A 54,749-nucleotide genomic window follows, 5' to 3' on the forward strand; every position below is an offset into this window, starting at 1 on the left:
CTCAACGCCTTCCCTCATGCGCCCAGACTCGCAGGGCCAGGCCAGCATGGGAATCACCAACGGCGATCAGACCACTAGAGCCGATTCCGCTCGGCTGTGCTCGCTGCAACGGCTCCCGCTCGTTGTCTGCCGAGCCGATTCACGCTCCCGGCCGTTTCCGGCCGTCCGCAATCCGCTCTAGCCACCCGTTGGCGTCGCGCCGCCGTGGCGGTTGCCGGGCGAGGGCGACGACCCGCTCGGCGGCGGCCCCGACGGGGCTGCGGCGCCGCGCCCCTCGTCGCGGGGAGGGGCGAGCGGCCCGCCCTTCATGCGTTCGGGCCGCGAGGCCCGTCTTCCGGCGCCGCCCGGATGCCGCTCTCCGCGGCCCCGCCGCCGGACTCGGCGTCGTCGCCCCCGGCGGCGCCGGAGGCGGGAAGGGTGAAGCGGAAGACCGTGCCGCCGCCGGGATTGGGCTCGGCCCAGATGCGGCCGCCATGCGCCTCGACGATGGTGCGGCAGACCGACAGGCCGACGCCCACCCCGCCCGGCTTGGTGGTGACGAAGGGGGCGAAGAGCTCCGCCTGGACCTCCTCGGGGAGCCCGGGCCCGGTGTCGGCCACGCTGATCTCCACCTGCTCGGCGCCCGCCGCCGCGGCGCGTCGCGTCGAGACCGTCAGCCTGCGCTCCGCCTCCTGTCCCTCCATCGCCTCGATGGCGTTGTGCATGAGGTTGAGCAGCACCTGCTGGATCTGGATCCGGTCCGCGAGCACGGTCGGCGCCAGGCGGTCGAGCGCGAGGCGCACCTCGACCTGCGCGTGCTTGGCCAGGATCCACGCGAGCTCGTTCGCCTCCTCGACTAGGCTCGCCGGATCCTCGATCCGCTTCTCGGCCTCGCCGCGGAGGGCGAGGCCGCGCATCCGCCGGATGATCTGCCCGGCGCGCACCGCCTCGCCCGCCGCGCGGCCGAGCGCCTCGAGCGCCGCGTCGCGCTGCGGATCCCCCTCGGCGGCGGCGCGCTCGACCAGCCGCCGCGCGCCGTTGATGTAGTTCACCGAGGCGGCCAGGGGCTGGCTCAGCTCGTGCGCCAGGGTGACCGCCATCTGCCCCATCTCGCTCAGCCGCGCGACGCGCAGGAACTCGGAGCGCAGCTCCTGCATGCGGCGGTCGCTCTCGCGCAGCGCCGCCGCCGCGCGGCGTTCCGCTTCCGCGCGCCGGCGCAGCGCCGCCTCCGCGTCGGCGATGCCGAGGCGGAGCGCCTCGAATTCGGCCACCGTCGAGCGCGGTGCGGCGATCGCGAGATCCGGCCCGGTCCCGTCGGCCATCGCCACCGCCCGCGCGCCGAGCGCCAGCGCCTCCACCGGGCGGAGCAGGCGCCGCGCGAGCCATGTCGCGAGCGCTGCGGCCAGCGCCAGCGCCGCCGCGCCGCCGACGGCGAGACCGCGCAGCGGCGCCCGCCAGCTCGCCGCATGCGCGGCGTAGGGTGCCGCGACGATCACGGCCCAGCCCGGGGCCGCCCACAGCCGGTGGGTTGCCATCAGCACCTCCTCGTGCTCGAGCGAGCGCCCGCGCGTGACGTGGCCCGCCCCTCCGCCATCGGCCATCGCCGCGGCGTACCAGGTTTCCGCCGAGCGGCCGATGAACCGCTCCGCATCCCGGCTGCGCGCGACCACGATGCCGCGAGCGTCCGCCACCGCGGCGAAGGCCCCGTCGGTCAGGCCCTGCGCCGCGAGCAGGGCCGAGAGGCGGGCCGGGGCCAGCGTCACGCCGACCGCCCAGACCGTTCCTGCCCCGTCGCGCGTCGCGGGGACGACCACGCTCGCCCGCATCGCGCCGCCCGCGGGACCGGCGGCGAGGTCGCCCACGACGGTGCGGCCGGTGGCGAAGACGCGCGCCACCGCAGCCGCTGCGGCGCCGGCGTCGGGTGGATCGGGCATGGGGGCCGCGCCTGCCGGCAGGCGGGTATCCACGACCCGGGGATGGTCGGGACCGGGCCCGGCGACGAACACCGCCGCGCCGATCGATTCGGCGACCAGCCGCGCCCGCTCGTCGAACCGCCGCAGGTCGCCGCCCGGGTCCAGGTCCGGCGAGGCGGCGAGGGCGATCGCGGCGGCCTCGGCGCGCGCGATCTCCTCGTCCACCGCGAGGGCGAGCGCCCGCGCCGTGTCCCGCAGCCGCGCCTCGCTCGCCGCCCGGTAGCCGGCGGCCGCGTACCAGGCCGCGGCGGCGCCGACGACGAGGGCGGGCGCCAGGGCGACGAGCACCAGCACGAGAAGATGCGTGCGCAGCCCGTGCCCACGCCGCGCCGGCATGTCGTGACCCGCTGCCCGGCGTGCCGGCTCCTCGCCGGCCGGCACGTCCGGTGCCCGGTTCATCGGCGCGGCCCGGCGCGCGGCGCCGGCAGCAGGCGCGGACGCGCACCGAAGGCTTGATGCGGGGCGACGCGGGGTCGCCGGCCCGCGCCGGACCGGGCATGCAACGCGACCGCGCGTCTCCCGCGAGGGGCGGCCACGATGCCCGCCGTCAGTGCCGGGTACCGCCGGCGCAGAAGTTCGCGAGCGCCTCGCGGTCGCGGATCTCGATCCCGGATTTGCAGGAGGCGATCGCACCCTCGCGGCAGAGCTGCGCCATGGTGCGCGAGACTGTCTCGATGGTCAGGCCGAGGTGATCGGCCATGTCGGCGCGGGTCATCGGCAGCGCGATGTGCGTCCCCTCGGCGCCGGGTGCGGTGCGCTCGGCCATCTCGAGGAGGAAGGCGGCGACGCGCTCGCCGGCCGACTTGCGGCCGAGGAGGAACATCTTCTCGTGCGCCCGCCGCAGGTTCCGCAGGGTGAGGTCGCGCAGCCGACGCGCCAGCCCGGGGTGCTGCTCCGCCAGCGCGTCCACCGCGCGGCGCGGGTAGCAGACGACGACCGTGTCGGTCAGCGCCTCGGCCGAGAGGTGGTGCGTGTCGAGCGAGTCGAAGCCGAACAGGTCGCCCGGCAGCAGGAACTCGGCCACCTGGCGTCGCCCGTCCTCGTCGAGGCCGACGGTCCGCACGCAGCCGCTGACGATCCGGTAGCAGAACTGTGCGGGGTCGCCGGCGGCGTAGAACTCCTGGCCGCGGCGCGCGAGCCGGCGGGTGCCGAACTGCTCGATCAGGTCGAGGCCGCCCTGCGGCGGCGGCGCCGCATCCCTTGGCGCGGCCCAGCGCGTCGCGCCGCCGCTGCGAGGCCGGTCCGCGGTCGAAGCCTGCTGGAGCTGCATCGTTCTCTCCCCTCGGTCGGGCACCTCTTGCCTGCGTCCCTCCTACCGGCGCGGAGGGGGCGTCGAAATTGGGAGTTGCCCGTAAGGGAATCCCCGTATGCGGAGGCCGGCGGGCGCTGTGGCCGGGGCGTGCCCGCGCGCGCTGGACCTGCGCCGGGGCGACGGTTATCCCGAGCGGAGCGGTCGGATGCCCGGCCCGCGGCTCCCGGTGCGGGCCGGGCGGGCGGACAGGAGCGGCATCGCGCCGGGAAAGGATGCACGGGGGACCTCCGATGCCTGAGAACGCCGCCGTCCATGTGATCGACGACGACGAAGCCGTCCGCCATTCGCTGAGCTTCCTGTTCGAGTCCGCGGGGCTCGCGGTGCGCACCTACGACTCGGCGGAGGCCTTCCTCGGCGTCGCGGCGCAGCTGAGGGCCGGCTGCGTGCTGACCGACGTGCGGATGCCCGGCATGGACGGGCTCGCGCTCCAGCGCCGGCTGCGGGACATCGGCCTCCGGCTTCCGGTGATCGTGATGACCGGCCACGGCGACGTGCCGATCGCGGTCCAGGCGCTCAAGGCCGGCGCGGCGGACTTCATCGAGAAGCCGTTCGACGACGAGGTGCTGCTCGCCGCGGTGCGCGCCGCGCTCGATGCCGACCGGCGGATCCGCGAGCGCGAGGCCGAGGCCGAGGAACTCGCCGCGCGCCTCGCCAGCCTCACCCCCCGCGAGCGGCAGGTGCTCGAGCGGCTGGTGGCGGGCCAGCCGAACAAGGCGATCGCCTACGATCTCGGTGCCAGCCCGCGGACGATCGAGGTGCACCGCGCGCGGGTGATGGAGAAGATGGGCGCGCGCAGCCTGTCGGAGCTGGTGCGGATGGCGCTGCGCGCCGGCGTCGCGGCCGAGGCGGACCCGCCGCGCGATACGCCCCGGGACTGATCCAGATCAACGCGGCGTGAGCCGGCGCTCGCTAGATGGGCCATTTCGAGCCGCCCCGGGCCGTTCCCGGGCGCCAACAGTCCGGTCGGAGCGCCGCCATGTCCAGTCCCCCCCGCGTCGTCGCCATCGTGGATGACGATCCCGGCGTATGCGCCTCGCTCCGCTTCCTGCTCGAGACCGCCGGCCACGCGGTCGAGACGTACGAGTCCGGCGCGCGGTTCCTGGCCGAGGCCGATCGCGGCCGCATCGGCTGCCTCGTGCTCGACCAGCAGATGCCGCAGCTCACGGGGCTCGACCTGCTCGCCCGGCTGCGCGCCGACGGGATGGAGACGCCGACCCTGCTCATCGTCAGCACGCCGAGCCCCGCGGTCTCCCGGCGCGCGGTCGAGCTCGGCGCGCTGGGGGTGCTGGAGAAGCCGCTGGCCCAGGACGACCTGCTCGCCCAGATCGAGTCGGCGATCGCCTGATATTGGCCGAACCGGCCGCGGCCCGGTGCCGAGGCCGCGAGTGCGCCCCGTCGCTCGCGCGGCGAAGCCGGGCGGACGACGCGGTCAGCCGGCCTCGAGGTCCGCCTCGGCCGGGGCGGAGGGGAGGGTGAAGCGGAAGATCGTGCCGCCGCCCGGATTGGGCTCGGCCCAGATCCGGCCGCCATGGGCCTCGACGATGGTGCGGCAGATCGAGAGGCCCATGCCGAGGCCGTGCGACTTGGTCGAGACGAAGGGCTGGAAGAGCTGGGCCGCGATCTGCGGCGCCAGGCCCGTGCCGGTGTCGGCGACGCTGAACAGCGCCGCCGCGCCCCCTTCCGCCGGCGTCGGGGCGACGGCGATGACGAGCTCGCGCCGCGGGCCGTCGCGCATCGCCTCGAGGGCGTTGCGGATCAGGTTGAGCAGCACCTGCTGGATCTGCACGCGATCGGCGAGGACCCAGGGCGCCTCCGGATCGAGGCGCATCTGCACGTGGACCCCCCGCTCCTTGACCCCGACCAGGGCCAGCGCGCTTGCCTCCTCCGCCAGCTTGACGGCGCTCTCCGGCCGCCGCTCGGTCTCGCCGCGGGCGACGAAGTCGCGCAGGCGGCGGATGATCTGGCCGCTGCGCAGGGTCTGCTCGGCGGCCAGCGCCACTGCCTGCCGCACCCGGTCGAGGTCCGGTCCGCCGGGAGTGTCGAGCAGACGCTGGCAGGCGCGCAGGTAGTTGATCGTCGCGGTCAGCGGCTGGTTCAGCTCGTGCGCGAGCGTCGCCGCCATCTGGCCCATCGTGCTCAGCCGCGAGACGTGCACCAGCTCGGACTGCAGCTCCTGCAGGCGCGCCTTGGTCTCCTGCCGCTCCGTCACGTCGCGGACGAAGCCGGTGAACAGCCGCCGCGGGCCCGCCGCGCCGGCGGCCGAGCCGCCGCCGTTGCCGATCACCACCTCGCCGACCGCAAGCTCCATCGGGAAGGTCGAACCGTCGCGCCGCTGGCCGACGACCAGCCGACCGATCCCGATGATCCGCCGCTCGCCGGTGCGGAGGTACCGTTCCATGTAGGCGTCGTGCGCCTCGCGGTAGGGGGAGGGCATCAGCAGGCTGACGTTGCGGCCGCGGACCTCCGCCTCCGCGTAGCCGAACAGCCGCTCGGCGGCGGAACTGAAGGACTGGATGAGGCCGCGCTCGTCGATCACCACCATCGCGTCGGGCACGGTCTCCAGGATCGAGCGGAGCTGCGCCTCGCGCTGCGCGAAGGCGGCGCGGGCGCGCCGCGCCTCGGTCACGTCCTCGTGCATCACCAGGGCCGCGACGCCGGCCAGGCCCGGCGCGCCGGGGCCGCCATGCCGGCGGGCGCGCAGGCGGAACCAGCGCGTCTCCCCGCCGGGGGTGGCATCGGCGGAGGGATACTCGTACTCGAAGGCGGCATCGGCGGCGTCCTCGCCGCCCGTCCCGCCGGCGCCGCAGCCGGTCCGCAGCACCCGGCGCAGCCCCGCCGTCACCGCCTGCGCCGCGGCCTCTGCGGCATCCGCCGCGGCGCCCGCGCCCGCCGCCGCGCCGGCGGCGATCGCCTGGGCGCAGGCGGCGACGTAGTCGGCCCCCGCCCCGGCCGCGGCGCCGGCGAAGCCGAGGCCGGCCACGGCGAGGCGCCGCCACGCCGCGTTCACCTCCAGCACCGCGCCCCCGCCGTCCAGCAGCGCCGCCGGCATCGGCAGCGCATCGAGCACCGACGCCGCGGCGGCGAGGGGCGTGACGGAGGTCGGGCGGTGCTCGGTCATGTCGGCCGCGCGGCGGGCTCGTGGCGGGGGAGGACGGGAATCGCGGGCGCGGGCCGCCGCCGCGCCGCACCACTCTCCCCCGCCGCGCTGGCGCCCTCAAGGGCGGGCGCGCGGCGCCTGTGCCGCGCCGCCGGCCGGGAGGAACCGCGCCCGGGCATGTCCGGACCGGTCAGGCGCGCGCCGCGCCGGGCCCGCCGATGAGCCGGCGGCGCAGGCGGGCGGAGAGCGCGTCGATGGCGGCGACCGTCAGGATCAGGAGCAGGATGATGAAGGCCACCTCGTCCCAATAGCGCACGCGGATGCGCTCGGCGATCTGCAGGCCGATGCCGCCCGCGCCGACGACGCCGAGGATGGCCGCGGAGCGGACGTTGCTCTCGAAGAAGTAGAGCGCCTGGGCGAGGATGACCGGCGCCACCTGCGGCAGCAGGCCGAAGCGGAGCTGCGCGAGCCGCCCGCCGCCCACGGCGGCGATCCCCTCGACCTGGCGGCGGTCGGCGTTCTCGATCGCCTCGGCATAGATCTTCGCGAGCACCGCGACGTCGGCGCTGGCGATGGCGAGCACGCCGGCGAGCGGCCCGAGCCCCACCGCGCGGACATAGGCGAGGGCCCAGACGAGCTGGTCAATGCCGCGCATCCCGTCGAAGACCCGGCGCAGCGAGAAGCGCAGCAGCCCCACGGTCAGCACGTTGCGGGCGCCGAGCGCGCCGAGCGGCAGCGCGATCACCGCCGCGAGCAGCGTGCCGAGGAAGGCCATGGCGAGGCTCTCGCCGAGGCCGCGCAGGATCTCCGCCCACTGCTCGCCGGGCGAGGGCGGGACCATCAGGCGCAGGATGGTCGTCAGCCCCGACAGCCCGTTCCACAGGCGCTGCGGCGTGAAGCCGAACTGCCAGAGCGCCCAGGCGAGCCAGGCGAGGAAGGCGCCGCCGAGCGCCCAGCGCAGCGCCCGCCGCGCGGGCGCCGGGGCGAAGGCGCGCGGCATCCGGGCGCGCCAGGCCGCGACCTCCGACGGCGACGGGCGCGGGACGGCGCCGCCGCGCCGCGCGCCGCTCACCGCGCCCCCTCCATCGCGCCGATGACGCGGTGGCGGACGCGCTCGGAGAGCAGGTCCACGCAGGCGACGGCGAGGATGATGAGCAGCACGATGGCGCTGACCTCCTCGTAGTAGTTCGAGGCGATCGCGGTGTAGAGCTCCTCGCCGATGCCGCCGGCGCCGACGAAGCCGATCACGCTCGCCGAGCGCAGGTTGATCTCGAAGCGCAGCAGCCCGTAGCTGAGCAGGTTCGGCAGCACCTGCGGCAGCACGGCGAAGCGGCAGGCCTGCGCCCAGCTCCCGCCGGCGGCGCGCACCCCCTCCCAGGGGCCGAGGTCGGCGTTCTCGATCGCCTCGGCGAAGAGCTTGCCGAGCGCGCCGGTGCTGTGCAGCGCGATCGCCAGGATCCCGGCGAGCGGGCCGACGCCGAAGGCCCAGACCAGGATCAGCGCGATCACCAGATCGGGCACCGTGCGCAGCCCCTCGAGCGAGCGCCGCGCGAGATGGTAGGCGAGCGGCCCGGGCGCGAGGTTGCGCGCCGCCGGGAAGGCGAGCAGCGCCGCCGCGGCGAAGCCCGTCAGCGTCGCCAGCGCCGCCATCTGCGCCGTCTCCCACAGCAGCAGCGCCCAGGAGTCGAGGCGGTAGAACCAGAAGGCGAGGCTGCCCTCGGTCCCGGTCCCGGCGAACAGCACCTCCCATCGCAGCGTCGGCAGGATGCGCCGGAAGTACTCGCCGATGCGCGGCAGCCCGGCGCGCAGCGTGGCGGGGTCGGCCTCCGCGATCCAGGCGGAGAGGAGGAAGCAGCCGAGGAGGATCGCCGCGCCGAGCAGCGCGGCGCTGCGCTTGCGGCGCCGCGCCGCCCGGAAGGCGGCCTCGCCGCGCGCGACGGCGGAGGCGGCGGCCGTCACGGGCCGGGCCGCGAGGGGCGGAAGGGGGCGAGCGTCAATTCCGCCGCCGCCGCTCCTGCGCCTCCTCGCGGCGCAGGTCCACCATGAACTGGTACTGCGCGTGGGTCACCTCGCGGTAGCCGGCGCCGCCGCCGCGCTCGATCTGGCGGTAGATCTCCGGATGGGCGCGCGGCAGCGCCAGATGGAAGAGCTTCATGTCCTCCTTGAACGACGCCGGCAGGTCGGCGCGCACCGTCGTCGGTCCGTTGATGATCGGCTCGCTGCGCCAGATCACCCGCAGGTCGCGCATGTTGATCATCCCCTTCTCCACCATCGAGCGCAGCGCGCCGCGGGTGAAGCCCTCCGCCTCCTCGCCGATGCCGGAGGCCCAGGTGACGGCGGCGTCGTATTGGCGCTGCAGCACCGCGACGATCGCCTGCTCGTGCCCGCCGCCGAAGCCGGTGCGGGAGAAGTAGCGGTCCGGGTTGATGCCCTGCCGGCGCAGGGCGAAGCGCGGGATCAGGTAGCCCGAGGCGGAATTGGGGTCGGACCAGACGATGCTGCGCCCGCGCATCTGCTCGAGGCTGGCGATGCCGGAATCCGCGCGCACCACCATCACCGCGACGTAGGAGATGGAGCCGTCCGCCTCCTCGGTGCAGAGGATCGGCTCGACGCCGCCGTTGGTGTCGAGCCAGGCGGCGGCGTAGGCCGCGGGACTCATGGTCGAGATCTCGAGCTGGCCCGCACCGAAGGCCTGGATCACGCCGGCGTAGTCGCTGGCCATGAACAGCCGCACGGGGATCTGGAAGGTCCGCTCGAGCAGCTCGCGGTAGGGGCCGAAGCGGCCGAGCCGGTCTGCCTCGTTCTCGCCGCCGAGCACGCCGACGCGGAGCTGCGGCACCTGCGCCGCCCACTCGCGCCGCCCGGGGGCGGGGAAGGCGATGTCGGGATCGGTGCTGCGCCGCTGCGCCCGCGCGCCGGCGGGCAGGAGCGCGGCGGCGCAGGCGGCGGTCAGGGCGCGGAACAGGCGGCGGCGAGGCAGGGACACGCGATGTCCTCCCGGTGCTCGGGACCGGATCGGGCGGCTCATCGGACCAGGGCGGCGCCGGGCGGGGCCGGCGCCCTCGCCGGCCCGGACGGCCCCGGCGCCGCCGGGGCCGTGTCGCCGAAGATCGCCTCCTCCCGCTCGGCGTCAAGCGCGGCGGGCGGGCCGTCGAACACCACCCGGCCCTGGCGCAGGCCGAGGATGCGGTCGCAATGCGCGCGCGCCACCTCGATCTGGTGCAGGTTGCACAGCACCGTCAGGCCCTGCTCGCGGTTCGCCTGCCGCAGCGCCTGCATCACCGCCTCGGCGTTGGCGGGGTCGAGGCTCGCGATCGGCTCGTCGGCGAGGATCACCTTCGGCTCCTGCATCAGGGCGCGGCAGATGGCGACCCGCTGCTGCTGGCCGCCGGAGAGGGTCTCCGCCCGCTGCAATGCCGCCTCCGCGAGGCCGAAGCGGTCGAGCAGGCCGAGCGCGCGGGCGCGCTCCTCGGCGGTGAACAGGCCGAGCAGGCCGGTCAGCCCGGCGAGGGGCCCGCGCCGGCGGTTCAGGCGCCCGATCAGCACGTTGGTCAGCACGTCGAGCCGCTGCACCAGGTTGAACTGCTGGAAGATCATGGCGCAGTCGGCGCGCCAGTCGCGCAGCGCGCGGCCGCGCAGCGCGGTGATGTCGCGGCCGTCCCACAGCACCCGCCCGGCGCTGGGCTCGGTCAGCCGGTTGACCATCCGCAGCAGCGTGGACTTGCCGGCCCCGGAGCGGCCGACGATGCCGACCATCTGGCCGTCGGGCACGGCGAGGCTCACCGCGTCCACCGCCGTCACCGTCCCGAAGCGGCGGGTGAGTCCCTGCAGTTCGAGCATCACCCCTCGTTCGGGCGGCGGCAGCGTTCGGCCCCGGATGCCGCCGGTGCGGGGGAGGCGCTGCCGTCCGCCCCCCGCGGCGGGCACGACGCTATAGCGCGGCGGGTCGGGCGGCGCAGCCCGGCGCCGCGCGGCGGGGCGCGAACGCGGGTCGCCCCCGCCGCGTTGGCCGGGGCGCGGGCTACCGCGCGCCCGGAGCGGTCGGCTGCGCTTGGCGGTCCGGCGACGGGGCGCGAAGACTCGGTCCCGTGACAGGGCAGGGGCGGCGGATGGAACCGGGCTCAGCTGACGACGCCGCGCTCGCGGAGAAGGTCGCCTTCCTCCGCCGGCCGGAGTCCTACCCGGAGGGCACGCGCGCCGTGGAGGCGCGCGAGACCCGCATGTCGTGGGTCTTCCTCACCGATCGTCTCGTCTACAAGCTGAAGAAGCCGGTGGCGACGCGCCACCTCGACTTCCGCAGCCTGGCGCTGCGCCGCGCCTATTGCGAGGAGGAGGTGCGGCTCAACGCCCGGCTCGCGCCCGGCGTCTATCTCGGCACCGCGGTCCTCCGGCGCGGTCCGGACGGCCGGCTCCGCCTCGGCGACGCCGACGCCGCGGCGGGCGAGGTCGTGGACTGGCTCGTGCTGATGCGCCGGCTGCCGGCCGAGCGGATGCTCGACGCGGCGATCCGCCGCGGCACGGTCACGCCCGACCGGATCGAGGCGGTCGCCGACCTGCTCGCGGCCTTCTACGCCGCGGCGGCCCCGGAGAGCCTCGCCCAGGCCGAGTATCTCGGCCGCTTCCTCGAGGACCAGGCGACCAACCGCGAGCTGCTCTGCGCGCCGGGCTTCGGGCTCGCGCGCGAGGAGGTCGAGCCGGTGCTCGCCCCGGTCGAGGCGCTGCTGCGCGACGAGCCGGGGCTGCTCCTCGCCCGGCTCGCGGAGCGGCGCATCGTCGAGGGGCACGGCGACCTCCGCCCGGAGCACGTCTTCCTCGGCGAGCCGGCGGCGGTGATAGACTGCCTGGAGTTCAGCCGCCGCCTCAGGCTGCTCGATCCCTACGAGGAGCTCTGCTTCCTCGGCATGGAGTGCGCCGCGGCCGGCGCCGCCTGGATCGGGCCGGCGCTGATCGCGCGCTGCGCCGCCCGCATGGGCGAGCCCGTGCCGGACCGGCGCCTGCTCGCCTTCTACACCGCCTTCCGCGCGGCGCTGCGCGCCCGGCAGGCGGTGGCGCACCTGCTCGATCCCAGGCCGCGCGAGCCGGCGAAGTGGCTGCCGCAGGCGCGGCGCTACCTCGCCATCGGCGCGGAGGCGGCGGCCACCCTCAGCCTCCGTGCTCCAGCAGGTCGTTGATCGAGCCGCCCGCGTGCAGGCGCCGGATCGCCTCGGCGAAGAGCGGCGCGGCGCCGACCACCTCCACCCGCGCGCCGAGCAGCGCCGGCGGCAGGCGGAAGGGCGGCACCGTGTCGGTGACGAAGGTCCGCGCGAGGGCGGGCGCGGCGATCGCCTCCGCGGCCGGGCCGGTGAACAGCCCGTGGGCGGCGACCGCGAACACGCGCGCCGCCCCCTGCTCGAGGCAGGCCTCGGCGGCGCGCCGCATCGTCCCGCCGGTGCTGATCAGGTCGTCCACCACGACCACGGTGGCGCCGGCGACCTCGCCCACCAGCAGGTGGCCGCTCACCACCCCGGCGCTGCGCCGCTTCTCCATGAAGGCGGCGCCGACCTCGCGGCCGAGCATCGCCTCGAAGCTCTCGCGGAAGAGCTGCGCCCGCTTGACGCCGCCCGGATCGGGCGAGGCCACCACCACCGGCCCCTCGCCCACCATCCCGCGCAGGCGGCGGGCGAAGAGGAGGCGGCTGTCGAGGTGCTCGGCGCGGCAGCGGAAGGCGTTCTGGAACGCCACCACGTTGTGCACGTCGAGGGTGACGACCGCATCCACCCCCATCGCCTCGAGGAGCTGCGCGAGGTAGCGGGTGGTCAGCGGGTCGCGCGGCTTGGTGCGGCGGTCCTTGCGCGCGTAGGCGAGGTAGGGGATCATCGCCGTCACCCGCGCCGCCCCGGCATCGCGCACCGCGCCGAGGAAGAACAGCAGCCGGCAGAGCTTGTCGTTCGGGCTCTGGTCGGGGCCGCCGTGCAGGCCCTGCACGACGTAGACGTCGCGGCCGCGCACGCCCTCGAGCGGCCGCGCCTTGTGCTCGCCGTCCTCGAACTCGCGCTCCTCGTGCGCGGCGAGCGGCACGCCGAGCGCGGCGGCGACCGCCTCCCCGAAGGCGCGGCTGGCGTCGAGCGCGAAGAGCTGCATGGCCTGGTCCTCGCCCGGCTTCCCGCTATCCCATATCGTCGGTCCGGCCCCGCTGCGACGCGGCCGCGCGCGAAAGGAGGCGACCCCGATGCCGCTGCCCCTCCCCGCCCCCTTGCCGCCCGGGCTCGCGCTGTTCACCGACCTCTACGAGCTGCGCATGGCGCGCGCCTATCTCGCGCTCGGCATGGAACGGGAGACGGCGGTGTTCAGCCTCTTCGCCCGCCGCCTGCCGCGCGGGCGCAACTTCCTGCTCGCCTGCGGCATCGAGGACCTGCTGGACACGCTCGCGGCGCTGCGCTTCGCGCCGGAGGACCTCGACCACCTCCGCGCGCTCGGCGAGTTCCCGGAGGAGTTCCTGCGCTGGCTCGCGGGCTTCCGCTTCTCGGGCGCCATCCACGCCGTGCCGGAGGGGACGCCGGTCTTCGCCGAGGAGCCGATCCTCGAGGTCGTCGCGCCGATGGCCGAGGCGCAGCTCGTCGAGACCCTGGCGATGAACCAGGTCGGGCTGCAGACGCTGCTCGCCTCCAAGGCCGCGCGCGTCGTGGCGGCGGCGGCGGGGCGGCCGGTGGTGGACTTCGGCAGCCGCCGCGCGCAGGGACTCGACGCCGCCGTGGCCGGGGCGCGCGCCTTCCACCTCGCCGGCGTCGCCGCCACCTCGAACGTTCTCGCCGGCGCGCGCCACGGCATCCCGGTCGCCGGCACCATGGCGCACAGCTTCGTGCAGGCCTTCGACAGCGAGGCCGAGGCCTTCCGCGCCTACGCCCGCCTCTATCCGGAGACGATCCTGCTGGTGGACACCTACGACACGGCGGAGGGCGTGCGCCGCGTCGTCGCGCTGGCCCGCGAGCTGGGGGACGCCTTCCGCGTGCGCGGCGTGCGGCTCGATTCCGGCGACCTGCTCGCCCTGTCGCGCGAGGCGCGGGCGATCCTCGACGCGGCCGGGCTGCGCCAGGTGCAGGTCTTCGCCAGCGGCGGGCTGGACGAGGAGCGGATCGCCGCGCTGCTGGCCGCCGGGGCGCCGATCGACGCCTTCGGCGTCGGCACCGACATGAGCGTCTCGGCCGACGCGCCGGCGCTCGACCTCGCCTACAAGCTCACCGCCTACGCCGGGGTCGGGCGCACCAAGCTCTCGGCGGGCAAGCGCATCCTGCCCGGGCGCAAGCAGGTGTTCCGCCGGTTCCGCGACGGCGAGGCGGAGGAGGACGTGATCGCGCGGGCCGAGGAGGCGCTGCCCGGAGAGCCGCTGCTGCGCCCCCTCATGCGCGACGGCCGCCGCCTGCATCCGCGCCCCGCCCTCGCCCAGGCCCGCGCCGAGACGGCGGCGCGCGTCGCCGCCCTTCCGGCGCGGCTGCGCGCGCTCGGGCCGGCCGATCCGCCCTACCGCGTGACGATCAGCACCGCCCTCGCCGCGCATGAGCGGGAGGTGCGCGCCCGCGTCGCCGCCGGCGCCCGGGGCCAGGGCGGCGGGGCGCCGGCGCGCTGACGCGGACGAGGGCGGGGCGCCGGTCACGGCGGCGCCCGCCCCGCCGCGGCGTCGAGCAGGCGCACCACCTCGGCGTCGTCGAGCTGGTGGAAGTCGTCGTAGCAGCCGCCGATGCCGAAGGGGATCGCGTTCTCCTCCAGGCAGACGATCTCGTCCGCCTCGCCGCGCAGCGCGGCGACGGTCTCGGGCGGCGCGACCGGGACCGCGAGCACCAGGCGCGAGGGGCCGCGCCGGCGCAGCGCGTGCAGCGCGGCGCGCGCGGTGGCGCCGGTCGCCAGCCCGTCGTCCACCACCACGGCGGCGCGCCCGCGCGGATCGGGGCGCGAACGGCCGGCGAGGTAAGCCCGGCGGCGGCGCTCGATCTCGGCCAGGGCCTGCGCCCGCGCCCGCGCGATGTAGGCCTCGTCGGCGCCGGTGAGCGCGACGACGTCGGCGTTCAGCACCGTCTCGGCCTCGGCGCCGTTCACCACGGCGCCGAGCGCGAGCTCGGGCTGTCCGGGCGCGCCGAGCTTGCGCACCAGCACGAGGTCGAGCGGCGCGTGGCCGAGCGCCGCCGCGACCTCCGCCGCGACCGCCACACCGCCGCGCGGCAGGGCGTAGACGACCGGACGGTCGAGGTTGAGTCCCCTGAGGCGCTCGCCCAGCCGTCGCCCCGCATCGGCGCGGTCGGCGAACAGCGCCGGCTCAGGCCGCCACATGGCTCGGCTCCGGCGCGAGCCAGCGGAGGAACCAGCCGGCGGCGAGGCGGGCCACCTGCTCCAGCGCGCCCGGCTCCTCGAACAGGTGCGTCGCGCCCGGCACGATGGCGAGTTCGGTCGGGCAGCTCATCCAGGACCGCGCCCATTCGTTCAGCCGCAGCACCTCGCGGTCCTCGCCGCCGACGATGAGCAGGGTCGGCGCCGCCACGCGCGCGAGGTGCCCCTCGCCCGCGAGGTCCGGTCGCCCGCCGCGCGAGACGACGGCGCCGACCGAGGCGGGCCGCCCGGCGGCGGCGACCAGCGCGGCCGCGGCGCCGGTGCTGGCGCCGAACAGCCCGACCGGCAGGCCCGCCGTCGCCTCATGCGCGGCGACGCACTCGACGGCGGCCTCCAGCCGGCGCGCGAGCAGGCCGATGTCGAACACGTTGCGCCGGTCGGCGGCCTCCTCCTCGGTCAGCAGGTCGAACAGCAGGGTGGCGAGGCCGGCATGGTGCAGCGCCGCGGCGACCTGGCGGTTGCGCGGGCTCAGCCGGCTCGAGCCGCTGCCATGGGCGAAGACGACCACCGCTTCGGGCCGCGCCGGCAGTTGCAGCGTGCCCGGCAGGCCGACGGGCGGAACCAGGAGCGGCTCCGTCCTCGCGACGGCGGGAGAGGAGGCGGGAGGATGCATGCCGCGGGCTCCCTGTTGCGGTTCCCCGGGCGCGGGCCCAGGTGCCGCCGACCGGCGGAAGGACCAACGCCGCGCGCCGGCCGCGTTTCCTAGGCGCGGCGCCGGCCGGGCGCCTTGACGCGGGTCAATGCGTGGCGGCCGCGCCCGCCGCAGCCTGCGCGGCGGGCGCCACGACGCGCGAGGGAGCCGAAGGATGCCGACGGGACGCATCGAGGCGACGCAGCCGGCGGACGCGTCGGGCGAGTCCGGCTGGGAGCACTTCCCGCATGGCGCCGATATCGGCGTGCGCGGCTGGGGACCGAGCCCCGCGCGCGCCTTCGAGCAGGCGGCGCTCGCCCTGACGCGGATCGTCACCGCGGCCGAGGTCCGTCCCGAGGCCGAGGTCGCCGTCGCCTGCGAGGCGCCCGACCTCGACCTGCTGCTGGTGGAGTGGCTCAACGCGGTGGTGTTCGAGATGGCGGTGCGGCGGATGCTGTTCGGCCGCTTCGCGGTCACCGTCGAGGGCGAGGGCGGGTCGGGAGGGGTCCGCCTGAGCGGCCGGCTCTGGGGCGAGCCGGTGGACATCGCCCGCCACGCTCCGGCGGTCGAGCCGAAGGGCGCGACCTGCACCGCGCTGCGCGTGGCGCGCGAGCCCGGCGGCCGCTGGACCGCGGCCTGCGTCGTGGACGTCTGAACACGATCGCGCGAGCGAGGAGAGGCACGGCCATGGACCCCGCACGCCTGACGAAGCTGGACGAGGTGACCTGGCGGATCGAGCCGACCGGCGCGATGCGCGTCCCCGCCATCCTCTACGCCGACGAGGCGCTGATCCGCGACATGGACGACAAGGTCGCCGAGCAGGCGAGCAACGTCGCCACCCTGCCCGGCATCGTCGGCGCGAGCTACGTCATGCCGGACGCGCACTGGGGCTACGGCTTCCCGATCGGCGGCGTCGCCGCCTTCGATCCGGAGCAGGGCGGCGTGGTCTCCGCCGGCGGCGTCGGCTTCGACATCTCCTGCGGCGTGCGCACCATGACCACGGGCCTCGCGCGCGCCGAGGTGGAGCGGGTGAAGGACGCGCTCGCCGATTCGCTCGCCCGCGCGATCCCGGCCGGCGTCGGCAGCGAGGGCGCGATCACCCTCGACGCGGCGGCGATGGACGCGATGCTGGCGGGCGGCGCGCGCTGGGCCGTCGAGCAGGGCTGGGGCGAGGCTGCGGACCTCGAGCGCATCGAGGAGGGCGGCTGCGCCGCGGAGGCGCGGCCCGACTTCGTCTCCGCCCGCGCCAAGGAGCGCCAGCGGCGCGAGATGGGCACGCTCGGCTCCGGCAACCACTACCTCGAGATCCAGGCGGTGGAGGAGGTCTTCGATCCGGCGGCGGCGCGCGCCTTCGGCCTCGCCCCCGGCGAGGTGGTGGTGACGATCCACTGCGGCTCGCGCGGGCTCGGCCACCAGATCGGCACGGAGTTCCTCAAGGAGATGGTCGTCGCCGCCGAGGCGGCGGGGCTGGTCCTGCCCGACCGCGAGCTCGCCTGCGCCCCGATCGCCTCCGAGGTCGGCCGGCGCTACCTCGGCGCCATGCGGGCGGCGACCAATTGCGCGCTCGCCAACCGCGAGATCCTCGGCCATTTCGCGCGGCGCGTGCTGCGGCACTTCTTCCCGCAGGTCGAGGTCCGCCTGCTGTTCGACGTCTCGCACAACACCTGCAAGGTCGAGACGCACCAGGTGGAGGGAAGGCCGCGCACGCTGTTCGTGCACCGCAAGGGCGCGACCCGCGCCTTCGGCCCCGGCCACCCCTCGCTGCCCGCGGCGCTGCGCGCGGTCGGCCAGCCGGTGCTGATCGGCGGCAGCATGGGGACCGGCTCCTACGTCCTCGTCGGCGCGCCGGAGAGCGAGGCGCGGTCCTTCGCCTCCGCCTGCCACGGCGCCGGGCGCGCGATGTCGCGCCACGCCGCGACGCGGCAGTGGAGCGGGCGGCAGATCGTGGACGAGCTGGCGGCGCGCGGCGTCCTCGTGCGCAGTCCCTCGATGCGCGGCGTCGCCGAGGAGGCGCCGGGCGCCTACAAGGACGTCGGCGCGGTGGTGCTCGCCGCCGAGCGCGCCGGCCTCGCCCGCCGGGTCGCGCGGCTCGGCCCCGTCATCTGCATCAAGGGGTGAGGGCCGGCGGGGGACGCGCCGGTTCGCGCCATCGTGACCGCGGGCGGCATCCGCGGCTCGTTGCACGGCCGCGGCACGGCGCGCGCGGATTGACGCCGATCAAGGCGCCGCCGCGCCGGGCGTCTAGGAGTTCCGGTGCCCGCCCGCCGCGGCGCGCGTCGAACTCCGGGCGCTCCGCCGCGTGTCGGAGGGTTGCGGCACCCGTGCCCCGAACCCGCCCCGGCGGGATCGGGCGCGGGCCGACCGAAGAGGATGGCATGGCGCGTATCGCGATCGGATCGTTCGAGAGGCCGGATGGCGGCGACGGCGCGCCGCGGCCCCGGTCAGGGCGGCGCGCGGGCGCGGGACCGACACCTATCGTGAGGACCACCGGCATGACCGTTCCCCTGCAGGTCACCTTCAAGGACATGGACCCTTCGCCGGCGCTGGAATCGCGCATCCGCGCGAAGGCGGCGCGGCTCGAGCGCTTCGCGGACGATATCCTGCGCTGCCACGTCATCGTGGAGGCGCCGCACCGCCACCACCACCAGGGGCGGCTCTACCGCGCGCGAGTCGAGGTGTTCGTGCCGCGGGGCGACGTCATCGTGACGCGGGAGGGCCCGCTGAACCACGCACACGAGGATCCCTACGTGGCGGTGCGCGACGCCTTCGACGCCGCGATCCGCCAGCTCGAGGACCACGTGCGCAGGCTGCGCGGCGACGTGAAGCACCACGAGCCGGTGATGCGCCGCGGCCGGATCGCGCGCTTCATCGCCGGCGAGGATTACGGCTTCATCGAGACCGAGGGCGGCGAGGAGGTCTACTTCCACCGGAACAGCGTCGCCGGCGACGGCTTCGACCGCCTGCGGGTCGGCGACGAGGTCCACGTCTCCGTGGAGGAGGGCGAAAAGGGCCCGCAGGCCGTCGTCGTGCACCCCGTCCACCGCCGCTCGGCCGATTGAGGGCGAGGAGGGGAGGAGAGGAGAGGCGCAGATGGCGACGTGCATCCTGCTGACGCAGCTCGCGCACGCCGCGCCGGAGACCGACGAGACGCCGCCGGCGGAGCCCGAGCGGCGCGTGGTCGACCGGATCCGCGCCGCCTGCCCGGAGGTCGAGTGGGCGGGCAGCCGCGCCGTCCTCGGCCCGTACGACCGCCTCGACGTCTTCCGCGCCTCGGACGGGGGGACGGCGATCGAGGGCGCGACGATCGTGCGCCGGCTCGGCCATGCGCGCGCGGAGGTCTGGGGCGCGACGGAATGGCTGCGCTCCAAGGAACTCGCGCGCGACGCGCTTGGGGCGCCGGGCGGATGAGCCGTCCGCCGCGGCAGCGGCGGGACCTGCCGCATGAAGTCGAAGGAGCGAGGAGCGCGACGGCCATGTCCGAGCAGCATGCGGCGGCGACCGCGTCCGAGATCGCCGCCATCCTGGGCCCGACCGACGAGGTCGTGATCGCCGACATCCTCCGCACCGGCGCCAGCGCCGCCGAGGTGCAGGAGGCCTTCGCCCGGCTGGAGGCCGACGACGCGGTCGGCCGCAGCGCCCGGCGCGGCGCCTCGGCGCGCGTGGTCGAGGTGATGGCGATCCTCGAGGCGGCGCAGATCCGCCCGGAGGAGGGCTAGGGAGAGGGCCGGGACCGCGCCGCGCGTGGCGGGCCGGCGCCTGCCCGGGGCGGCGATCGCGAGGGAGCATCCGCATGCAGAGCGCCACCTTCCGCCGTTGGCTCGCCGAGCGCGGCTGCCAGTTCCGCCAGCACGAGCGGGGCCACGGCCACGGCCATCCGACGGTCACCGTGGTGCGGCAGGGCCGGACCGCGGAACTGCCGCTGGTCGGCTCGCACGAGGACCTCGATCCGGACCAGGTCCGCGAGGTCTGCGACCGCCTCGGCCTCGACTGGTCCGAGCTGCCCGGCCCCAAGAGCCGGGTCTGAGGCCCGTCGGGACGGCACGCGGCCGCGCCGCGTTGAGGCAGGTCAAGGCCGGGCGGCGCGGCGGCGGAAAGACTCCGCCGGGATCCTGGGAGGCACAACCATGGCCGCGACGCTTTCGACATCGCTCGAGACCCTCGCCTACATCGTCGTGAAGGCGCGGGAGTACGACGCCCAGGTGGAGCCGGAAGGGTTGGAGGAGGGCTCGAACCCGGCGGACGACATCGAGATCGGCATCCTGGAGGACACCCCCGACAATCCCACGCGCATCGAGTTGCGCGCCGCGCTGGAGGCCCTGAACGACGACCAGATCACCGAGGTCCTCGCCCTCACTTGGCTCGGCCGCGGCGACTACGGCGCCCGCGAGTGGAACCAGGCGCTCGCCGCCGCGCGCGAGGCCCGAGACGAGCACGTGATCGACTACCTGCTCGAGACCCCGAACCTGGGCGACCTGATCGAGCAGGGCCTCGCCGAACTCGGCTATTCGATCCTGGGCGAGGAGATGCGACTGTGAGCCGGCCGGGGAGGGGCCGGCGCCGCGCGGCGGCGGACTGATCCCCGCGACGGATGGAGGACGCACGGGGTTGGCCGATGGTTCCGACCGCGCGGCGGGCCGCCGCGCACCGCCCCCGCCGGGCGCCGCCTTCGGCGAGCGGCCGCTGCCGGCGCGCCCGCTCGACCAGGGCATGGGGCTCGCCGTCGCCCGCCGCACCGTGTTCCGGCCCGAGGACGGGGAGGATTTCGGGCGCGTCGCGGCGCGCGTCGCCGAGGGGAACATGTCCCTGCTCGGCCCCCCGACGACGCCGGAGACGGAGACCGAGCGGGCACGGCTGCGCAACGCGATCGCCACCGGGGCGCTGCTCACCTCCGGTCGGCACCTGCAGCACGGCGACGCGACGCAGGCGCGGCGGCCGATGGAGCTGTTCGTCAACTGCGCCACCGCGATCGCCAGCTTCACCTGCTTCTACCTGCTGCTGAACGGCGCCGGCGTCGGCCGCGCCTATGACGACGAGCTGGTGGCGGTGGACTGGGCCGAGGCGCCGGATCTGCTGCTCCACCTCTCGCCCGCCCATCCCGACTTCCCGCGCGACCGTGACGCGCTGCGCCGCTTCGGCGTGGAGTTCGGACTGGTCCCGGAGGACCTGCCCCCTGACGCCTTCGGCGAGGAGCGCGAGGCGGCGGTGCGCGCCTTCCTCGCCGGCGAGCTGGCCGCCTCCGACGCCGCGGGGCACGGGGCCGATGCCGTCCGCCACCGCGTCGAGGACAGCCGCGAGGGCTGGGCCAAGGCCGTGGAGCTGCTGGAGTCCATGGCGTTCCGGCGCGAGCGCCGCCGCGCGCTGCTGCTCGACCTCTCCGCCATCCGCCCGCGCGGCGCGCCGATCCGCGGCATGCAGGGGCGCCCCGCGCCGGGGCCGCTGTCGCTGCTGCGCGGCCTGCACAACCTGCGCCGGCACGTCATCGAGCCGGCCCGCGCCCGCGACCCCGCCGGCGAGGCGCTGCATCCCTGGGAGCAGGCGCTGCTCGCGGACCACCATCTCTCGGTCGAGGTGCAGGGCGGCGGCGCGCGCCGGGCGGCGCGCATGGCGACGAAGAGCTGGCGCGATCCCGGCGCGCTGCGCTTCGTCCGGCTGAAGGAGGCGGGCGGGCTGTGGACCGCCAACCACTCGCTCACCGTGGACGCCGAATTCTGGCGGCGCGTGCGCCGCGCCGAGGCGGGCCAGGACCTCGACGACCCCTGGACGCGCCACGCCCGGGCGCTGTTCGAGGAGGCGACGCGCTGCGCCTGGATCAACGGCGAGCCGGGCTTCCTCAACGGCGACCTGCTGGAGGACTACCGCACCGGCGCCGCGCGGCGGCGGCCGGTCGAGACGGACGGCGGCGAGGTGCGCAGCGCCCGCTACCGCGCCGACGCCGCGGCCGGCCTGCTCGCGGAGCTGTCGCGCCGCGCCGCGGGGGCGCGCTTCCCGGTGACCACCAACCCCTGCGGCGAGGTCGTGCTCCACGTCGCCGGCGGCTACTGCGTGGTCTCGGACTTCGCGCCGCTGCTCGCCTGCCCCGTGCCCTTCGAGCAGGTGGCGCCCGGCGCCGTGGCGGCGGAGGTCGCGGCAACCTGGGACGCGCGGGTCGAGGACGCGGTGCGGCTCGGCGTGCGCTTCCTGATCCGCGTCAACCGCATGGACGCGCTCTACGCGCGCGAGGTGGCGCGCACCAACCGCATCGGCATCGGGCCGACCGGCCTGCACGAGTGGGCCTGGCTGCGCTTCGGCCTCGCCTTCCGCGACCTGCTCGACGAGACCCGCGCCGCCCCGTTCTGGGCCATGCTGGCCCGCCTCTCGGCGGCGGCGAAGGCGGAGGCGCTGGCCTACGCGGAGGGGCTCGGCATGGCGCCGCCGCTCACCGTGACGACGGTCAAGCCGGCGGGCACCACCTCCAAGCTGTTCGGCCTCTCCGAGGGGGCGCACCTGCCGGCGCGGCGGCAGTACATCCGCTGGGTGCAGTTCCGCGGCGAACGCGATCCGGCGACCGGCGCCTGGCGCCCGGGCAGCGATCCGCTGCTCGCCGAGTACGAGGCGCGCGGCTACCCGGTCCGGGCGCTGCGGAGCTTCCCGGGGATGAGCATCGTCGGCTTCCCGACGCTGCCGCTCGCGCTCCGCCTCGGCATGGGCGAGCGGCTGGTCACCGCGGCGGAGGCCGCGCCGGAGGAGCACTACCGCTGGCTCCGGCTGCTCGAGCGCCACTGGCTCGGCGCCGAGCGCGGCAACCAGGTGAGCTACACGCTGAAGCTGCGGACCGACCGGCTCGACCTCGGCGCGTTCCGCCGCATCGTGCTCGAGAACCAGCCGGTCGTGCGCTGCTGCGCGCTGCTGCCGGTCCGCCCCGGCGACGCGCTCGGCCACGAGTACCTGCCGGAGGAGGAGGTGGACGAGGCGCGCTTCGCCGAGCTGCTCGCCCGCATCCGCGACCCGGGCCTGCACGAGGAGGTGGACCTGACGCGTCTGCGCTGCGCCATCGGCGTCTGCCCGCCGTGACCGTCGGGCGCGCGGTCCGCTTGACCGGGATCAATGCCGCGCGCGGCCGGCGCCCTAATTGAAGCGGCGTCCAGGGAACGGCAGGAGGGCGCGATGCGCAGGTCCCGTGTGGTCATCATGGGCGCTGCGGGGCGCGACTTCCACAATTTCAACGTGGTGTACCGCGACGATCCGGGCAGCGAGGTCGTCGCCTTCACCGCGGCGCAGATCCCGGGCATCGCCGGGCGGCTCTACCCGAGCGAGCTGGCCGGCCCGCTCTATCCGACGGGCATCCCGATCCTGGAGGAGGCCGAGCTGGCGCGGCTCGTCCGCGAGGCGCGGGTGCACCAGGTCGTCTTCGCCTACAGCGACGTCGCGCACCAGGAGGTCATGCACCGCGCCTCGACGGCGCTGGCCGCCGGCGCGGACTTCCTGCTGCTCGGGCCGGAGCGGACGATGCTCCGCGCGCCGGTGCCGGTGATCGCCGTCTGCGCCGTGCGCACCGGTTGCGGCAAGTCGCAGACCACGCGCTGGCTCTCGGCGCGGCTGCGGGCGCGCGGGCTCAGGGTCGGCATCGTGCGGCACCCGATGCCCTACGGCGACCTCGCGCGCCAGGCGGTGCAGCGCTTCGCCAGGCTCGCCGATCTCGACGCCGCGGCGTGCACGCTGGAGGAGCGCGAGGAGTACGAGCCGCACATCGCGCTGGGCAACACCGTCTATGCCGGCGTGGACTACGCGCGGGTGCTGGAGGTCGCGGCGAAGGAGCAGGACCTCCTGCTGTGGGACGGCGGCAACAACGACTTCCCCTTCTTCCGGCCCGACCTGCTCGTGGTGCTCGCCGACGCGCTGCGCCCCGGGCAAGAGGCGTCCCACTACCCCGGCGAGGCGGTGCTGCGCATGGCCGACGTCGTCGTGGTGGCGAAGGCGAACGCGGCGCCGGAGGCGGATGTCCGCCGCGTCGCCGAGGCGGTGCGGGCGATCAACCCGGCCGCCGCCGTGCTGCGCGGCGCCTCGGTGGTCCGGCTCGAGGATCCGGAGGCGGTGCGCGGGCGGCGCGTGCTGGTGGTGGAGGACGGCCCGACCCTGACCCACGGCGGAATGCCGCACGGCGCGGGCTACGCCGCGGCGCGCGCCGCCGGGGCGGCGGAGATCGTGGACCCGCGCGCCTCGGCGGCGCCGGAGATCGCCGCCGTGTTCGAGGCGTACCCGCATCTCGGTCCCGTGCTGCCGGCGATGGGCTACGACGCGGCGCAGCTCCGCGGCCTGGCCGCGACCATCGCGCGCTCCGCGGCGGAGGTGGTGGTGTCCGGCACGCCGGCGGAGCTCGGGCGCGTGCTCGGGCCGGATCGGCGCATCGTTCGCGCGCGCTACGAGTTCGCCGAGATGGACGAACCGGGGCTGGGGGCGCGGGTTGACGCCTTCCTCGAGCGGATCGGGCTCGGGCGGCGCGGGTCGGAGCTTGGCCCTGACCCCAGCCGGAACGAGTGGGGCGCCGGGTGAGGAGCATGGTGGAAGCGGCGCAGAGAAAGGCGGCGGCATGGCGATGCGAACTGCCCTGACGACGCGCTCGGCGGCGCAGGCATGATAATATTGCCAATATAGAACGTGTCGCTATTGCGCATGTTATCAAAATTATGAGATGCTTTCGGACGAGCGTTGCATAAAAAACGACGGATATTTTAAGCTTTTAAGCATTGCCAATAACACAAAGGAGCAAATAATGATCTCATTATGGCGCAACGATTCTGCAATAAAGAGAGACGTCGAGGATGAAATAAAATATGATCCTTCTATTGAAAATAGCGATCAGATATCGGTTGCGGTGAAAGACGGAATCGTTACGCTTACCGGATTTGTCAAGAGATACGTCGATTCCTATTATGCAGAAAAGGCGGCGAAGCGCGTCGCCGGCGTCAAGGCGGTCGCCAACGACATCCAGGTGAAACTCCCCACCGAGCGGACCGATCCCGAGATCGCCGAGGAAGCGGTCAGGGCATTGAAGCGAGAACTCTGGAATGCCGCGGACAAGGTCAAGCCCGTCGTGAAGAACGGCTGGCTGACACTGGAGGGCGAGTGCGAATGGAACTACCAGAAGGAATGGGCCGAGCGTGCCGTCCGATCAATCCACGGCGTGAAGGGGATCACCAATCTTATCGTGGTCAAGCCGAAGGTGACCCCGTCTGACATCAAGAAGAAGATCGAGGATGCCCTGGTTCGAAACGCCATGACAGACGCCGACCGGATCACCGTCGAGGTCGACGGCAGCAAGGTGACGCTGCGCGGGACGGTGCGTTCCTGGGTCGAGCGTCAGGAGGCCGAGCGCAGCGCCTGGGCGGCACCGGGCGTCGCGAGCGTGGAGAACAAGATAACGGTCGCTCCTTGAATATCGGCCGCGGCGTCGGGCCGGCCTCACGTCCTGCCTGTTCGCGGTCGAACATCGCCAGATGACGGTTGATCGCCTCGCGCAGCCGGACCCATCGCGCTAGGCCGTGCGTCGCGGCGGGAACTGTCGGGCAGCAGGCGCCGCGCGCGGCACGTAGCGGACCGCGTTGACGATCTGCGCAGCGGCCAGCCCCGCCGCCCTCGACGCGGCGCGGCAGGCAGCGGCGGGTCCGGGACCCGCCGCGCGTTGTCCGTCAGGGTTGCGGCGCCGCCGCAATCGCGCAGCGCAGGCCCGCGCGGCCATGCCGCCGCCGGGTGGCCGGGGTCCACGTCGCGTCGTTCGTCCGAGGTGCCGCAACCCGGTCGGACCACGCGGCAGCCCGGCCATCCGGCCCGCCCGGGCCCATATCGAACGCGAATCGAGGCGGACCATCAGTCCCTTGGCACCCAGCGGTCGCCCGATTTCCGGTAGCGCCGTTTCACGGCGCCCCATGCGATGCGGTGCAGCGTCGCCTCGTCGCCTTCGCCGCGCCTCGCCAGCCAGGCGTTGTTGAAGGCCGCCCGGTAGATGTCCTGGGCGTGCTCCGGCAGCACGCGGCGCAGACGCTCGGGCAGGTCGGCGTTGCTGGCGTAGGGCATGGCTTCCCTCCCTCCTCTCGCCCGGACCGGTCGCGAGCAGAGCCGATCGGTCCGTTCCGCGGACCGGGGTTGCACCGCACCGGGTTTGCCGGAGGCTCCGACCCCTGAGAAGGTGGAGGCGGACCCAGACGACCCCCGAACCGGGTTTCGCCGGAGGTCCGGCAGCGGGCGCCGCGGATGGTGCCGGAGCGGGGCGGCGATCGGCTGCATGGCAGCGACGGTGCGCCCGCGGATGCGGCGGACCGGGCGCGAGCGGGACCGCGGGCGTGGCCGCCGCGGTCGGCACGCCGCGCCAGGCCAGCGAGAATCTGCGGAAGAGGTCCGCCGTTATCGCGCTGCGGAGCTCGACCGCCGCTCCAGACCATGATCGCCTTCCTCGACGATCGTCGTGGGACATGGGGGGGCCGAGCCGATCCGCCGGCCGCTGCCGATCGCGCCGTAGGCCTCGTCGGCCACCGTCGGTTCAGGCTGCGACCCGGTCGGCAGCTCTCTCCCGTCGCCCGTCAGGCGGCCCTGGCCAGCGCCACCTCGTACTCCGCCTCGGTCTTCTCGCGCACCTCGGCCTCGCTGACGCCGGGCGCAAGCTCGATCAGGCGCATCCGCTCCGGCCCCTTGCGCGCGATCTCGAACACCGCGAGATCGGTGATCACGAGGTCCACCACCCGCGCGCCGGTCAGCGGCAGGGTGCAGCGCCTGAGCAGCTTCGGCTTGCCGCCGGCGGTGTGCTCCATCAGCACCACCACGCGCTTGACCCCGGCGACGAGGTCCATCGCCCCGCCCATGCCCTTCACCATCTTGCCCGGGATCATCCAGTTGGCGAGGTCGCCGTTCTGCGCCACCTGCAGCGCGCCGAGGATCGAGAGATCGATGTGCCCGCCGCGGATCATCCCGAAGGACTGGGCGGAATCGAAGTAGGAGCTGGTCGGCAGCTCGGTGATGGTCTGCTTGCCGGCGTTGATCAGGTCGGGGTCCTCCTCCCCCTCGAAGGGGAAGGGGCCGAGGCCGAGCATGCCGTTCTCGCTCTGGAGCTGCACGTTGATCCCGGACGGCACGTGGTTGGCGACCAGCGTCGGGATGCCGATGCCGAGATTGACGTAGAACCCGTCCTGCAGCTCGCGCGCCGCGCGGGCGGCCATCTCGTCGCGGGTCCAGGGCATGGCTCAGATCTCCTCGCCGGCGGCGGCGGCCGGCTCGCGCTTGCGGACGGTGCGCTGCTCGATGCGCTTCTCGTAGCCCGGCGGGCACTGAATGATGCGCTTCACGAACACGCCTGGGGTGTGGATGCAGTCCGGATCCATCTCGCCGGGCCGCACCAGGTGCTCGACCTGCGCCACCGTCACCTTCGCGGCGGTCGCCATGATCGGGTTGAAGTTGCGCGCGGTCTTGCGGTAGCGGAGGTTGCCCTCGGTATCGCCCATGTAGGCGTGGACGATGGCGAGGTCGGCGAACAGGCCGCGCTCCATCACGTAGGTCTCGCCGTCGAACTCGCGCGTCTCCTTGCCCTCGGCGACGGCGGTGCCGACGCCGGTGCGGGTGAAGAAGGCGGGGATGCCGGCGCCGCCGGCGCGGATGCGCTCGGCGAGGGTGCCCTGCGGGTTGAACTCGATCTCCAGCTCGCCGGCGAGGTACTGGCGGGCGAATTCCGCGTTCTCGCCGACGTAGGAGGAGACCATCTTGCGGATCTGGCGCGTCTCCAGCAGCAGGCCGAGGCCGGCGCCGTCAATGCCCGCGTTGTTCGAGACGACGGTGAGGTCCTTCACCCCGCTCTCGCGGATCGCCTCGATCAGCAGCGCCGGGATGCCGCAGAGGCCGAAGCCGCCGGACATGATCGTCATCCCGTCGCGCAGCAGGCCGGCGAGCGCGGCTCTCGCGTCCGGATAGACCTTCCTCATCGGCGCAACCTCCGCCTCCTGGTTCCCGCGTGGCCGCAAGCTAGTCGCGCGGGGCGGGCGAGGGAAGGGCGGGGCGAGGGGCCGAGGGCCTTGCCGGCGGCCGGGGCGGGCGCTATATCGCCGGCCGCTTCCCGGGGGGCCATAGCTCAGTTGGGAGAGCGCGTGAATGGCATTCACGAGGTCAGGGGTTCGACTCCCCTTGGCTCCACCAGGACCGTCGCAATAACCAACGGCTTATCGGGCAACGGCTCATCGGGCGCCCGCAGGCCAGCGATCGGCCGGCGGGCGTTGTCTTTGCCGGTGCAACCCGACACCCGGAGCGCTCGGGGATGGCGCCCGGAACGGCCGGTTCACCCACTCGCCCGGAGTCGGAACGGGGCGCTGCCCTCGGCCGCACCGCCGATCTGCGCCGCGATCGGGACGTCTGCGCCGCGATCGGGGCGATCGCCGCTCCTGCGAGGCGTGGTCGCCCCCGTGCTCCGGACCGCCCGCGCGCGGGTCTCAGGCGCCTGGGTCGCCGCCGTCTCCCTCCTGCTCATGGTCCCATCTTCCCGGCGGCCGGGGCCTCCGCCAGACCCGGCGCGGCTCGCACCACGCCGCTCCGCCGACCGGCGAATCAGCCATCAATCACCGAGGCTGCCCGTTGTGCAGGAGGGCGCCCCGCGGCGACCCCGGCACAGGTCCGCGCTTCTTGGCGTCACGCAAAGAACCGGCCCCACCCGGCGCCGTTCCCTGGCCAGGCCCCGGAACGGAGACGCCTCATGGCCAGCACCATCGACGACCTCTACACCACCGGCCTCGCCAACGCCCACGCGCTCGAGAACCAGGCGGTGCAGATGCTGAGCCGCCAGGCGGAGCGCCTGGAGAACTATCCGGAGCTGGCACAGAGGATGCGCGAGCACATCGAGGAATCGCGCCGCCACGCCGCCCGCCTCGACGAGATCCTCCGCGCCCGCGGCAGCGCGCCCTCCGCGCTCAAGGACGTCGGCCAGTCCATCATCGGCAGCCTCGCCGCGATGACCCATGCCGCCGCGCAAGACGAGGTCCTCAAGAACAGCTTCGCGAACTATGCCTTCGAGCACTACGAGATCGCCGCCTACCGCTCGCTGCTCGTCCTGGCCGACGCGGTTGGCGACGCCTGGGGGATGAAGTTGCTGCGCGAGAGCCTCGCGGAGGAGGAGCGCATGGCGCAGTGGATCGCCGATCACCTCGAGCCGACGACGCGGACCTACATGCGGCTCGCCGCGACAGGGCAGAAGGCCGGCGTCTGAGAGGCGTCGCCTCCCCCCTTCCGCCGGAAGCCGGACGCCTCCGTCCGCCGCCCGCCGGGCGGGGGCGCCGCCCCTCCGCGGCGCGGCCGCGCCGCGCACGAGAACGCGAAGAAGCGCTTGCGATCGGGGATTGATCCGGCACCCTGACGCCTCCCGCGCGTCATGGAGCCTATGCCGACCGCAATCCCACCCCCGCCGGACCTTGCCCGGCTCGAGGCCCGACCCGAGGGACAGCGCCTGGTGCTGGCCTTCAGCGGCCGGCTCGACATCGAGGCCGCGGCGCGGCTCTGGCGGGCCGCGATGCGGGCCGCGGCGGACCGCCCGGCCGCGCGCGCCGGCGAGGTGGTGCTCGACCTCGCCGGCCTGACCGCCCTCGACAGCGCCGGCGCGACGCTGCTGCTCCGCATCGCGGAGGCGGCGGGGCCGCGCGCCGCCCGGTTCGAGGGCGCCAGCGCCGGCGTCGCGACCGTGCTCGCGCGCACCCGCGCCGCCCTCGCCGCGCCGGGCCCGCCGCCCGGCCCGCCCCCGCTCTCCCCGCTCGCCGCCCTCGGCAGGGCCGGGGTGGCGCGGATGCGCCGCTGGGTCGGCGGCATCGGCTTCCTCGGCGAGGCCGCCGCCGCCACGCTTCGCGCGCTGCGCCGTCCCGCCCTGGTGCGCGGCCGCGACGTGCTGCGCCACCTCGACGAGGTCGGCACCCGCGCCTTCCCGCTGACCGTGCTGCTCGGCACGCTGATCGGCGTCATCCTCGCCTTCCAGTCCTCCATCCCGATGCGCCGCTTCGGGGCGGAGGTGTTCATCCCGCAGCTCGTCGGCATCTCGCTGCTGCGCGAGCTCGGGCCGCTGCTCGCCGCCGTCATCCTCGCCGGGCGCACCGGCTCCGCCTTCGCCGCCGAGCTCGGGACGATGACGGTGAACGAGGAGGTCAGCGCGCTCCGCATCATGGGCGTGGACCCCGTGGCGATGCTGGTGCTGCCGCGGCTCCTCGCCGCCACGCTCGCGATGCCGGTGCTGACGCTGCTGCTCGACCTCGCGGGCCTCGTCGGCATGGGCGCGGTGATGGGCACGCTCGGCTTCCCGCCGGCGGCGGTGCTCGCGCAGCTCGAGCAGGCGCTGAGCCTCGGCGACCTGCTGGGCGGGCTGTTCAAGGCGGCGGTGTTCGGGCTGGTGGTGGGCGGCATCGGCTGCCACGCCGGGCTCTCCGCCGGCATGGGGCCGCGCGCGGTGGGCGACGCCGCGACCGCGGCGGTGGTCGGCGGCATCGTCGCCACGATCGTGCTCGACGGCCTCTTCGCCGTGCTGTTCTTCCGGCTCGGGCTGTGAGCGCCGCCGCGGCAGGGACGGCACCGCCGCCGGCGGGGGCCGCCGCGGGAGAGCCGGTGATCCGCGTGCGCGACCTCGCCGCGCGCTTCGGCGAGCGCACGATCTTCGAGCACGTCTCCTTCGAGGTCCGCCGCGGCGAGGTCTTCGTCATCCTCGGCGGCTCGGGCTGCGGCAAGTCCACCCTTCTCAAGCTGATGGTCGGGCTGTACGAGCCGGCGGCCGGCTCGGTCGAGGTCCTCGGCCGGGTGCTCGCCGCGGCGGAGGGCGACCGGGCCGTGGCAGGGCGCGAGCGGCGCGCCCTGCTGCGCCGGATCGGCGTGATGTGGCAGTCCGGCGCCCTGTTCGGCTCCATGACCCTGGCGGAGAACGTGGAACTGCCGATCGAGGAGCACACCGACCTGCCGCGCGAGGCCCGCGCCCTGCTCGCGCGCGCCAAGCTCGGCCTGGTCGGGCTGTCGGAGGCGGCGGAGCGGCTGCCGGCCGAGCTCTCGGGCGGCATGGTCAAGCGCGCCGGGATCGCACGCGCCATGGCGCTCGACCCGCCGCTCCTGTTCCTCGACGAGCCCTCGGCCGGGCTCGACCCGATCACCTCGGCCGGGCTCGACAGGCTGATCCGCGAGCTCGCGCGCGACCTCGGCACCACCTTCGTCGTGGTGACGCACGAGCTGCAGTCCATCCTCGCCATCGGCGACCGCTGCATCATGCTCGACAGGGAGGCGAAGGGCGTGATCGCCGAGGGCGACCCGCGCCGGCTGCGCGAGGAGAGCACGCACCCGACGGTGCGCGCCTTCTTCCGGCGGGAGGCCGCCTGAGATGCCGCAGCACGCCGCCGCGCGCGCCCTCTACGTCCGGGTGGGGACGCTGATCCTGGTCGGCATCGGCCTCGCCGTGGGCTTCGTGCTGTTCCTCGCCTCGGGCGAGCTCGGCCGGCAGACGGCGACCTACGAGACCTACATCGGGGAAACCGTGCAGGGCCTCGATGTCGGCGCCCCGGTGCGCTTCCGCGGCGTCGCGGTCGGGCGCGTCACCGAGATCGGGCTGACCGCGGCCGAGTACCGCCGCACCGACGGCCTGCCCTTCGCCGACGCCTACCAGCTCGTGCTGGTGCGCTTCGCCCTCGACACGGCGCGGACCGGCGGCATGCCCTCGATGCCGGAGGCGATCCGCCTCGGCCTCCGGGTGCGCCTCGCCTCGCAGGGCATCACCGGCGTGAACTACCTGGAGATCGACTACGTCGCCAACCCCGAGCGCTTCCCGCCGCGCGACGTGCCCTGGCAGCCGCGCTACCCCTACATCCCCGCCATGCCCTCCACCGTCGCGCAGGTGACGAGCGCGGCGGAGGCGCTGGTCGCCCGGCTGCAGCAGCTCGACCTCGAGGGGCTGATCGGCAACCTCGCCGGGCTGAGCGCCGACCTGCGCGGGCAGCTCGCCCGCGCCGACCTCGCCCGCACCGTGGCCGAGGCCCAGGAGGCGGCGGCCGCGGCGCGCGAGGCGATCCGCGCGGCCGAGCTGCCGGAGACGCTGCGCGCCGTGCGCGAGGCCGCGCGCAGCGTCCGGGAGGCGGGCGACGCCGCCGAGGCGCTGGTCGCCGGGCCGGACATCCGCGCCGCGGTGGTCAACACCGCGCAGGCCACCGCGGAGATGCGCACCGCCCTCGCCCGCCTGCCGCAGGCCATCGCCGCGCTCGAGGCGACGGTGCGGGCCGCGCGCGTCGCCACCACCGACACCCAGGCGGAGCTGGCGCCGATCCTGCGCGACCTGCGCGTGACGGCGCAGAACCTTCGCGACACGACGGAGCTGCTGCGCCGCTCGCCCTCGCAGGCGCTGTTCGGCGCGCCGCCGCCGCCCAATCCGGACCGCCGCTGATGCCTCCTCCGACCGCGCCCGCATTCCCGCCGCCGCGCCGCCTCCCGCGGCGGGCGCCCCGCGCCTCGCGCCGCCTCGTCGTCGGCGCCGCCGCGCTCGCCCTGCTGCCGGGCGGCTGCCAGGTGCTGCCGGACCGGCCCTATGTGGAGACGCGGCGCTTTCCCCTGCAGCCGCGCCGCGCCGCCGCGACCGGAACCGGCGCGTCGGACCCCGCCGGCCGGCGCAAGGTGCTGATGCTCCGCCTGGTCCGCGCCGCGCCCGGGCTGGAGCAGCGGGGCCTGCGCACCCTGCGGGCCGACGGCAGCGTGCACGTGGACTTCTACAACGAGTGGACGGCGCCGCCGGCCGAGCTGGCGGAGGAGGCGATGCGCCGCTGGCTCACCGAATCGGGCCTGTTCTCGGCGGTCACCACGCCCGGCTCGCGCGCCGAGCCCGACCTGGTGCTGGAGATGGAGCTGACCGCGCTGTTCGCGGACCTGCGCGACGGCGGCGCGGCACGGGTGGAGATGTCCGGCGTGCTGCTCGACGGGCAGGGCCGGGTGCTCGCCCAGCTCTCGCCGCGCGGCGAGGTGGCGCTGCCGCGCGAGGCGACGGCCGCCGCCGTCGGCCACGGCGATCCGCCGCCCGAGGCGATCGCCGGCGCGATCGAGGCCGCGCTGGCCGAGGCGCTGGCCGCGCTGGAGCGGATGCTCGGCCGCTATGCGTGAGCGGCCGGCGGCACGCCGGCGCACGCGGGTGTTCCCCGCCCGCGGGGCGGGTCGCGGCGACCGCCATCGGTGGGACGAGCCCTGCCTGTCCGATCGGCGGGTGCGTTATGATGTCGGCCGCACCCAGGAACGGCGGCAGGCGAGCATCTGCCCGCCGCGCGGTCCCGGGCTCCGCCGACGGTCCGGCCTCGACGGGGACCGAGGGCGCCCGAGGGGCGGTGCCCGGGCGGAGGCGGGGTCGGCGCGGCCCCGCTCCGTCGTCTCGCAGACGCGCACGGAAAGGATCACGACCGGCCATGTGGAACCGACTTTTCCCCGCTTCCCGCGGGCCACGCCGCGGCGCAAGCGTCGTCGGCCTCCGGTTCGCGGCGGCCCTCGGCCTCGTCGCCCTGCTCGCCGGGACCGCGGCGGCGCAGTCCGACAATCCCTCCTTCAACATCGTCAACCGGAGCGGCCAGACGATCAACGAGATCTACGTCTCGGCCGCCACCCAGGACTCCTGGGGCCGCGACTGGCTCGGCCAGAACGTGCTGCCCAACGGCCAGTCCTGGCCGATCCGCTTCCGCCAGGGGGCCGAATGCGTGAACGACATCCGCGTCGTCTACGCCAACGGCAACGCCGAGGAGCGCCGGCGCGTGAATACCTGCGCGATCGCCGAGGTGGTGTTCGGCAGCGGCCAGGCCGAGGCGGCGCCGCCGGCCGCGACGCAGAACCCGTCCTTCAACCTGGTCAACAACAGCGGCCGGACCATCATGGCCGTCTATGCCTCGCCCACGCGCGAGGACCACTGGGGGCCCGACCGGCTCGGCCAGAACGTGCTGCCGGCCGGCCATGTCTTCGCGGTTCGTCTGCCGGTGGGCGACTGCCTCTACGACATCCGCGTCGTCTATGACGACAACTCGGCGCAGGAGAAGCGCCGGGTCGACACCTGCAACCTGGTCAACGTCGCCTTCCCCTGAGGGCGGGACACCGCGTCGGGCCCCTGGCCCCGTGACGGACCGGCCGGCGGGAGCCGGGCGCTCTCCGGCGGGATTGCGGTCGTCGCGGCGGCGGCCGCGCGCGAGCCGGAACGACCCGAGCGGAGGCGTCGGAGCCGTTCCCTCCCTGCCTCGCCCTCGACGACGGGGGCGAGGCAGGGGGGAGGCGCGGGGATGACCGGTGGCTCCGGTGCCTGTATCCCCCGCGCCCGTAACGAGGAGGGTCGTGTTGATGACCGACGCCGGCCGCCTGCTCCCGCCGCTCGCCGATCCCAGCCTGCCGCCCGGTGTCCGCGCGCGCTTCGTCGAGGACATCAACGGGCTGCGGATGCATCTGCTGGAGGCCGGGCACGACACGCCCGGCCGGCCCTGCCTGCTGCTGCTGCACGGTTTCCCGGAGCTGGCCTATTCCTGGCGCAAGGTGATGCCGGCGCTCGCCGCCGCCGGCTACCACGTCGTCGCCCCCGACCAGCGCGGCTACGGCCGCACGACCGGCTGGGACGCCGACTACGACGCCGACCTCGCGCCCTTCCGCATGCTCAATCTGGTGCGCGACGCGCTGGGGCTGGTGTTCGCGCTCGGCCGCCGCGAGGTCGCCGCGGTGGTGGGACACGACTTCGGCGCCTCGGTCGCCGCCTGGTGCGCCCTGGTGCGCCCCGACGTGTTCCGCGCCGTCGCGCTGATGAGCGCGCCCTTCGCCGGCCCGCCCGCGATCCCCTTCGGGGAGGCGCGCGGCGCGCCGCCCGGCCCGGACATCCATGCCGCGCTCGCCGCGCTGCCGCGCCCGCGCAAGCACTACCAGTGGTACTATGCGACGCGCGAAGCCAACGAGGACATGTGGCGCTGCCCGCAGGGCGTGCACGCCTTCCTGCGCGCCTACTTCCACCACAAGAGCGCCGACTGGCCGGGCAACCGCCCCTTCCGCCTCGCCGGCTGGACCGCGGAGGCGCTGGCGCAGATGCCGACCTACTACATCATGGACCTGCACGAGGGCATGGCGGCGACGGTGGCGCGCGAGATGCCCTCGGCGGAGCAGATCGCCGCCTGCCGCTGGCTGCCGGAGGCGGAGCTCGCGGTCTATGCCGGCGAATACGCCCGCACCGGCTTCCAGGGCGGGCTCAACTGGTACCGCTGCCGCACCAGCGGCCGCTTCAACGGCGAGCTGGAGGTGTTCTCCGGCCGCACCGTCGACGTGCCGTCGCTCTTCGTCGCCGGGCGCAGCGACTGGGGCATCCATCAGGTCCCCGGCGCGATCGAGCGCATGCAGGAGAGCGCCTGCACGCGCATGCTCGGCTGCCACCTCGTCGAGGGCGCCGGCCACTGGGTGCAGCAGGAGCGGCCGGAGGCGGTGACGGCGCTGCTGCTGCGCTTCCTGCGCGAGGCGGCGGGCGCGGCGCCGTCCTGACCAACCTCGACCGGGCGAGAGCTGCCGGCGTCCGTCGGGGCGGTCCGGCAGGGGCTTGGCGGGAGCCGTGCCGGCGCCCGAGGGGGCCGGGCGACCTCCTCGCGACGGTGGCCGGCAGGGGAATGGCGCGGGCGCGCCGGCGGCTCCGCGCCGCCGGGGCAGATCGCGGACGGCTGGAAACGGCCGGCAGCGTGGATCTGCTCGGCCAACAACGAGCGGGAGCCGTTGCACGAGCACGGCCGGGCGAAAACGGACCCGGCGGCCGCGGGGGGGTGGAGCGGCCGGCCTCCCGGCCGCGCACCCCGACGCCCGCACGGCCACCCGCGCCGTGGTGCTGCGCGAAGGGCCCGCCAGGCCCGGATGCCGGGGCGCGCCGGCCCGCGACCTCGTCGAGCGGCCCTCCTCGCCGGCCGCCGCCACCCGATCGGACACGAACCGACCCGGCTTCCGGCGGCATCGCGGCCCGTCACGCCGCCGACGCCACCTCGCGCGCCAGGGCGATGAGGGTCCGGCGCAGCCAGGCATGCCCGGGGTCCGCCTCGAAACGCCGGTGGAAGACCAGCGACAGCCGCGTGTGGCGGATCGCCACCGGCGGCGCGCGGACGACCAGCCCGTGCGCGCGCGCCATCTCGCGGGCCAGCCGGGCGGAGAGCGTGATGATCATGTCCGTGCGCGCCAGGATCCCCGGCACCCCGGCGAGATGCGCCACCACCGCGCCCAGGCGTCGCGGGTGGCCTGCCTCCGCCAGCGGCCCGTCCAGCGCGCCGTCGCGCGAGCCGTTCGGCGAATGCAGGAGATGCGGCACGGAGACGAAGCGCGCGGGCGTCATCTCGCCCTCCGCCAGCGGATGGCCCGCGCGCATCACCGTCAGGAACTCCTCCGGCAGCAGCCTGACGCGGGTGTAGATCGCCGGCGGCTCCGGCAGCACCGCCACCGCGAGCTGCGCCTCGCTCCGCTCGAGCAGGTCCTGCCAGTTGGTGCGGTCGGCGTGGCGGATGGCGAGCAGGCAGCCCGGCGCCCGGCGCGCCATCGCCTCCAGCAGCGGCGGCGCCAGCACCGCCTCCGCATACTCGCTGAAGGCGACCGGGAAGACGCGGTCCGAGGTCGCGGGATCGAAGGGCGCGTGCACGGCGAGCGTCTCGCGCAGCCGGTCGAGCACCTCGGCCACCGGCCCGGCCAGCGCGGCGGCGAGCTCGGTCGGCTCCACCCCGCCCGGGCGGCGCAGGAACAGCTCGTCGCCGAGCGCCTGGCGCAGCCGGTTCAGCGCGTTGGAGACGGCGGGCTGCGACAGGTGCAGCCGCCTCGCCGCGCGCGTGACGTGCCGCTCGCGCGCCACGGCGTCGAACACGCGGAGAAGGTTCAGGTCGAGGGAGTCGAGGTCGGCCATGCGGCGGTCGCGGGGGTTCCGCGGCTCCATTCAGGGCGGTGATGATGGCCGTTGCGGATCGCCGTTGGAAGGGCCGGATGCGCCGCGCGATTCTCGCCCGCGACCGGCGGCGATCCCGGCCGCCGATTGATGCGGAGACACCCCATGCCCGACACGCGGACCACCGCCCCCTACGCCGCCCTGCTCCTGCGCGTCAGTCTCGGCCTTGCCTTCCTCGCCCACGGCGCGGTGCTCAAGCTCGGCACCTTCGGGCTGGCCGGAACGATGGGCTACTTCGGCTCCATCGGCTATCCGCCGGTCTTCGGCGCCATCGTCGCCGTCGCCGAGGTCGCCGCCGGTCTCGCGCTGCTCGCCGGCCTCTGGGTGCGTGCGGCGAGCCTGCTCGCGCTGCCGATCCTGATCGGCGCGACGATCGAGCATCTGCCCAATGGCTGGGTGTTCAGCGCGCCGGGCGGCGGCTGGGAGTTCCCGGCGCTGTGGACCGTGCTGCTGCTGGTCCAGGCCGGGCTCGGCGCCGGGGCCTACGCGGTTGACCCGGGGCGGCTCGTCGGCCGCGCCACACCGCGCTCCGCGGCGGCCTGACCCGCCGCGCCGCCTGCGCCGGTGTGCGCCCCCCTCGCCGGACCACGTTGACCTCCGTCTCCCGGCCGCGGAGGATCGGCCCGCGGCGCGGCAGGCAACGGGGAATGCGCACCTCATGACGATCCGGCGCCGGATGCGGGCCACCGCTGCGCCATCCGGCCGTGGCGCGCAGGGGCGCCGGCGAACGGCCCTCCCTCGGCGGCCGGCGCGACAGCGCCGGACCGCAGACGGCGCGCCGCGCGGCGCATCGGCCGCCGGCGGCCGGACCGCGGCGGCGTGCTCCGCCCCGCCGGGACCGGCGGAAGGCTGACCGGGCGTGACCGTCCCCGCTCCGGGCCCGGGGCGATGAGGCGCGGGCGCCCTCCCTCCCCGGCGGCGTCGGTCGCCCTGGTCGGCCTCGCGGTGGCGGTGATCGGGGCGTCGACCACCCTCCCGATGCCGCTCTTTCCCCTCTACGCGGCGCGCGACGGGCAGGGCGCCGCGATGCTCGCCCTCGCCTTCGTCTGCTACGCGGGGGCGCTGATCCTCACCGCCCCGCTGCTCGGCGGGCTGTCGGAGCGGATCGGGCGCAAGCCCTGCGTGCTCGCCGCCGTGGTGTTCGCCGGCCTCGCCACGCTGGCGCTGACGGTCGCGCCCGGCCTCGCGGCGCTCGCGGTCGCGCGCGTCCTCCAGGGGCTCGCGATCGGGCTCGTCGCCGGCGCCGCGACCGCCTGGGCCGCGGAGCTCGCGGCTGGCGCCGAAGGCGCGGCGCGCCGCGCGGCGAGCGTCGTCACGACCGGCACGGCGGGCAGCTTCGCCGCGGGCGGCCTCCTCACCCTCGGCGCCCTCGCCTGGTTGGGCGAGACCGAGCCTCCGATCACCTATCTCCTGCACCTGCTCGCGGCGACGGGCCTCGTCGTCCTCGTCGCCTGGCGCGTGCCCGAGACGCGGCATTGCGCCGGCGGCGCCAGGGTCCCCTGGCTCCGCCTGCCCGGCTTTCCGGCCGGAACCCTGCCCACCACGCTCGCCATCCTGCCCGCCTGGGGCGTGACCGGCACGACCCTGACCAGCGTGCCGATGGCGCTCGCCGAGCGCGGGATGCCGCGCCTCGGGCCGCTCGCGGTCTGCGTCATGATCGCGGTTGGGGTCGCGGCGCAGCGGGCGCTCGGGCGCATGGCGCCGCGCCGCTCCGTGGTCGCGGGCCTCGGCGTGCTCGTCGCGGGCACCGCGCTGGTCGTGCTCGGCACGCTCTCCGGGGCGCTGGCGCCGCTGCTCCTCGGCGGGGCGGCCGTGGGCAGCGCCGCCTACGGCTTCCTCTATCTCGGCGGGCTCGCCGCGGTCGCCCAGGCGGCGCCGGCGGCGGAGCGCGCGAACGCCGCCGCCGGGTACTTCCTTGTCGCCCACCTCGGCTTCGGCCTGCCCCCGCTGCTGGTCGGCTTCGCGGTGGAGCGGCTCGGCGCCGCGCCCGCGCTCGCCGGGCTGTGGGCCGCCGTGGCGGCTACGGCCCTGGCGCTCGCTCGGGCGATCCGGCGCGGCGCCGCGCTGGACTGAGCCGCCCCGGGCGGCATGCCTGCCCGCCGCGCCGATTCATCGGCCGCTCCACGCGCGGGACGCGAGTTCCGCTTTCCGGCCCCGCGAATTCATGCAACTTTTCGGCGAAAATGCGCGAACGCGGCATCCGCTCCGCCCTCTTGCTGATGGCGCTCGGCCTGGCGTCCACGACCGGCGCCCCGGTCGCCGCGGCGCAGCCCGCGCCGAGCTTCGTCGTCACCTTCCCGCAGGGAAGCGCCGAGCTCTCGGAAGATCAGCGCCGGGTCATCGTCGCCGCGGTCGAGCGGTTCCGGACCGCCTGCCGCGGCTGCACCCAGATCGAGGTGATCGGCCACGCCTCGTCCACCGAATCGCCTGGCGCTGCCGTCGCGCTCAGCCATCAGCGCGCGGAGGAGGTGGCGGCCGACCTGATCATCGAGGGCGTGGGCATCGACCAGATCCTGGTCCGCGCCGTCGGGGCCGGCGCGCCGGCCGTGCCGCACCCGAAGGACGACGAGGAGGACGCGCGCAACCGGCGCGTCGTCCTGCTGCTGCGCTGACCGCGCGGCGGCGGACGCGCATCCGAGACGGCGGCTCAGCCGAAGGGCCAGTCGTGCGGGTCCGCCGCGCCGCGCGGATCGGCGAAGTGGAATGCGGATTCGAGGGCGACCCGGCCGGCGAGGAAGTCGTCGAGCCACGCATCCGCGGCCCGGCTCTCGGCGTCGAGGGCCGCGGCCAGCGCGGCAAGGTCCGCTGGCAGACCCCGATCGGGCGGCGTGGGGTGGGGCGGGCCATGGCCAGTCGGATGGTCCGGCGCCCGCCCCGGCGGATCGGCCGGGCGTGACGGGACCCTCCCCGGGCCTTCTTGGCCCTCGCCAGAGGCGGCGGCATTGCATGCCGCGGGGAGGTCCGCCTCGGCCGCGCCGGGAGCGGGGGTGTCGGCGCTCCGTGGCGGCGCGGTTGTCGGCCCGCGCTCCGCCTCGCGATCGGCCGGCCGAGAGCCGGAACCGTTGGGGAGGGGGGCGGAAGGTTCGTCTCGTCCGACGTCGTTCCAGGCCGCATGCGTGGCGGCGGGCGCCGACGGACGGTCGGGGACCGTTGGGGCGGCCGCATCGGGCCCGGCGTCGCCGGGCCGCGGGCCGAGCGCGTCGGGGCTTCCGGGCCGTGCCATCCCGGGTGGGCCCGCGACCAGGACCTCCTCGGGCGCCGCCGGAACGCCGGCCCGGCCGGTGCGGCTCGCGTCGGGATCGCCCGCCCGGGGAAGCCAGAGCCAGGCGTCGGCGCTGTCGTCCTCCTCCTTTCGCTCGCGCGGCATCGGCACGGGCATCGGCATCGCTCTCGCGTCCAAGGTCGGGGCGGCACCACCACCGCCGCTCGGTCGGCCTGCCGCGGCCGGCGTGGGGGGTGCCGGCGCGGCATTCATATTTCGGCAACAATCTCAGGAATGGAGACGATTCGGTCAAGATACATTTTCGCTATTTTAACGAAAAACAACCTTCGGTTGTGGCGCGGTTCGGCCCGCAAGGCCCTGGCATTCCGCCCCGCCCCCGGGCATGAGGAGGCGACCTCTCTTCGCCATACGGCGCGCAAGGACAGGAGGCAGCATGGCCGGAGCACGGCACGGACGCGCGCTGCGCGTCGCGGTTCAGATGGACCCCATCGAGGGCATCGACATCAACGCCGACAGCACCTTCGCCATGATGCTCGAGGCGCAGGCGCGCGGTCACGCGCTGTGGCACTACCTGCCGCGCGACCTCGCGCTCTCCGCCCGTCGCGTCACCGCGCGCGCCCATCCGGTGGAGGTGCGGCGCGAGAAGGGCCGGCACTGGACCTTCGGCCCGCAGCAGGAGCTCGACCTCTCCACCATGGACGTGGTGCTGCTGCGCCAGGATCCGCCCTTCGACATGGCCTACATCACCACCACCCACATCCTGGAGCACATCCATCCGCGGACGCTGGTGGTGAACGACCCGGCGGCCGTGCGCAACGCCCCGGAGAAGCTGTTCGTGACGCACTTCCCGGAGCTGATGCCGCCGACGCTGGTCACCGCCGACCGGCGCGAGATCATGCGCTTCCGCGCGGAGCACGGGGACATCATCCTCAAGCCGCTGTTCGGCAACGGCGGCGCCGGCGTGTTCCACGTGAAGCCGGACGACATGAACCTCAACGCGCTGCTCGAGATGTTCACCCAGCTCTACCGCGAGCCCCTGGTGGTGCAGCGCTACGTCCCCGCGGTGCGCCAGGGCGACAAGCGCATCATCCTGGTGGACGGGGAGGCGCTCGGCGCGATCAACCGCGTCCCGGCGGAGCGCGAGGCGCGCTCCAACATGCATGTCGGCGGGCGGCCGGAGAAGACGACGCTGACCGACCGCGAGCGGGAGATCTGCGCGGCGATCGGACCGGAGCTGAAGAGGCGCGGGCTGATCTTCGTCGGGATCGACGTGATCGGCGGCTACCTCACCGAGATCAACGTGACCAGCCCGACGGGCCTGCAGGAGATCGCGCGCTTCGACGGGGTGAAGCTGGAGGAGCGGATCTGGGACGTGATCGAGGAGAGGGTCGGCGGCACGCGCGCCGCCGCCTGAGCCGTGGCCCGGCGGCCGCCCGCCGGGTCAGGCGCCCCGCCGCCGCGCCACGGCCTCCCACCACGCGCACTCCTCGCGCGCCGGCACGTAGTTGCCCTCCACCACCTGCACCGGCGCGCGCAGCCCCTTCGCGCCGGCGCCGAGGCGCAGTTCCCGCGCCGCCGCGCGCATCGCCTCCGTGCCCCAGCGGCGCTCGTGCCCCCACAGGCTCGGCCCGTCCTCCATCCGCGCCGGCGTCCAGCTTTCGGGGTCGATGCTCCGCCCGCCCCAGCCGTACTCGAACAGGTAGCCGCCCGGGGCGCGCGCGTAGAAGCTCGTCATGAAGTCGTTGGTGTGGCGCCCGAGCGTCGTCGCGACGCGTCCCGGCTCGCTCAGCGCGAGGTCGTAGCCCTGGCCCACGTCGTCGAGGTGGAACAGCTCCACCATGACGTGGTGCAGCCCTGCCTGCCCGGTCTCGATCAGCGCCAGGCTGTGATGGCGGCGATTGACGTGGAGGAAGTACGCCCGGAAGGGGTGCTCGACCCAGTCGCTGACGCGAAAGCCGAGAAGGTCGCGGTAGAAGGGGAGCACGCGCTCCAGCGAGGGCACGTGCAGCACCGCGTGCCCCATCCCGAGCGGGCCGGTGCGGAAGCCGGAGATCGCGCGCCCGGGCACGAAGGGCGCATCGGTCGTTTCCGCGCCATGGAACAGCTCGACGCGGTTGCCGAGAGGGTCCTCGAACTGGATCAGCGCGGCGACGCGCCGCTCGTCGGCGAGGGCGCGCCCGCCCGGGCGCACGCGCAGGCCGGCCGCCTCGAGCTGCGCCGCGATCGCGTCGAGCGCGGCGGCGTCGGCCACCTCCCAGCCGAGGACCCCGAGCCCGTCCGCCTCGTCCTGCGCCACGACCAGGCGCTGGCGCCGGTCGTCCATGCGGAAGGCGAGGCCGGCGCGCGTGCGCTCGGTGAGCTGCATGCCGAGCAACCGCGTCCCGAACGACGCCCAGCCATCGAGATCCCGGGCCCGCAGGCCGACATAGCCGAGCGCCTGCACCGCTGCCGCCATGCTCGCCTCCCGTTGCGCGACCGCGCCGGGGGCGACTCTCGGCCAGGCGCGCCGCGGACGGAAGGGAGAAATCGGATGCCCGGCTGACGCGGGGGGGGGGGTCAGCGCAGCGGGATCTCCACGTGCAGGCCGATGCTCGGCCGCGACGGCGCGACGAACACCGGCGGCGGCGCGGGCGCGACGACCACCGCCGGAGGAGGCGGCGGGACCGCGACCAGCGGAGCGGGAGCGACCGCGACGGGCGGGCGCGGCGCCACGAAGACCGGCGGCGGTGGCGCGACCACCACGGCCGGGCCGCCGCACCACTCGCCCTTGCGCCAGCCGCGCCCGCAGGGCGGCGTCGCCTCTGCCGGCGGCGGAAACAGGGCCGCGCCCGCGACCAGGGCGCCGGCGGCAACGGGCAGGAGGCGAGCAGGGCTCATCGCGTGCGCTCCGGGCTCGCGGGGCTGTCGAGTGCGGACAACCGCCGCGCGACCGCATCCTGGCGCGGTTCCCGCCGGACGCGCAAGCCCGATGGCATGCAATCAGGCGCCGGCCAGCGCCTCCCGCACCGGCCACACCTCCAGGCCCAGCGCTTCCGCCACCGCCGGGTGGGTGATCCGGCCGGCATGCACGTTCACGCCCGCCGCGAGATGCGGGTTCTCCGCGCAGGCCCGCCTCCAGCCCTTGTCGGCGAGTTGCAGCGTGAAGGGCAGCGTCGCGTTGTTCAGCGCCACCGCCGAGGTGCGCGCCACCGCACCCGGCATGTTGGTCACGCAGTAGTGCACCACGCCGTCCACCACGTAGGTCGGGTCGGCATGAGTCGTCGGGCGCGAGGTCTCGCAGCACCCGCCCTGGTCGATCGCGACGTCCACCACCACGCTGCCCGGCCGCATGCGCCGTACCATGTCGCGCGTGACCAGCTTCGGCGCCGCCGCGCCCGGCACCAGCACGGCGCCGACCACCAGGTCGGCCTCCAGCACCGCCTCCTCGATCGAATCGTAGGTGGCGAACAGCGTGTCCACCGCGCCGTTGAACTCGCGGTCCAGCGCGTCCATCACGCGATTGGACTTGTCGAGCACGGTCACCCGCGCCCGCATCCCGTGCGCGATCCGAGCGGCGTTCGAGCCCACGACGCCGCCGCCGATGATGGCGACCTTCGCCGCCGGCACGCCGGGGACGCCGGAGAGCAGGATGCCCGCCCCGCCGGCCTCCTTCTCCAGGCAGCGAGCGCCGACCTGGATCGCCATGCGCCCGGCGACCTCGCTCATCGGCGCGAGCAGCGGCAGGCCGCCCTGCGCGTCGGTCACCGTCTCGTAGGCGATCGCGGTGCAGCCGCTCGCCATCAGGCCCCTGGCCTGCTCCGGGTCGGGCGCGAGGTGGAGATAGGTGAACAGCACCTGTCCGGCACGGAGCCGCGCCCATTCGTGGGGCTGCGGCTCCTTCACCTTCACGATCAGCTCGGCCCGCGCGAACACCTCCGCCGCGTCGGCGGCGATCGCGGCGCCCGCCGCGCGGTAGGCCTCGTCGGGAAAGCCGATCGCCGCGCCGGCGCCGGTCTCGACCAGCACCTCGTGCCCGTGGGCCGCGAGCTCGCGCACGGAGGCGGGGACGAGGCCCACGCGATACTCGTGCACCTTGACCTCCTTCGGCACGCCGACGCGCATCGGATCCCCTCCGCCTGGGTTGTGACGGTACTGACATGGGGTGGCCCGGTCGCCCGCCCAATGGCCGCGTGACGCCGCCCCGCACTGCCCCTATCGTCCCGCGCGCCATCCTCGAGGGGAAGCGTCGCATGGCAGACGGGCCGCTCTCCGGCATTCGCGTGATCGAGATCGGCCAGGCGCTCGCCGGCCCCTTCGCCGGGGTGATCCTCGCCGAGATGGGCGCCGAGGTCGTCAAGGTCGAGAAGCCCGAGGGCGGCGACGACGCGCGGCAGTGGGGCCCGCCCTTCGTCGAGGGGGACGCCGTCACCTTCCGCGCCCTCAACCGCGGCAAGCGCTCCGTCACGCTCGATCTGAAGCGGGCCGAGGACGTCGCCGCGCTGAAGGCGCTGGCGCGCGACGGGGCCGACATCCTGATCCAGAACCTCCGCCCCGGTGTGGCGGAGGCGCTCGGCATCGGGCCGGAGGCGCTGCTCGCCGAGAACCCGCGGCTGATCTACTGCTCGATCTGGGCCTTCGGCCATCGCGGGCCGCTGCGCGACGCCCCGGGCTTCGACCCGCTGCTGCAGGCCTATGGCGGGGTGATGACGCTGACCGGGCGGCCGGAGGACCCGCCCACCTTCTGCGCCCCGCCGCTGAACGACAAGGCGAGCGCGATGTGGTGCGTGATCGGCGCGCTGGCCGCGCTGCAGCGGCGGCAGGCGACCGGCAGGGGCGGCGTGATCGACACCTCGCTGTTCGAGGCCGCGGTGAGCTGGGTGGACACGCCGCTCAACCAGTACGCCGCCACCGGCCGCCCGCCGCGGCGCCACGGCACGGCGAGCGCCATCCTCGTGCCCTACCAGGTGTTCGAGACCGCGGACCGGCCGATGGTGATCGCGGTGGGCAACGACCGCCTGTTCGCGAAGTGCGCCGAGGCGCTCGGCCATCCCGGGTGGGCGCGCGATCCGCGCTTCGCCAGGGGACCCGACCGCGCCGCGCACCGCGAGGCGCTGATCGCGCTGATGGTGCCGGTGCTGCGGGCGCGGACGCGGGCCGAGTGGATCGCGCGGCTCGCGGCGGCGGGCGTGCCGTGCGGCCCGGTGAACGACATCCCGGCGCTTGCCGCGAGCGAGCAGCTCGCCGCGATGGACATGATGCGCCGCCTGCCGGGCAGCGGCATGCAGGTGGTCGGCTTGCCGCTCTCCTTCGAGCGGCGGCGGCCGCATCCGCGCGGCGACTCGCCGCGGCTCGGCGAACACACCGCCGAGGTGCTCGGCCGCGCCGGCGCGCGGAGCGGGGCGCCCGGGGGCGGCTCCGGCGCCCCGCCCCCGCCGGGCCCGACCTAGCGGCGCAGCGCGTAGCGCCCCGGGCCGATCGCCGCCAGGACGATCATCCCGCCGATCATCGCGAGGTTCTTCCAGAAGCTCGCGAGCTGGGGGAACCATTGCGCGCCCTCGAACTCCCAGAAGCGGTGCGCGATGAGGGTCGCGGCGGCCACGAACAGGATCAGCCCGACCAGCGCCTGCCGGGCCCAGAGGCCGAGGATCACGAGCACGGGCAGCACCAGCTCGATCGCGATCACCAGCGCCGCGGCGAGGGCGGGGAGCGGAAGCCCGTAGCGCTCCATCATCGCGACCGTGCCGCCCCAGCCCGCGAGCTTCAGGTAGCCGGTGATCGGGAAGATGGCGACGACCAGCACGCGCCCGATCAGCAGCGCGAGGTCCGGGTTCCGGGCCGACGCGGCGCGCTGATCCCGGCCGTAGGCGGCGGAGGTGGATTCGGACGGCGGCATGTTTCCCTTCCTCCCCTGGCGTGCCGTCGCGAGCGGCCGATGGCGGTCCCCGCGGCGGCATCGGACCCGGCCCGCCGGTCGTCCGCAGGGGCCCGCCCGGGCTCCCGTGGCAGCGCTAGCGCGGCGGCAGGACGATGAACGCCACCGCGGCGACCAGGCAGGCCATGGCGGCGAAGTAGTTCCAGCGCAGCGTCTCGCCAAGCCACCAGACGCTGAAGGCGCCGAACACCGCCAGGGTGATCACCTCCTGCATGATCTTGAGCTGCTGGCCGGTGTAGGCGCCGGCCAGGTAGCCGATGCGGTTGGCCGGCACGGCGAGGCAGTACTCCAGCAGCGCGATGGACCAGGAGACGAGGATCGCGAGCCAGAGCGGCCAGTCCGGCCGCCGCAGATGGCCGTACCAGGCGAAGGTCATGAGCAGGTTGGAGCCGATCAGCAGCAGCGGCGGCCAGAGATGGGCGGGGGTCATGTGGGGCGGATGGCCTCGTCGGCGGGGGCGGCGGCCGCGGCCGGCGCGCGCGCAGCGGCGGGCGGCGGCAGGCGCGCGAGCAGCCAGAGCATGATCGCCATCGCCGGGAGCGCCGCCGCGGTGGTGATCAGGAAGAAGTCCGCCCAGCCCAGCCCCAGCCGCTCCACCAGCCAGCCCGAGGCGGCGCCGGCGGTGCGCAGCGGAATCGTCGCGAGCGAGGAGAGCAGCGCATACTGCGTCGCCGTGAAGGCGCGGTTCGTCAGGCCGGAGAGGTAGGCGACGAAGGCGGCGTCGGCCATGCCGTCGGTGAAGTTCTCGATGCCGACCTGCGCCCAGAGCATGGCGACGTCGTGCCCCGCATGGGCGAGCGCGACGTACATCAGGTTCGACAGCATCTGGCCGAGCCCGGTCAGCACCAGCGCCCGCCCGACGCCGATCCGCGCCACCACCCAGCCGCCCGCCAGCGCCCCGCCGAGCAGCGCGACGAGGCCGAAGACGCTGCCGACCGTGGCCACCTCCTCCCGCGAGAAGCCGAGCTGGCGGTAGAAGGGGATGGTCATCGTCCCGGCCATCGCCTCGCCCAGCTTGAACAGCCCGACGAAGAGGAGGATGGCGAGCCAGGAGGGTCGCCGCACGAAGTCGGCGAAGGGCTCGACCACGGCGGCGCGCAATCGCGCCCGCCAGCCGGCCGTGCCGCGCGTCGCCTCGCCGCCGGAGGGGGCGGCCGGCTCGCGCCCCGCCAGCACGGCGAGGACGCCGACGCCGATCAGCGCGGCGGCGTAGGCGAAGGCGCCGGCCCAGCCGATCGCGCCGACCAGCAGCAGCGTCCCGGCGCCGCTCGCCAGCAGCGCGGCGCGGTAGCCCCAGATGTAGCAGGCGAGCCCATAGCCCTGCTCGCGCTCCTCCAGGATCTCGATGCGGTAGGCGTCCACCACGATGTCCTGGCTGGCCGAGAGGAAGGCGACCACGACCGCGCAGGCCGCCGTGGCGAGCGGCGCCGCCGCCGGATCGGTCAGCCCGGTCGCGAGGATCGCGGCGGCGAGGCAGGGCTGGATCAGCAGCAGCCAGCCCCGGCGCCGGCCGAACCGCAGGAGGCCGGGCGGCGGCCGCACCTCGTCGAGCAGCGGCGACCAGAGGAACTTGAAGGAGTACGACCAGGCGATCAGGGCGGTGAGCCCGATCTCGGTCAGCGACAGCCCCGCCTCGGTGAACCACTGGCGCAGCACCACGCCGGCCACCAGCGGCAGCGGCACGCCGGCCGAGAAGCCGAGGGCGAGGAGGACCAGGAAGCGACGGTCGGCGAGAAGGAGCCGCCGGCGCCGCGGCGCGGCCCCGGCGGGCGTTGGCGGAACGGCTCGGGAATCGCCCCTGGCGGCGCCGGGCGCGGCGGAGTCGCGCATGCCGATTCGGGCTAGCAGAGGATGCCGCGCGGCGCCATGCCGATCGGCACGCGGCAGCGGAAACGGCGGGGGAAGCGTCCCGGGCGTGGGGCGGCGGCCCGCCGTCCGGTCGGCCGCGGCCCGCCGGCGGCGCCGCGCGGCCCGGTTCGCGCCGCGGCGCCCCCGCCCCGCGCTTGCGCGGCGCGGCGGCGCCTGCGCAGACTGCGGCTGCCGAATCCGGCCGCAGGGAAAGGCCCGCAACAGGGGAGACCGGCATGGACATCGTCGCGCGCGCGAAGGGGATGATCCTGAACCCCCGCGAGGAATGGGCGACGGTCGCGGGCGAGAGCGCCGACACGAGGTCGCTGCTCCTCGGCTATGCCGCGCCGCTGGCCGCGATCCCGGCGGTGGCGGGGTTCCTCGTCACGCTGGCCCTGCTCGGCGGACGCGGCATCGCCGGCGTGCTGTTCTCCTCCCTCGTCGGCTACGTGCTCGGGCTGGTCGGCGTCTACGTCGTCGCCAAGATCGTCGAGGCACTGGCGCCGCGCTTCGGCGGCACGGCGGACGAGCCGACGGCGATGAAGCTGGTCGTCTACGCCGCCACCGCCTCCTGGGTCTTCGGGGCGGCGGTGATCGTCCCGCTGATCGGCTGGATCGTCGCCCTGATCGGCGCGCTCTACAGCCTCTATCTCTTCTACCTCGGCACCGCGCCGGTGGCGCGCGTGCCGGAGGGCCAGGCGGTGGTGTTCACCGCCGCGGTCGTCGTGGTCGCGATCGTGGTGAACATCCTCATCGCCATCGTGGTGGGGCTGTTCCTCTGACCGGTCGGCGCGGCCCGCTCAGGTCCCGGCGAGGCGATACAGGGTCAGGGCCAGCCAGCGTCCCCGCGTCGGGTTGAGTCCGGCGACCGAGCCGAGCTCCGCCAGCTCGAGGCCGAGCGCGGCGGCGGCGTCACGGAACGCCGCCTCGTCGCGGTCGCCGACCGCGACGACCCGGGCGCCGCCCTGCGCCTCCCCCTCGGCGAGGAACCGCGCGGCCGCCGCGCCGTCGCGCAGCAGCCGCGTGCGCGTGCCGACGGCGAAGACGAGGGAGGGCTCGTGGAAGCCCACGATCCCGAACGCCTCGGCCGGCGGGCCGCCACCGGGGGCGGCGCGCAGCGCGGCCGCCACGCGCGGCGCGATCCAGATCGGCTCCAGCCGCGGCAGCACGCCCTCGAGCACGACGGCGTAGAGCGGCACGGCGAGGCCCGCGGCGGCGAGCCCGGCACGGTCCCAGCGCGGCCGCGCGGGGGCGGCGGCCTCCCCCTCGCCCTTCCGCGCGCGCGCCGCGAAGGCGCCCCAGACCAGCACCCCGGCCGCGGGGAGGGCGAGCAGCGCCACGGGCTCCACGCCGCCGGTCAGGGCGTAGGTCAGCGCCGGCGCGAGCAGCGCGAGGGCAAGCGCGACGGCGACGAAGCCGGCGTCGGCGAGCCAGGCGAGCCAGCGGGGTGGGCGCGCGCGCAGCGGGTCCGTCGCCCAGGCGCCGGCGAGCAGCATCAGCGCGGGGAAGGCGGGCAGGGTGTAGTGCGGCAGCTTGGTCGCCACCGCCTCGAACAGCAGCCAGACCGGCACGATCCAGGCGAGAAGGAAGCGCGTCGCGGGGCGGGCGCGCGCATGCCAGGCGCCGGGCAGCGCCCGCAGCACCACCCAGCCCGCGGGAAAGGCGGCGATGCCGAAGGTGAGCAGGTAGTAGCCGGGCGGGCCCCAGTGGCTCTCCTCGCCGCTGCCGACCTTGGCGAGCATGTCGCCGCCGACCGCCTCGGCGAAGAAGCGGCCGTCGGTCGCGATGCCGATGGCGACGAACCAGGGCGCCGCGGCGAGCAGCATGAGCGGCGCGCCCCAGCCGGGCCGGAGCGCGCGGAGCCAGGGCGCGCCGCGGTCCGCCACCGCCAGGGTGATGCCGGCGAGCAGCGGCACCATCGGCGCCACCGGCCCCTTGAGCAGGATGCCGAGGCCGAGCGCCAGCCAGAACCCCGCCGCCTCGGGCGCGCCGAACGCCTCGGGACGGAGATACGCCCGTCCGAACAGCCCCATCGCGACCACGACGCTCGCGAGCAGCGCCGCATCGGTCTTGGCGATGTGCGTTTCCGCCGCCAGCACGAGGCAGGAGGCGAGCAGCGCCGCCCCGAGGAAGGCCGCCCGCCGTCCCACCAGAGCGCGCCCGAAGTGGTGGGTCGCCAGCACCGCGAGCAGCGCGCCGAGCAGCGAGGGGAGGCGATAGGGCCAGATGGCGTCGCGCGTGGCGAGGCCGAGCGCCTCGGCCGCATGCACGGAGGCGGCCTGGGCCCAGTGGATGCCGGCCGGCTTCTTGTTGCGCTCCACCTCGCCGAACCGGATGCGGACGTAGTCGCCGGTCTCGACCATCTGGCGCGTGGCCTGGGCGAAGCGGCTCTCGTCCCGGTCGGTCGGCGGCAGGGTGAAGAAGCCCGGCAGCCAGAGCGCGAGGCAGAGCAGCACGAGGCAGAGCCGCGGCCGGCGCTCCGTCGCGTGCGCGAGGGGATGCGAGGGCGGCCCGGCCTCGCCCGGGGCGCCCGCGGCGGGACTCCGCTGCAGCATGGGGCGGGGCCTCTAGCATGGCGCGGCGCCGGGGGCCATGTTCCGCGGCCTGTCCATGCCCCTGTCCCCCCGCGCCGGCCCGCCCGGCCTGCCGACCCGTCGCGCCGCCCTGGCGCTGCTCGAGGCCGTGCTCGGGCGCCATCGCCCGCTCGAGGAGGCGCTCGACGCGCTGCCCGCCGGACTCGACCCGCGCGACCGGGCGGCGGCGCACCGCATCGCCTCGGCGGTGCTGCGCCGGCTGGGTTCGCTCGACGCCGTGGTCGAGCCGTTCCTGCGGCGCGAGCCGCCAGCCGCGGTGCGCCACGCGCTGCGCATCGGCGCGGCGGAACTGCTGTTGCTCGGCACGCCGGCGCACGCCGCCGTGGCGTCGGCGGTGGCCCTGGTGCCGCGGCCGTTCGCCGGACTGGTCAACGCCGTGCTGCGCCGGATCGCGGAGCAGGGACCGGCAGCGCTGGAGGGCCTCGATGCCGAGCGCCTCGACACGCCCCCCTGGCTGTGGAGCGCCTGGCATGCGGCCTACGGGCCGGAGGTGGCGCGTGCCATCGCCGCGGCGCACCGCGTGCCGGCACCGCTCGACCTGACGCCGGCGCGTCCCGACGCCGCGCCACCCGAGGGGGCGGAGGTGCTGCCGACGGGCACCTGGCGCCTCCCGCCGGGGACGCGGGCGACGGAACTGCCCGGCTTCGCCGAGGGCGCGTTCTGGGTGCAGGACGCGGCCGCGGCACTGCCGGCGCGCCTGCTCGCGCCCCGCCCCGGCGAGCGGGTGGCCGATCTCTGCGCCGCGCCGGGCGGCAAGACGGCGCAGCTCGCCGCCGCCGGCGCGGCGGTGACCGCCGTGGAACGCGACCCGAGGCGCGCGGCGCGGCTGCGCGAGAACCTGGCGCGGCTGCGCCTGCCCGCCGAGGTGGTGGAGGCGGACGCGACGCGCTGGGGCGAGGACGGCGCCTTCGACGCCGTGCTGCTCGACGCGCCCTGCACCGCGACGGGCACCATCCGCCGCCATCCCGACGTGGCGCATCTCAAGCGCCCGCGCGACGTGGCGAGTGCCGCGGAGGCGCAGGCGCGACTGCTCGCCAACGCGGCGCGGCTGGTGCGGCCGGGCGGGCGGCTGGTCTTCGCCACCTGCTCGCTGCAGCCGGAGGAGGGCGAGGCGCACCTCGAAGGTGCGGTGGCGCTCGGGCTCCGGCTCGATCCGGTGCGCGCCGGGGAGGTGCCCGGACTGGCCGAGGCCGTGACGCCGGGCGGGTGGCTGCGCACGCGGCCCGATCTCTGGGCCGCGCGGGGCGGGCTCGACGGGTTCTTCGTGGCGCGCTTCGCGCGGCCGCCGGGCCCCGGCTGATTCGCGACCGTGTCGGCCGGCGCCGTCGCCGTTCCTGCGCCGACGCCCCGTCGTCCGGGTTCCGCCTCGCCGTGGTCCCCGGCCCTGGCGGAACAGCGGCTGATGGCGGACACGTCGGGTCGCGTGCGCCGGGTGGAGAACGGCGGCAACGGCGTGATCGAGATCGCCTGCGGCCGCCGGGCGGGCCGGTCGCGCCGGACCGGCTGGCATGCTGCCGCCCCACGAGGACCAGGCCGGGCGGGTCGTGCAAGGGATCGGCGCCCTGGGTCCGCGGGATCGGGAAGCCGGCGGGGTTCTTGGAACGCCGGATGCCGGGGTGCGGCGCCGGGGTCAGCCCGTGTGCATTTCCTGCAGCGACTGCTCGAGCTCGCTGAAGCTCGGCATGTAGGCGCTCGGTGCCATCTTGCGTCCGGTCTCGACGGAGACCTGCGGGGCGTTGCCGTGCAGGTGGGCGACGAGCACGGCGCGGATCACCTCGTAGTACTGCGACTCCTCCTCGACCACGGCCTTGAGCCGCGCGGCGAGGGGGCCCATCAGGCCGTAGGCCAGCAGCACCCCGAGGAAGGTGCCGACCAGCGCGCCGCCGATCATCCGGCCGAGCACCGCGGGCGGCTGGTCGATCGCGGCCATGGTCTTGATCACGCCGAGCACCGCGGCGACGATGCCGAGCGCGGGCAGGGCATCGGCGATCGCCTGCATGGCGCGGCTCGGGTGCAGTTCCTCCTCCTTGATCTTCCTGAGCTCGCGCGCCATCACGTCCTCGATCTGGTGCGGGTCGTCGGCGTGCATGCCGACCATGCGCAGGTAGTCGCAGATCAGCGCGACCGCGTGGTGGTCGGCGACGATCCGGGGAAAGCGGGCGAAGGCCGGACTCTCCCGAGGATTCTCGATGTGCGGCTCGAGGCCCAGCGGACCTTTGGTCTGCGCGAGGCGCACGAGCCAGTAGAGCAGGCTGAGCAGGTCGACGTAGTCCGTCTTGCCATAGCGCCCCCCCTGGACGACCTTGCGGAGCCCGAGGAGGCTGCGCCTCAGCTCGACGAGCGGGTTGGCCATGAGGAAGGCGCCGAACGCGGCGCCGACGATGATCATCAGCTCGAAGGGCAGGGCCCGGAGGATGATCTCGAGATTGCCGCCGGCGGCGATGTAGCCGCCGAACACCATCGCCAGCACGACGCCGAAGCCGGCAAGCCCGATCATCGTGCCGTGCCCGTCCGAGGCTCCGTGTCCGGACGCGCGGGCGTCGCGGCGAGGCTGGGCGGCGCGGCGTCGGGCGGCACCATCCGCAGCAGCGTCACCGAGACCCGCCGGTTGGCCGCCGCGGTCGGCTGCTCGGGGAGCAGCGGCTCGCGCTCGGCATGGCCGGCGACGGAATGGATGCGCGCCCCCGCGATGCCCGCCTCGAGCAGCACCCGCCGCGTGGCGTTGGCGCGCTCCGCGGAGAGGTCCCAGTTGCTGCGCGCGAGCGGGCCCGTGCCGCGGAAGGGCGTGGCGTCGGTGTGGCCGGCGATGCTGATCGCGTTCGGCAGAGCGGCGATCACCGGTACGATCCGCGCGAGCAGCGCCCGCGCCCGCTCGTTCGGCGTGCTGTCGCCGAGCGCGAACATCGGCTGGCGTTCGGCGTCGAGGAGCTGGATGCGCAGGCCCTGCGGCGTCTGCTCGACCAGCAGTTGCCGGGCGAGGTCGGCAAGGGCGGGGTCGTCGCGGACCGCGGTGCGGATCCGTTCCGCGGCGCGCTCGAGCTCCATCGTCTCCCGCCGCGCCAGCTCCGCGCGCAGCGCGGCCTCGCTCTGGGTCCGCAGCACGGCATCGGGAGCGGCCGGCGCCGGCCGCTCCTCGCGGCGCGGCGGCGCGGGGGCGGCGAGGGGAGCGGCGGTCGCCGGCGCCCGCTCCTGCACCTCCTGCGGCGGGACCGGGGGCGGCGCTTCGCCCGGCGCGACCCTGGGCCACGCGGCGGCGCCCTCCCGGGCGCCGTGGGTGCCGCCCTCCTCGCCGGCCTCCGGCGGCAGCGCCGCCAGCCGGTCGGTGCGGCGCGGATCGGTCGTCTCCTCGCCCGGCGGGCCGTCATGCGGCGGCGAGGGACGCGCCGGCGTCTCGCTCTCGTCCTCCTCGACCAGTTCCACGATCGGCTGCGGGCCGGGCGCGACGACGATCGCGCCGGCGGTGCTGGTCATCATCCCGTCGTCATTCGGCGTCAGGCCGCCGAAAGGCCGGCCCGAGCCGGTGGAGGCGCGGCCGAGCGGGTTCTGCGGCGCGAAGAATTCCGCGATCGCCCGCCGCTGCTCCTCCGTCGTCGAGCTGAGCAGCCACATCAGGAGGAAGAAGGCCATCATGGCGGTCACGAAATCGGCATAGGCGACCTTCCAGGCGCCGCCGTGATGCGCGGTCTTGGCGTGGGAGCCCTCCTCGATCCGGCGGACCAGGATGGTGGCGGCCCCGTCCCCGCTGCCCCTCCTGCCCCTGCCGCCGCGTGCCTTGCTCGCCATCCTCGCCATCACCGCATGCGCGCCCGCCGCGCGCCTCGGAGTCCTGGCACGCAATGCTTAAGCGGGCGCTAAGCGCGGGGCCTGGGTGTCGGCGGGACGAGAGGGCGCCCGCGGGAGAGGAATCGCCGCGTTCGCAGGCATCCGCGCCTGGGGAGTGGGCAAGGCCCGGCGTCCCTGGTGTAGGATGCCGCCCCCGGTGGCGTGGCATGGGCCTTGCTGCGCCGCGGCAAGCGCCCGGCCCCGTTGGGAGGACCCCGTCCGATGACACTGCGCCGCAAGCTGCTCTCGGCCTGCCTTGGCCTCCTGCCGGCCCTCGCCCTTGGCGCCGCGCCCGGCGTGGCCCAGGCCCAGGGCACGATCCGCATCGGCATGACCGCGGGCGACATTCCGCTCACCCACGGCCAGCCGGACCAGGGCTTCGAGGGCAACCGATTCACCGGCATTCCGCTCTATGACAGCCTGACCATGTGGGACCTGTCGCGGGCCGATCGCCCCTCGACCGTGATCCCCGGCCTCGCCACCGAGTGGCGGAGCGACCCGAGCGACCGCACGCGCTGGATCTTCACCCTGCGCCGCGGCGTGCGGTTCCACGACGGGTCCGAGTTCAACGCCGACGCCGTGGTGTGGAACGTCCGCAAGGTCCTCGACCGCGAGGCGCCGCACTACGACCCGCGCCAGGTCGGCCTCACCCTCAGCCGCATGCCGACGCTGCGGCGGGCGGAGAGGATCGACGACTACACGGTCGCGCTCTACACCTCCGAGCCGGACAGCCTGCTGCCGATCAACCTCACCAACCTGTTCATGGCAAGCCCCGCGCACTGGGAGCGCCTGCGCGCCGCCGCGCCGAACGCGGAGGCGGCGTGGAACGCCTTCGCCGCCAATCCGTCCGGCACCGGCCCCTTCCGCCTGACGCGCTTCGTCCCGCGCGAGCGGGTGGAGATGGCGCGCTTCGACGGCTACTGGGGCGAGAAGGCGAAGGCCGAGCGCATCATCCTGCTGCCGATCCCGGAGCCGAACGCGCGCACCGCCGCCCTGCTCTCCGGCCAGGTGGACTGGATCGAGGCGCCGGCGCCGGACGCGATCCCGCAGCTCCGCGCGCGGGGGATGCGGATCACCTCCAACGTCC

General features: G+C 75.3%; 52 protein-coding genes, 1 tRNA gene and 1 other annotated feature (1 of these 54 running past the window's edge). Of the genes, 30 read left to right on the forward strand and 23 right to left on the reverse strand.

Features of this window, described 5'->3' with window-relative positions:
• Positions 1-305: 305 nt before the first annotated feature.
• On the reverse strand, positions 306-2,288 hold the full coding sequence (locus IEX99_RS17685) for an ATP-binding protein (protein ID WP_188902748.1): 1,983 nt from the start codon (positions 2,286-2,288) through the stop codon (positions 306-308).
• 211 nt (positions 2,289-2,499) lie between these two features.
• Positions 2,500-3,222, reverse strand: a complete 723-nt coding sequence (locus tag IEX99_RS17690) for a helix-turn-helix domain-containing protein (protein WP_188902750.1) — start codon at positions 3,220-3,222, stop codon at positions 2,500-2,502.
• A 272-nt stretch (positions 3,223-3,494) separates the two neighbouring features.
• On the opposite strand from IEX99_RS17690, the gene fixJ reads away from it, so the two are divergent.
• Positions 3,495-4,142, forward strand: coding sequence for a response regulator FixJ (gene fixJ, locus IEX99_RS17695; RefSeq protein WP_188902752.1), 648 nt, complete (start codon positions 3,495-3,497; stop codon positions 4,140-4,142).
• A 98-nt stretch (positions 4,143-4,240) separates the two neighbouring features.
• Entirely contained in the window at positions 4,241-4,609 is a 369-nt protein-coding gene (locus tag IEX99_RS17700) for a response regulator transcription factor (RefSeq protein ID WP_188902754.1), read from the forward strand.
• Between the two features lie 84 nt (positions 4,610-4,693).
• Here the strand turns inward: IEX99_RS17700 and IEX99_RS17705 are convergent, their stop codons facing one another.
• From IEX99_RS17705 to phnC, 5 genes are all read right to left on the reverse strand, one after another.
• Positions 4,694-6,382 (reverse strand): sensor histidine kinase, encoded by a 1,689-nt coding sequence (locus IEX99_RS17705; RefSeq protein ID WP_229678111.1) that lies wholly within the window; start codon positions 6,380-6,382, stop codon positions 4,694-4,696.
• A gap of 169 nt (positions 6,383-6,551) precedes the next feature.
• Entirely contained in the window at positions 6,552-7,433 is an 882-nt protein-coding gene (gene phnE / locus IEX99_RS17710; RefSeq protein ID WP_229678112.1) for a phosphonate ABC transporter, permease protein PhnE, read from the reverse strand.
• Entirely contained in the window at positions 7,430-8,320 is an 891-nt protein-coding gene (phnE, locus tag IEX99_RS17715) for a phosphonate ABC transporter, permease protein PhnE (protein ID WP_188902756.1), read from the reverse strand. The genes phnE (IEX99_RS17710) and phnE (IEX99_RS17715) overlap by 4 nt, the downstream gene beginning before the upstream one ends.
• 34 nt (positions 8,321-8,354) lie before the next feature.
• On the reverse strand, positions 8,355-9,347 hold the full coding sequence (phnD, locus tag IEX99_RS17720) for a phosphate/phosphite/phosphonate ABC transporter substrate-binding protein (RefSeq protein WP_229678113.1): 993 nt from the start codon (positions 9,345-9,347) through the stop codon (positions 8,355-8,357).
• A 38-nt stretch (positions 9,348-9,385) separates the two neighbouring features.
• Positions 9,386-10,201, reverse strand: coding sequence for a phosphonate ABC transporter ATP-binding protein (phnC, locus tag IEX99_RS17725; RefSeq protein ID WP_188902760.1), 816 nt, complete (start codon positions 10,199-10,201; stop codon positions 9,386-9,388).
• A gap of 269 nt (positions 10,202-10,470) precedes the next feature.
• Here phnC and IEX99_RS17730 point away from each other — a divergent pair, with 269 nt between their 5' ends.
• Complete coding sequence (locus tag IEX99_RS17730; RefSeq protein ID WP_188902762.1) at positions 10,471-11,532, forward strand: hypothetical protein; 1,062 nt, start codon at positions 10,471-10,473, stop codon at positions 11,530-11,532.
• Here the strand turns inward: IEX99_RS17730 and IEX99_RS17735 are convergent.
• Positions 11,504-12,481 carry a ribose-phosphate diphosphokinase gene (locus IEX99_RS17735; protein WP_188902764.1) on the reverse strand — a complete coding sequence of 326 codons (978 nt, stop codon included), beginning with the start codon at positions 12,479-12,481 and terminating at the stop codon, positions 11,504-11,506. The genes IEX99_RS17730 and IEX99_RS17735 overlap by 29 nt on opposite strands.
• A gap of 88 nt (positions 12,482-12,569) precedes the next feature.
• Here IEX99_RS17735 and IEX99_RS17740 point away from each other — a divergent pair, with 88 nt between their 5' ends.
• The gene (locus IEX99_RS17740; protein WP_188902766.1) at positions 12,570-13,964 is read left to right on the forward strand and encodes a nicotinate phosphoribosyltransferase; all 1,395 of its coding nucleotides are present in this window, start codon (positions 12,570-12,572) and stop codon (positions 13,962-13,964) included.
• Positions 13,965-13,987: 23 nt separating this feature from the next.
• Here the strand turns inward: IEX99_RS17740 and IEX99_RS17745 are convergent, their stop codons facing one another.
• Entirely contained in the window at positions 13,988-14,662 is a 675-nt protein-coding gene (locus tag IEX99_RS17745; protein ID WP_188902768.1) for a phosphoribosyltransferase, read from the reverse strand.
• Positions 14,649-15,332 carry a dienelactone hydrolase family protein gene (locus IEX99_RS17750; RefSeq protein ID WP_229678114.1) on the reverse strand — a complete coding sequence of 228 codons (684 nt, stop codon included), beginning with the start codon at positions 15,330-15,332 and terminating at the stop codon, positions 14,649-14,651. The genes IEX99_RS17745 and IEX99_RS17750 overlap by 14 nt, the downstream gene beginning before the upstream one ends.
• Before the next feature lie 193 nt (positions 15,333-15,525).
• Here IEX99_RS17750 and IEX99_RS17755 point away from each other — a divergent pair, with 193 nt between their 5' ends.
• The 10 genes from IEX99_RS17755 (at position 15,526) to IEX99_RS17800 (ending at position 24,762) form a co-directional block, all read left to right on the forward strand.
• On the forward strand, positions 15,526-16,005 hold the full coding sequence (locus IEX99_RS17755; RefSeq protein WP_188902770.1) for an archease: 480 nt from the start codon (positions 15,526-15,528) through the stop codon (positions 16,003-16,005).
• A 32-nt stretch (positions 16,006-16,037) separates the two neighbouring features.
• Positions 16,038-17,468: an RtcB family protein gene (locus IEX99_RS17760; RefSeq protein WP_188902772.1), complete on the forward strand. Its 1,431-nt coding sequence runs from the start codon at positions 16,038-16,040 to the stop codon at positions 17,466-17,468.
• A gap of 374 nt (positions 17,469-17,842) precedes the next feature.
• Positions 17,843-18,409, forward strand: coding sequence for an HPF/RaiA family ribosome-associated protein (locus IEX99_RS17765; RefSeq protein ID WP_188902774.1), 567 nt, complete (start codon positions 17,843-17,845; stop codon positions 18,407-18,409).
• 31 nt (positions 18,410-18,440) lie between these two features.
• Positions 18,441-18,758, forward strand: a complete 318-nt coding sequence (locus tag IEX99_RS17770; RefSeq protein WP_188902776.1) for a GYD domain-containing protein — start codon at positions 18,441-18,443, stop codon at positions 18,756-18,758.
• Between the two features lie 65 nt (positions 18,759-18,823).
• Positions 18,824-19,066: a hypothetical protein gene (locus IEX99_RS17775; protein ID WP_188902778.1), complete on the forward strand. Its 243-nt coding sequence runs from the start codon at positions 18,824-18,826 to the stop codon at positions 19,064-19,066.
• Between the two features lie 74 nt (positions 19,067-19,140).
• The gene (locus IEX99_RS17780) at positions 19,141-19,374 is read left to right on the forward strand and encodes a hypothetical protein (protein WP_188902780.1); all 234 of its coding nucleotides are present in this window, start codon (positions 19,141-19,143) and stop codon (positions 19,372-19,374) included.
• 100 nt (positions 19,375-19,474) lie between these two features.
• Entirely contained in the window at positions 19,475-19,885 is a 411-nt protein-coding gene (locus IEX99_RS17785) for a DUF3775 domain-containing protein (RefSeq protein ID WP_188902782.1), read from the forward strand.
• A 70-nt stretch (positions 19,886-19,955) separates the two neighbouring features.
• Complete coding sequence (locus tag IEX99_RS17790; protein ID WP_188902784.1) at positions 19,956-22,400, forward strand: recombinase; 2,445 nt, start codon at positions 19,956-19,958, stop codon at positions 22,398-22,400.
• A gap of 93 nt (positions 22,401-22,493) precedes the next feature.
• On the forward strand, positions 22,494-23,879 hold the full coding sequence (locus IEX99_RS17795; RefSeq protein ID WP_188902786.1) for a GTPase: 1,386 nt from the start codon (positions 22,494-22,496) through the stop codon (positions 23,877-23,879).
• A 220-nt stretch (positions 23,880-24,099) separates the two neighbouring features.
• Positions 24,100-24,762, forward strand: coding sequence for a BON domain-containing protein (locus IEX99_RS17800; protein WP_188902788.1), 663 nt, complete (start codon positions 24,100-24,102; stop codon positions 24,760-24,762).
• A 431-nt stretch (positions 24,763-25,193) separates the two neighbouring features.
• Here the strand turns inward: IEX99_RS17800 and IEX99_RS17805 are convergent, their stop codons facing one another.
• The 3 genes from IEX99_RS17805 to IEX99_RS17815 form a co-directional block, all read right to left on the reverse strand.
• Positions 25,194-25,400 (reverse strand): ChaB family protein, encoded by a 207-nt coding sequence (locus IEX99_RS17805; RefSeq protein ID WP_188902790.1) that lies wholly within the window; start codon positions 25,398-25,400, stop codon positions 25,194-25,196.
• 322 nt (positions 25,401-25,722) lie between these two features.
• Positions 25,723-25,839, forward strand: a sequence feature (AL1L pseudoknot).
• Positions 25,840-25,903: 64 nt separating this feature from the next.
• Positions 25,904-26,557, reverse strand: coding sequence for a CoA transferase subunit B (locus IEX99_RS17810; protein ID WP_188902792.1), 654 nt, complete (start codon positions 26,555-26,557; stop codon positions 25,904-25,906).
• Positions 26,558-26,560: 3 nt separating this feature from the next.
• Positions 26,561-27,292: a CoA transferase subunit A gene (locus IEX99_RS17815; RefSeq protein ID WP_188902794.1), complete on the reverse strand. Its 732-nt coding sequence runs from the start codon at positions 27,290-27,292 to the stop codon at positions 26,561-26,563.
• A gap of 135 nt (positions 27,293-27,427) precedes the next feature.
• Here IEX99_RS17815 and IEX99_RS17820 point away from each other — a divergent pair.
• The 8 genes from IEX99_RS17820 (at position 27,428) to IEX99_RS17855 (ending at position 34,838) form a co-directional block, all read left to right on the forward strand.
• Positions 27,428-27,503: transfer RNA gene (locus IEX99_RS17820), tRNA-Ala, on the forward strand.
• 550 nt (positions 27,504-28,053) lie between these two features.
• Positions 28,054-28,563 (forward strand): ferritin-like domain-containing protein, encoded by a 510-nt coding sequence (locus IEX99_RS17825; protein WP_188902796.1) that lies wholly within the window; start codon positions 28,054-28,056, stop codon positions 28,561-28,563.
• A gap of 171 nt (positions 28,564-28,734) precedes the next feature.
• Positions 28,735-29,883 carry an ABC transporter permease gene (locus IEX99_RS17830; RefSeq protein WP_188902798.1) on the forward strand — a complete coding sequence of 383 codons (1,149 nt, stop codon included), beginning with the start codon at positions 28,735-28,737 and terminating at the stop codon, positions 29,881-29,883.
• Positions 29,884-29,939: 56 nt separating this feature from the next.
• Positions 29,940-30,695, forward strand: a complete 756-nt coding sequence (locus IEX99_RS17835) for an ABC transporter ATP-binding protein (protein WP_229678115.1) — start codon at positions 29,940-29,942, stop codon at positions 30,693-30,695.
• Position 30,696: 1 nt separating this feature from the next.
• Positions 30,697-31,749, forward strand: a complete 1,053-nt coding sequence (locus tag IEX99_RS17840) for an MlaD family protein (protein ID WP_188902802.1) — start codon at positions 30,697-30,699, stop codon at positions 31,747-31,749.
• Entirely contained in the window at positions 31,749-32,456 is a 708-nt protein-coding gene (locus IEX99_RS17845) for an ABC-type transport auxiliary lipoprotein family protein (RefSeq protein WP_188902804.1), read from the forward strand. Before IEX99_RS17840 ends, IEX99_RS17845 begins: the two co-directional genes overlap by 1 nt.
• 296 nt (positions 32,457-32,752) lie before the next feature.
• Positions 32,753-33,415, forward strand: coding sequence for a hypothetical protein (locus IEX99_RS17850; protein ID WP_188902806.1), 663 nt, complete (start codon positions 32,753-32,755; stop codon positions 33,413-33,415).
• Between the two features lie 250 nt (positions 33,416-33,665).
• The gene (locus tag IEX99_RS17855; protein WP_188902808.1) at positions 33,666-34,838 is read left to right on the forward strand and encodes an alpha/beta fold hydrolase; all 1,173 of its coding nucleotides are present in this window, start codon (positions 33,666-33,668) and stop codon (positions 34,836-34,838) included.
• Positions 34,839-35,304: 466 nt separating this feature from the next.
• On the opposite strand, the gene IEX99_RS17860 is transcribed toward IEX99_RS17855, so the two are convergent.
• Positions 35,305-36,225, reverse strand: a complete 921-nt coding sequence (locus IEX99_RS17860) for a LysR family transcriptional regulator (RefSeq protein WP_188902810.1) — start codon at positions 36,223-36,225, stop codon at positions 35,305-35,307.
• A 144-nt stretch (positions 36,226-36,369) separates the two neighbouring features.
• On the opposite strand from IEX99_RS17860, the gene IEX99_RS17865 reads away from it, so the two are divergent.
• The 4 genes from IEX99_RS17865 to gshB all read left to right on the forward strand — a co-directional run bounded on the left by IEX99_RS17865 (position 36,370) and on the right by gshB (position 40,901).
• Positions 36,370-36,807 (forward strand): DoxX family protein, encoded by a 438-nt coding sequence (locus tag IEX99_RS17865; protein ID WP_188902812.1) that lies wholly within the window; start codon positions 36,370-36,372, stop codon positions 36,805-36,807.
• A gap of 345 nt (positions 36,808-37,152) precedes the next feature.
• Entirely contained in the window at positions 37,153-38,337 is a 1,185-nt protein-coding gene (locus tag IEX99_RS17870; RefSeq protein ID WP_188902814.1) for an MFS transporter, read from the forward strand.
• Positions 38,338-38,447: 110 nt separating this feature from the next.
• Positions 38,448-38,876, forward strand: a complete 429-nt coding sequence (locus tag IEX99_RS17875; protein ID WP_188902816.1) for an OmpA family protein — start codon at positions 38,448-38,450, stop codon at positions 38,874-38,876.
• A 1,044-nt stretch (positions 38,877-39,920) separates the two neighbouring features.
• Positions 39,921-40,901, forward strand: coding sequence for a glutathione synthase (gene gshB / locus IEX99_RS17880; protein ID WP_188902818.1), 981 nt, complete (start codon positions 39,921-39,923; stop codon positions 40,899-40,901).
• A 27-nt stretch (positions 40,902-40,928) separates the two neighbouring features.
• On the opposite strand, the gene IEX99_RS17885 is transcribed toward gshB, so the two are convergent.
• The 3 genes from IEX99_RS17885 to ald form a co-directional block, all read right to left on the reverse strand.
• Entirely contained in the window at positions 40,929-41,942 is a 1,014-nt protein-coding gene (locus tag IEX99_RS17885) for a VOC family protein (RefSeq protein ID WP_188902820.1), read from the reverse strand.
• A gap of 101 nt (positions 41,943-42,043) precedes the next feature.
• Entirely contained in the window at positions 42,044-42,364 is a 321-nt protein-coding gene (locus IEX99_RS17890) for a hypothetical protein (RefSeq protein WP_188902822.1), read from the reverse strand.
• 102 nt (positions 42,365-42,466) lie between these two features.
• Positions 42,467-43,588, reverse strand: coding sequence for an alanine dehydrogenase (ald, locus tag IEX99_RS17895; protein WP_188902824.1), 1,122 nt, complete (start codon positions 43,586-43,588; stop codon positions 42,467-42,469).
• A gap of 128 nt (positions 43,589-43,716) precedes the next feature.
• Between ald and IEX99_RS17900 the strand changes: the two genes are divergently transcribed.
• On the forward strand, positions 43,717-44,913 hold the full coding sequence (locus tag IEX99_RS17900) for a CaiB/BaiF CoA transferase family protein (RefSeq protein WP_188902826.1): 1,197 nt from the start codon (positions 43,717-43,719) through the stop codon (positions 44,911-44,913).
• On the opposite strand, the gene IEX99_RS17905 is transcribed toward IEX99_RS17900, so the two are convergent.
• From IEX99_RS17905 to IEX99_RS17915, 3 genes are all read right to left on the reverse strand, one after another.
• A complete protein-coding gene (locus tag IEX99_RS17905) occupies positions 44,910-45,359 on the reverse strand; it encodes a DoxX family protein (protein WP_188902828.1) in 450 nt (149 codons plus the stop codon). The genes IEX99_RS17900 and IEX99_RS17905 overlap by 4 nt on opposite strands.
• A gap of 115 nt (positions 45,360-45,474) precedes the next feature.
• Positions 45,475-45,828 (reverse strand): DMT family protein, encoded by a 354-nt coding sequence (locus IEX99_RS17910; protein ID WP_188902830.1) that lies wholly within the window; start codon positions 45,826-45,828, stop codon positions 45,475-45,477.
• Positions 45,825-47,228 (reverse strand): AmpG family muropeptide MFS transporter, encoded by a 1,404-nt coding sequence (locus tag IEX99_RS17915; RefSeq protein WP_188902832.1) that lies wholly within the window; start codon positions 47,226-47,228, stop codon positions 45,825-45,827. Before IEX99_RS17915 ends, IEX99_RS17910 begins: the two co-directional genes overlap by 4 nt.
• 254 nt (positions 47,229-47,482) lie before the next feature.
• Here IEX99_RS17915 and IEX99_RS17920 point away from each other — a divergent pair, with 254 nt between their 5' ends.
• Entirely contained in the window at positions 47,483-48,028 is a 546-nt protein-coding gene (locus IEX99_RS17920; protein ID WP_188902834.1) for a YIP1 family protein, read from the forward strand.
• A gap of 18 nt (positions 48,029-48,046) precedes the next feature.
• Here IEX99_RS17920 and IEX99_RS17925 read toward each other — a convergent pair whose 3' ends face one another.
• On the reverse strand, positions 48,047-49,801 hold the full coding sequence (locus IEX99_RS17925) for a glycosyltransferase family 39 protein (RefSeq protein WP_188902836.1): 1,755 nt from the start codon (positions 49,799-49,801) through the stop codon (positions 48,047-48,049).
• Positions 49,802-49,856: 55 nt separating this feature from the next.
• Between IEX99_RS17925 and IEX99_RS17930 the strand changes: the two genes are divergently transcribed.
• The gene (locus IEX99_RS17930) at positions 49,857-51,140 is read left to right on the forward strand and encodes an RsmB/NOP family class I SAM-dependent RNA methyltransferase (protein WP_188902838.1); all 1,284 of its coding nucleotides are present in this window, start codon (positions 49,857-49,859) and stop codon (positions 51,138-51,140) included.
• 330 nt (positions 51,141-51,470) lie between these two features.
• Here IEX99_RS17930 and motA read toward each other — a convergent pair whose 3' ends face one another.
• Entirely contained in the window at positions 51,471-52,337 is an 867-nt protein-coding gene (motA, locus tag IEX99_RS17935; protein WP_188902840.1) for a flagellar motor stator protein MotA, read from the reverse strand.
• Positions 52,334-53,623, reverse strand: coding sequence for a flagellar motor protein MotB (locus IEX99_RS17940; RefSeq protein ID WP_188902842.1), 1,290 nt, complete (start codon positions 53,621-53,623; stop codon positions 52,334-52,336). Before IEX99_RS17940 ends, motA begins: the two co-directional genes overlap by 4 nt.
• A 261-nt stretch (positions 53,624-53,884) precedes the next feature.
• Between IEX99_RS17940 and IEX99_RS17945 the strand changes: the two genes are divergently transcribed.
• Positions 53,885-54,749, forward strand: partial view of an ABC transporter substrate-binding protein gene (locus IEX99_RS17945; protein WP_188902844.1) — the 5' portion only. Its footprint extends 767 nt past the window's final position; only the first 865 of its 1,632 coding nucleotides appear in the window; the start codon lies at positions 53,885-53,887; its stop codon lies beyond the right edge, outside the window.

This window comes from Caldovatus sediminis, assembly GCF_014644455.1.
Taxonomy (GTDB): domain Bacteria; phylum Pseudomonadota; class Alphaproteobacteria; order Acetobacterales; family Acetobacteraceae; genus Caldovatus; species Caldovatus sediminis.

Excerpts from the sequence above, each read along its gene's own strand:
- IEX99_RS17685 (WP_188902748.1), bottom strand. The coding sequence starts at position 2,288 with ATGCCGGCGCGGCGTGGGCACGGGCTGCGCACGCATCTTCTCGTGCTG.
- IEX99_RS17690 (WP_188902750.1), bottom strand. The coding sequence starts at position 3,222 with ATGCAGCTCCAGCAGGCTTCGACCGCGGACCGGCCTCGCAGCGGCGGC.
- fixJ (WP_188902752.1), top strand. The coding sequence starts at position 3,495 with ATGCCTGAGAACGCCGCCGTCCATGTGATCGACGACGACGAAGCCGTC.
- IEX99_RS17700 (WP_188902754.1), top strand. The coding sequence starts at position 4,241 with ATGTCCAGTCCCCCCCGCGTCGTCGCCATCGTGGATGACGATCCCGGC.
- IEX99_RS17705 (WP_229678111.1), bottom strand. The coding sequence starts at position 6,382 with ATGACCGAGCACCGCCCGACCTCCGTCACGCCCCTCGCCGCCGCGGCG.
- phnC (WP_188902760.1), bottom strand. The coding sequence starts at position 10,201 with ATGCTCGAACTGCAGGGACTCACCCGCCGCTTCGGGACGGTGACGGCG.
- IEX99_RS17730 (WP_188902762.1), top strand. The coding sequence starts at position 10,471 with ATGGAACCGGGCTCAGCTGACGACGCCGCGCTCGCGGAGAAGGTCGCC.
- IEX99_RS17735 (WP_188902764.1), bottom strand. The coding sequence starts at position 12,481 with ATGCAGCTCTTCGCGCTCGACGCCAGCCGCGCCTTCGGGGAGGCGGTC.
- IEX99_RS17740 (WP_188902766.1), top strand. The coding sequence starts at position 12,570 with ATGCCGCTGCCCCTCCCCGCCCCCTTGCCGCCCGGGCTCGCGCTGTTC.
- IEX99_RS17745 (WP_188902768.1), bottom strand. The coding sequence starts at position 14,662 with ATGTGGCGGCCTGAGCCGGCGCTGTTCGCCGACCGCGCCGATGCGGGG.
- IEX99_RS17750 (WP_229678114.1), bottom strand. The coding sequence starts at position 15,332 with ATGCATCCTCCCGCCTCCTCTCCCGCCGTCGCGAGGACGGAGCCGCTC.
- IEX99_RS17755 (WP_188902770.1), top strand. The coding sequence starts at position 15,526 with ATGCCGACGGGACGCATCGAGGCGACGCAGCCGGCGGACGCGTCGGGC.
- IEX99_RS17760 (WP_188902772.1), top strand. The coding sequence starts at position 16,038 with ATGGACCCCGCACGCCTGACGAAGCTGGACGAGGTGACCTGGCGGATC.
- IEX99_RS17765 (WP_188902774.1), top strand. The coding sequence starts at position 17,843 with ATGACCGTTCCCCTGCAGGTCACCTTCAAGGACATGGACCCTTCGCCG.
- IEX99_RS17770 (WP_188902776.1), top strand. The coding sequence starts at position 18,441 with ATGGCGACGTGCATCCTGCTGACGCAGCTCGCGCACGCCGCGCCGGAG.
- IEX99_RS17775 (WP_188902778.1), top strand. The coding sequence starts at position 18,824 with ATGTCCGAGCAGCATGCGGCGGCGACCGCGTCCGAGATCGCCGCCATC.
- IEX99_RS17780 (WP_188902780.1), top strand. The coding sequence starts at position 19,141 with ATGCAGAGCGCCACCTTCCGCCGTTGGCTCGCCGAGCGCGGCTGCCAG.
- IEX99_RS17785 (WP_188902782.1), top strand. The coding sequence starts at position 19,475 with ATGGCCGCGACGCTTTCGACATCGCTCGAGACCCTCGCCTACATCGTC.
- IEX99_RS17795 (WP_188902786.1), top strand. The coding sequence starts at position 22,494 with ATGCGCAGGTCCCGTGTGGTCATCATGGGCGCTGCGGGGCGCGACTTC.
- IEX99_RS17800 (WP_188902788.1), top strand. The coding sequence starts at position 24,100 with ATGATCTCATTATGGCGCAACGATTCTGCAATAAAGAGAGACGTCGAG.
- IEX99_RS17805 (WP_188902790.1), bottom strand. The coding sequence starts at position 25,400 with ATGCCCTACGCCAGCAACGCCGACCTGCCCGAGCGTCTGCGCCGCGTG.
- IEX99_RS17810 (WP_188902792.1), bottom strand. The coding sequence starts at position 26,557 with ATGCCCTGGACCCGCGACGAGATGGCCGCCCGCGCGGCGCGCGAGCTG.
- IEX99_RS17815 (WP_188902794.1), bottom strand. The coding sequence starts at position 27,292 with ATGAGGAAGGTCTATCCGGACGCGAGAGCCGCGCTCGCCGGCCTGCTG.
- IEX99_RS17825 (WP_188902796.1), top strand. The coding sequence starts at position 28,054 with ATGGCCAGCACCATCGACGACCTCTACACCACCGGCCTCGCCAACGCC.
- IEX99_RS17830 (WP_188902798.1), top strand. The coding sequence starts at position 28,735 with ATGCCGACCGCAATCCCACCCCCGCCGGACCTTGCCCGGCTCGAGGCC.
- IEX99_RS17840 (WP_188902802.1), top strand. The coding sequence starts at position 30,697 with ATGCCGCAGCACGCCGCCGCGCGCGCCCTCTACGTCCGGGTGGGGACG.
- IEX99_RS17845 (WP_188902804.1), top strand. The coding sequence starts at position 31,749 with ATGCCTCCTCCGACCGCGCCCGCATTCCCGCCGCCGCGCCGCCTCCCG.
- IEX99_RS17850 (WP_188902806.1), top strand. The coding sequence starts at position 32,753 with ATGTGGAACCGACTTTTCCCCGCTTCCCGCGGGCCACGCCGCGGCGCA.
- IEX99_RS17855 (WP_188902808.1), top strand. The coding sequence starts at position 33,666 with ATGACCGACGCCGGCCGCCTGCTCCCGCCGCTCGCCGATCCCAGCCTG.
- IEX99_RS17860 (WP_188902810.1), bottom strand. The coding sequence starts at position 36,225 with ATGGCCGACCTCGACTCCCTCGACCTGAACCTTCTCCGCGTGTTCGAC.
- IEX99_RS17865 (WP_188902812.1), top strand. The coding sequence starts at position 36,370 with ATGCCCGACACGCGGACCACCGCCCCCTACGCCGCCCTGCTCCTGCGC.
- IEX99_RS17870 (WP_188902814.1), top strand. The coding sequence starts at position 37,153 with ATGAGGCGCGGGCGCCCTCCCTCCCCGGCGGCGTCGGTCGCCCTGGTC.
- IEX99_RS17875 (WP_188902816.1), top strand. The coding sequence starts at position 38,448 with ATGCGCGAACGCGGCATCCGCTCCGCCCTCTTGCTGATGGCGCTCGGC.
- gshB (WP_188902818.1), top strand. The coding sequence starts at position 39,921 with ATGGCCGGAGCACGGCACGGACGCGCGCTGCGCGTCGCGGTTCAGATG.
- IEX99_RS17885 (WP_188902820.1), bottom strand. The coding sequence starts at position 41,942 with ATGGCGGCAGCGGTGCAGGCGCTCGGCTATGTCGGCCTGCGGGCCCGG.
- IEX99_RS17890 (WP_188902822.1), bottom strand. The coding sequence starts at position 42,364 with ATGAGCCCTGCTCGCCTCCTGCCCGTTGCCGCCGGCGCCCTGGTCGCG.
- ald (WP_188902824.1), bottom strand. The coding sequence starts at position 43,588 with ATGCGCGTCGGCGTGCCGAAGGAGGTCAAGGTGCACGAGTATCGCGTG.
- IEX99_RS17900 (WP_188902826.1), top strand. The coding sequence starts at position 43,717 with ATGGCAGACGGGCCGCTCTCCGGCATTCGCGTGATCGAGATCGGCCAG.
- IEX99_RS17905 (WP_188902828.1), bottom strand. The coding sequence starts at position 45,359 with ATGCCGCCGTCCGAATCCACCTCCGCCGCCTACGGCCGGGATCAGCGC.
- IEX99_RS17910 (WP_188902830.1), bottom strand. The coding sequence starts at position 45,828 with ATGACCCCCGCCCATCTCTGGCCGCCGCTGCTGCTGATCGGCTCCAAC.
- IEX99_RS17915 (WP_188902832.1), bottom strand. The coding sequence starts at position 47,228 with ATGCGCGACTCCGCCGCGCCCGGCGCCGCCAGGGGCGATTCCCGAGCC.
- IEX99_RS17920 (WP_188902834.1), top strand. The coding sequence starts at position 47,483 with ATGGACATCGTCGCGCGCGCGAAGGGGATGATCCTGAACCCCCGCGAG.
- IEX99_RS17925 (WP_188902836.1), bottom strand. The coding sequence starts at position 49,801 with ATGCTGCAGCGGAGTCCCGCCGCGGGCGCCCCGGGCGAGGCCGGGCCG.
- IEX99_RS17930 (WP_188902838.1), top strand. The coding sequence starts at position 49,857 with ATGCCCCTGTCCCCCCGCGCCGGCCCGCCCGGCCTGCCGACCCGTCGC.
- motA (WP_188902840.1), bottom strand. The coding sequence starts at position 52,337 with ATGATCGGGCTTGCCGGCTTCGGCGTCGTGCTGGCGATGGTGTTCGGC.
- IEX99_RS17940 (WP_188902842.1), bottom strand. The coding sequence starts at position 53,623 with ATGGCGAGCAAGGCACGCGGCGGCAGGGGCAGGAGGGGCAGCGGGGAC.